A 57,671-nucleotide genomic window follows, 5' to 3' on the forward strand; every position below is an offset into this window, starting at 1 on the left:
GAAATCGGATGGGAAGAAAAAGAAATAATTAGAGCAAAATCACCTGCATTAGAGAAAGCTGAGGTTTGGGGATGGTTTGATGGTGATAAGTTAATATCTCAAGTTGCAGTCTATCCTATGAGAGTTAGAATATTTAATAGAACATATGATATGGGAGGACTTACAGGTGTTGGTACTTATCCAGAGTATGCGAACCAAGGTTTGATGCACAAACTACTGTATAAAGGTCTGGAAACTATGAGAAACAAAAAACAGTCAATATCTTACCTATATCCATATTCTATTCCATACTACCGTAGAAAAGGATGGGAAATTATATCTGACAAAATTACTTATGAAATTAATGATTATCAATTACCTAAGAATAGACAAGTATCTGGAGAGGTAGAAAGAGTTGATGTGGAAAGTGAAGAAGTAAAAAAAGCTTATGAGCGATTTGCACTTCAAACTCATGGAGCATTATTACGTGATAATTTGGCTTGGAATGAGTATTTACTTTGGGATACTGATGATTTGATGGCTGCAGTATATTACAATGAAGATAATCAGCCTGATGGTTATGTACTTTATGGTATGAAGGATGAAATTTTCCATATTAAAGATATGATTTTTGTCAATGAAGAAGCTCGTGGCGGGTTATGGAATTTTATCAGTGCGCATTTTTCAATGATTACAAAAGTTATAGGAAATACATATACAGATGAGCCCTTAGCATTTCTATTAGAGGATGCAGATATAAAAGAGAGTATTTCTCCTTATTTTATGGCTAGAATTGTTGACTTAGAGGAGTTTATTGCACAGTATCCATTTAAACCAGATACAATAGATAGAGAATGGACATTTACAATGGATGATCCACTACTTTCTTGGAATCAAGGCTCTTTTACATTAATAATTACTAGGGATGGAAAAGGTGAAGTAACTCGTACTTCAAATAGGACTAATGATAGAATTAACATTCAAACAATGACTACTATGTTGTTGGGATACAAGCGTCCAGACTATCTTCACAAAATCGGTCGTCTTTCTTGTAGTCCAGAAACGTTAGATATGTTAGAAGATGCAATAGAGCAACAGACACCATATTTTTCTGATTATTTCTAAAAGAGATTATACAATTAAAAACCAATGAAATATAAAACACATTGATAATTTAGTCAATGTGTTTTTTGTGGTTTAAATATTAATAAAATCTTAATAATTTAGGTACTTTATCTTAAAAAGTAACTTATATACTAATATTTATAAAGTAAACAAATTGTTATTAAATGTATAATAATGTTAAAATTAAAAGCGAGGTGATGAGGGTGATAAAAGGAAATATTTTATTAGTTGATGATGATAAAGATATAGTAGAGTCGATGACTATATAACAAAGCCATTTAATCCATTAGAGCTAGTGGCAAGAGTTAAATCTAACTTAAGAAGATATATAGCACTTGGGAATTTTAAAGAAGAGAGTATTGATAAATTAAGAAATGGTGAGTTAATTCTTGATAATATTAGCAAAGAAGTAACTGTAGATGGTGAAATCGTAAAATTAACTCCTATAGAGTATAAAATACTAGAGCTTTTATTAAAAAATCAAGGGCGTGTATTTTCATCAAGGCAAATTTATGAAAGTATATGGGAAGAACCAGGGTACAACTGCGACAGAACAGTAGCAGTACATATTAGAAGGATAAGAGAAAAAATAGAGATAAATCCAAAAGATCCAAAATATATAAAGGTGGTGTGGGGTGTTGGATATAAAATTGATAAAAAGTAAAAATATAATATCATTAGTGATATGTTTTTGTATAAGTATCATAGCATTTAATTTTAAACAAATAGGATTTCATAATGATTATTTAAAGAATAAAGATTTTTATACTAGTCATCAGTTTGAGAGCGTTTTGTATGAGATAGCTACAAATTCTGTATATACAGTAGTTGGAGATGGTGCAAGTGAAAAAATGCTTAAATATAAAAATGAAACTCAAAATATTATATCTAATCATACACTTGCTCAGATATATACTATAAACAATGATAGTAAAGACGTGTACTCTAATAATATTTTTGATTTTGATAAATACATGAAGAAAATAAAAAACTATTCACTAGTTTATGAAATTAACTTTAAGCAAAATGTAATGTATAGAATAGAGGGAAGTGAAAAGATTAGAGTATCAACAAAGCACTTTGGTAATATAGCGCAAATGAGAAAATAAGATGTAACTACATATATAGCAATACCTTACGCTGGAGACATTGAAAGTATAAAAGATACCAACGATAAGGACCCATTATACATAAAATACCTACAATTTTATAATCTTAGGGAAGAAGCTTATATTTTTATAGGTTCAAAAATAATGGCAGTATTTTGTATATACTTATTAATACAGTGCTACTTTACATAGTATATTATTACAGTGGAAAATTATTAGGATATAAAAATGAAGATGAAGTAAGTAAGGAAGAACTACTAAGCAAAATACCGATATTTAACTCCTTGGGTGAAATGAAAATAAAGAATATTAAGCTAAAAAACATATGGCCAACAATAGCAATAATACTAGCTCAATTCGTTCTATATATTATGGTTTTAGATATGACTAATGAGTGGTATTCAGACTATTTTGTTGTCTTAGTATGGTGTGGGATTATAATCTTACCTATAGCTCTAATAGGGATAATAGGTAGTAAAATAAACAAAATAGAAAAAATAAAAAGTGGAATAAATGAAATAAAAAGTGGAAATTTAGACTACAAAATAGAAATAAAAAAGGACAATCTACTTGATGATATAGTAAATGACATAAATGAAATAGGTGAAGCTATAAACATAGCAGTAGAAGATAGATTAAAAAGTGAAAGAATGAAAAATGAGCTTATAACTAATGTATCTCATGATTTAAAAACACCTCTTACAGCCATGATTAACTATATAAGCTTAATGAAAAAAGAAGATATTCAACCAGAACATGTAAAAGATTATGTACAAGTCTTGGATAAAAGGTCACAAAGATTAAAAGTTTTAATAGAAGACTTATTTGAAGCATCTAAAATAGGAAGTAATAATATAGAAATGAACTTAGAAAAAAATGATATAAATCAGTTACTTAGTCAATCAATAGTAGAAATGGAAGAATTTATAGAAGAGTCTAAATTAGACTTTATAGTAAACGTACCACAAGAAGAAGTATTTATACTAGCGGATGGTCAAAAGACTTTTAGAGTTTTTGAAAATATAATTTCTAATATAATAAAGTATTCCTTAGAAGGTACAAGAGTATATATAGATTTAGAAGAAAAAGATAATAAGGTAGGTATAAACTTTAAAAATATATCTAAATATCAACTTAATTTTGATTCAGAAGAAATAACAGAAAGATTTACTAGAGGAGATTTATCTAGACACACTGAAGGTTCAGGACTAGGGCTTGCTATAGCAAAAGGACTAGTAGAAGCACAGGGTGGAGATTTAAAAGTTGATATAATAGGAGATTTATTTATTGTAAATATATATTTCGATATAGCAAGTTTCCAATAATGAAATAATCTAGTATAAGTTGTTAAAAATATTTAGTAAGTATACAATAGAAATATCAACTGTGAAAGGAAGATGAAATGATATATTTAGAGAGCTTTATATTTCCAAGTGAGGATATAGAATATAGATTTATACTAGATGAAAAAAGAACTTGCTTTGAATCTTTCTACCCATTCAAAGTATTATCTAAAAATAGATTTGAAAGAATAGATTTTGAGCCAATCACAATACTATATGGTGGAAATGGCTGTGGAAAATCAACAGCACTAAATGTAATAGCAGAAAAAATAGGAGTAAATAGAGACTCTATATTTAATAAATCTAATTTTTACTTAGATTATGTAGATTTATGTGAAATACATATAGAAGAAGAAATTCCTGAAGATAGTAGGATAATAACTAGTGATGATGTATTCGACTATATGTTAAATGTTAGAAATATAAATGAAGGCATTGATTTAAAACGAGAAGAATTATTTGGAGACTATTTAGATACAAAATATTCTAGATTTCAAATGAGATCTTTAGAAGATTACGAACAATTAAAAAAAGTAAATTGCGCTAAAAGTACAACTCAATCAAAATATATTCGTCACAATTTAATGGATAATGTAAGAGAATATTCAAATGGAGAAAATGCATTTAGATATTTTTTTGAGAAGATAGGCGAAAATGGATTATATATTTTAGATGAACCTGAGAATAGTCTTTCTCCAAAGCGTCAGATAGAGTTGATTAAATATATTGAAGAAGCTGCACGATTTTTAAACTGTCAGTTTATTATATCAACACATTCACCATTTATGCTGGGGATGAAAGGTGCTAAGATATATGATTTAGATGAAGATCCTGTAAATGTAAAAAGATGGACAGAATTAGAGACTGTACGTACATATTATGAGTTCTTCAAAGATCGAGAAGAAGAATTTAATTAAATTAAATTAAAATTATCAAAGCTTTTAAAACCATATTGAAATAAAACAATATGGTTTTTATTTTTATAATAAAATATAATATACCTATAATAAAATATAGGGAGAATAACCATGCTATATAGAATAACCGCATATATTATGCTGTCAATAAACATGATTTTATACTGTACAGAAAGTAACTTATACCTAGATAAACTTAGTAAACCAATAAGTATAGTAGTATTAAGCATTAGTATATCTATGTATATGTTATATACAATAAAACTAAAAAACACTAAGCTACTACTAGCTAACATATTATATACAACAGTAGTTACATATATATACCCACCTTTACTACCAAATTTAATATTTTTAATAACTGAATATTTAAAAGTTAAAAATTATGGTGGAAGATACTCCTTGTTAATAGTATATATCTTATTAGCAATAAAAATTGAACTATATTACACAAATATGTTTCTTGGAATTATAGCTAGTATATTTATCTATGAAATTATGAATTATGAATCTAGACTTTTAAAATTAGAAAAAGATAACTACAAACTAAGAGAAAAAAATAATACTCTAGAAGAAATCAGAAAAAAAGAAAATAAAACAGCGCACCAAAATATAGAAGCTGTAAAGATAGAAGAAAGAAATCTAATATCACAAAAACTCCATGATAAAATAGGACATACTTTAGCAGGTAGCATTATTCAACTAGAAGCACTAAAGATAGTTATAATCAATGATACTGAGAAAGGAAAAGAAATGCTCGAAAATGTAATAGATAATCTAAGAAATGGAATGGATGATATTAGACAAACTTTAAGAAGAATAAAACCAGAGCAAGAAGAAGTAAACCTAAATAACCTAAAAAGAATAATAGATGACTTTTCTCAAAAATCCAACATAAGTACTAACTTAAAAATAGAAGGTGATCTAAATGAAGTAAATCTAGTATACTGGAGGGCATTAATAGATTGTTGTAGAGAAATATTAACTAATAGTATAAAATACTCAACAGGAGATTTACTAAATCTTGAAATTAGTGTACTAAATAAAATTATTAGATTACATATAAAAGATAATGGGGCTTATAAAGGTAGCTTAAAAAAAGGTATGGGATTAATAGGAATTGAAGAACGAATAATTAACTTAGGTGGGGATGTTTATTTTGACAATGAAAATGGTTTTTCAACATTAATAATACTTAAGAGGTGAGTAAATGATACGTTTGATTATAGTAGATGATGATATCTTAATAAGAGAAGGATTAAAGATAATAATAGGAGCAGACCCTGAAATAGAAGTAATAGCTACCTTAGAAAATGGAAAAGAGTGTATAGACTACTTAGCTAAAAATCAAGTAGATGTAGTACTACTAGATATGAGGATGCCGGTAATGGATGGTGAAGAGGTATTAGAGGAAATAAATAAGAAAAAAGTAGATACTAAAGTACTAATACTTACAACTTTTGATGAAGAAAACTTAATTAGCAGTGCTATAAAGCATAAAACTAATGGATATTTACTAAAAAATAGTAAGCCAGAAAAAATTATAAGTGGTATTAAGTCTGTTAATTTAGGTAATAGTGTTTTTGAAGCTGAAATAATATCTAAACTAGCCATCGAAAGCAAAAAAGATGAAAGTTTAGAGATTTATAATTTGACAGATAGAGAAAAAGAAGTAGTAAGACTTATATCAGAAGGTCATTCTAATAAAGAAATAGCCAGTGAAATATTTTTATCAGAAGGTACAGTTAAAAACCACATAACATCTATATTATCAAAAATGGACTTAAAACATAGAACGCAAATAGCCATAACTTACTTGAATAGCAAAAAAGCACTCAAACCTGACTAAGAGTGCTTTTAGCTTTAAGTTACATTAAAGGTTCTGCTATACTTTTGAAGATGGCATATAAAAATATATTGTATTACAGATATGTTTCATATGGTAATTTTCCTGTCTCCCTACAGTGGTCTTTATATGATTTTGCTCCATAACTATCTATCCAAAACATATCAATCATAGTCATCCCACTTGTTTTTACAAATAGCTCCCATGCATCCCAGACTAACATATCTAGTGGAAATAAAAAATCATCTATTGCTTGTCTATCTTCTGGTAATACCCTATCTTCTATAAAATCACGAACTTCTTTATCTCCTACTATTTCTTTGCACTCACCACTTATTATGTTTTTGCATATAGGAGCCGGATAACCTGTGGATGCCATTGATTTTTCAAAATAATATTTATCAGTGGGTTTATCATAAGTTATAGTTCCTAAATATAAATCTTTATTATATAGTTTATATGACTCCATATTTACTTTCCTCCAAATTTTTCAACTATAAATTGATATCTTATAGATAATAGCTCTTTTATAAAACTTATAAGATTATTATCTAAATACATTGAATATTTATCAACTATTTTCAGAATATCATCAATAGAAGTACCATGTAGTAGTTGTGTGTTTTTCAGTAAATTTATAGATGTTTTGTGTGTTGAACTAAATGTTTTACTTACATCACAGTTTTCAATATTTACATTTAAGTCTAAGTCATAATCATCTATATCATCATCCATAACAGCCTCTAAATATTCACTGTCATAATCAACACCTAAACTTGAACCATGGTCATAGAGTGGAGCGAACCTATAGTTATTAGTTGACGTATCTTGTATAACAGCAAAGTTTTTAAAATGTCTATCAGTATTATTAATTAGATAATCAAATAGAACCATGTTATTTAAGTCATCTTCTAAATGAGGAAAGATTTCTATAAATTTCTTATATGCATCAGGTTTTCTAAGTAACTCGTTTCCTATTATATCTTTTGCATGAATTAATCTATCGTTATTAGATAAAAACCATTCTGTTCTTGAAATTAATATATTTTGCTTAATCCATAAAGGTGATAACATTAATTCTTCTTCTATTAAATAGTATTTAGCACAGGATACACCTAAGTATGATGCTATCTCATAACATATAACTTCTATAACGGGTTCTTTATTGCTAAATCTCTTATTATATAATGTTCCAGGCTTATCTAAGTATTTTACTTTTCCAAACTCATCTTCTACATATCTTTTATATAAAAAGCCACCTGTTGTGCTATTACATTTTAACTTTTTAAACCCTTCATATGATAATTTATCATATACCATAAATTCACCTCTTAAGTTATCTAGTTTAATATATATTATATATTAAAATTTCATTCATATAATTATTTTTGTTTATTATTTTTACTATTTTTTTGATATAAGGTAATTAAAGTTTTACGACTAAAGGCTAAAGATAAAAATGACTTTAGTCATGGTAAATCGATGACCATTTCTACTTAATAAAAATAGCCTAAACCAATATAATAAAACTATAAAGATATATGGGAGGAATAACTATGAAATATGTTGAGATAACTGGATTATATAAAAGTTTTGGAGATACTTTTGCACTAGAAAACTTAAATCTATCTATAGAAAAAGGAGAAATCTTTGGATTATTAGGACCTAACGGAGCAGGTAAAAGTACTACAATAAACATACTTTTATCACTATTAGAAAAAGATAGAGGGAATATAAAAATATGCAACCAAGAACTAAATAAAAATAATGCAAATATAAGAGCAAAGCTAGGAATAGTACCACAGGATTTAGCTGTATTTGAAGATATGACAGCCTTAGAAAATGTAATGTTCTTTGGAAGTTTGTATGACCTTAAAGGAAAAGAGTTAAAAGAAAAATCACTAAAAGCATTAGAGTTTGTAGGTTTAGAAGATGCTAAAAAATTATGTAAAACTTTTTCTGGAGGTATGAAAAGAAGACTAAACATAGCTTGTGGAATAGTACATGAGCCAGAATTACTAATACTAGATGAACCAACAGTTGGTATAGATCCACAGTCTAGAAATCATATAATGAAATCTATAAAAACTTTAAATAAAAATGGATGCACAGTAATCTACACTACACATTACATGGAGGAAGTAGAAGCAATTTGTGACAACATAGCAATAATGGATAAAGGAAAAGTAATTGCTAGTGGAACTAAAGAAGCTTTAAAAGAAATCATAACAGATAAAAATAAATTTGAAATAATGGTTAATGACATAACTGAAATAAATGAAAAAGAACTAACGGCTATAAAAGGAATAGATAGCGTTGAGTTTAAAGGAAATAAAATTCTTGTAAGTATTGATAGAGAAGTTAATGGTTTGAATGAGTTTATATTATACTTAAGCAATAAAGCAATTAAAATCTTAGATATTCAAAGTAAAGTATTAACACTTGAAGATGTATTCTTAAATCTTACAGGTAGAAAATTAAGAGACTAGGGGGAAAAAATATGAGTATAATCTTGTCTTCAATAAAAAGATGTTTAAGAGATAAAAGTGTATTTATTTCATGCGTATTTTTAGTTATGATTCTTCCTTATATATTTTCAATTATATTTAACTTTGAAGGTGGAAACGAAAGTTTAAAAATAGGGATAGTAGCTGATAAAAATAGTGAAACTACAAAAGCCTATGTAAAGGTACTAGAAAATTTTGATAAGGAAAATAAAAAACTTAGTTTAGATGTGGATATTTATGAGGAAAGGCAGTTTAATAATGAAGAAGAAAATCGTAAAAATGATTTATATGTGATCATAGATGAAGAAAACAAGAAGATTACATTTGAAGGTAGCAATACTTTAAATGTAAGTGAAAACCATATTGAAATTTTAACCGAAGACTTTTTCAATTCAATGTCTATATATGAAGCAATAGCTAAGGAAGGAAAAACACCAAAGGAAAGTAATGGGGTAGTAAAAGTAACTGAGTACAAAGATGATTCTACAAATAATGAAACTAAAGATTATGCTAAATATTTTTCTATAGTAATGTTACAAATGGCAATACTTGCACTAAGTATATGCTCATTTAAAAATACTTTTTACCTAAAAGAAAAATTAGGATTAAGAGTAAAGTCATCTCCAATAAAAATATTTAAGCTAGTATTTTTGGAGTTAGTTGGCTCATTTGTAGTTATATTAGGGCTAGGGATTATAATGTTAATTGCAGTAGGCATCTTATATGGAGTTAAAATAAGCACGCAAAATATATTACCTGTATTAGCACTAATGAGTATTTTAAGTATATTGGCAGTTTCTATAGGAATATTTGCAACAGCAGTATGTAAAAAAAGAACAGATGGAGAAAATGTTACATCTATTCTTGTTACCATTATGGTTTTAGCATCAGGAGAGCTTATGCCAGATATGAATGGATTTGTAGAAGAACTATCATTATTAAAATTAAACCCATTTGTATGGATAAGTAGGGAATTTAACTCATTAGTAATCTCAAATAATTTTGAAAATTTATATACAACATTAGGCATAGGACTATTAGCATCTATGATAATAATAGTAATATCAGTATTAATTTTAAAAAGAAAAGTGGTGAGATAGTATGAATAACATTATGACTATATTAAAACACAACTTAAAAACAACCTTAAAAGGATGGTTTTGGCTAATATTGGTTCTACCAATAGGAGTTAATTTATTTGTAAATATAATTAGTGATAGAGTTGATAAATCTGTAGAGGATAGTGGAAAATATTTCAATGTAGGTATATATACAAAAGATAAAAGTGAAATAGTAGAAAAACTGTTACCAAAGGATAAATTTAAAACTAGGCTTATAAAAGCTAGCGAAAAAGATTTAAGAGGAAGCTTGGATAATGGAGATATATCAGTAGGGGTAATAATAGATAGTGAAGATATATATAAGGATATAAAAGCTAACAAAGAAGATTCAATAAAAGTTATATCACAAAGTAAAGGTAATAATAAAGACTATGTTCTTGGTATTTTAAATACTAGAATCATGCAAGCGAACTCATTAGGTGATAATAAAGAAGAATACTTAAAGGCTTATGAAAGTTATGAAAAAAATAAATATAAAATTGACTATGAAGGAAGTGAAATGCAAAAGATTATGCCATATACAACTATGTTTGGATTATTTACAATGGCATTTTTGTTCATAGGAGGAAGATGTTTAGTTCCTTTATTAAAAGAAAGAGAAGCAAAAATAGATAAGAGAATACTTGTATCTAAAATAAGCAAGCCACAATATCTGCTAGGTCATATATTAGGATGTTATATATTATTGGTACTACAAAGTGTAATTTTAGTAGCTACTTTCTATATTCTAAATCCAAGTTTAAATATTAGTTTAGGTTGGATGATAATACTATCACTTGCATTGTCATTTATGGGAATAGCAATAGCTTTAACAATTTTAAGTGTATCTAATAATTCAAGTATGTATTATACTTTGCTTTCGATTCTAATAACTCCTATGTGCTTGTTAAGCGGAGGATTTGTGCCAATGGCATTAATGCCAGAGGTAATTCAAAATATATCTTTAGTTTTTCCTTTAACTTGGATAAATTCAGCGTACACGAAAATCTTATTTAATGGAGATAGTTTAAGTATAGGATTAGATCTATTAGCTGCAATTTCAATATCTTTAGTACTTATAATAATGTACTTAGTGATAGAGAATAGAAAAGGAAATAAACTAAGTTGTTAATAAAAATTAGGTAAAAGCAAACGTTGACAAAATACTACATGTAGTATATTATAAATTTATAATAATTGAAATCGGAATTGGGTAGTAATTGTTTAAGTACAAGCTAAGCCTATTCATTGGTAGACACTTACATTTTGTAGAGGTGTTTATTATGAATGGGCTTTTTTAATGCTTAAAAGGAGGTATATATGATAATTAATAAAATACTGAATAACAACGTAGTAATTACTTTAGATAAAAATGGTGAAGAAACAATAGTTATGGGAAAAGGAATAGGCTATCAAAAATCAAAGGGAGAAACCATTGATAACAGAAAAATAAATAAAGTATTTAGAATATTAAATAAAGAAGTTTCAAGTAAACTTCAAGAGCTTTTAAATAATATTCCTATTGAGCACATGAATTTATCATCAGAAATAATAGATTATGCTCAATCTAGATTAAACACAAAATTAAATGAAAGTATTTATATTTCATTAAGTGATCATACATATACAGCAATTAAAAGAATCCAAGAAGGTATAACAGTAAAAAATGCTATACTTTGGGAAATTAAAAGATTTTACAAAGAAGAATTTGAAATTGGAATGAAGGCACTAGACCTTATTGAAGAAAGAACTGGTATTAGGCTTCCAGATGATGAAGCTGGATTTATTGCATTTCATATTGTAAATGCTCAGTTAAATGAAAAGCAACAAATCATCTATGACATAACTAAGTTAATGCAAGAAATACTGAATATAGTTAGATACCATTTTGGTATTGAATTTAAAGAAGAATCTGTGTTTTATTATAGATTCATAATGCACTTAAAGTTTTTTGCTCAAAGACTACTTTCTAACAATATACATGAGGGTGATACAGATAAAGAATTATTAGGAATTATAAAAGCTAAATATAGTAGAGAGTTTGAATGTATTGTAAAAATTAAAAACTTTATAAATAAGCAATATAATTACATCTTAACGGATGATGAAATGATTTATTTAACAATACATGTAGCTAAAATAGTGCAAGATTCAAAGGTACAACCTGAGTAGTACTCAGTAGTATAAATATTTTACACCTATGGTTGGATGGTAACATTAAGTTGGCCAAACCTTCAAATTTCAAATAATAAATTTTAAGAAATATGGAGGAAATTAGAAATGGGTAAGTACAAAGAATTAGCGCAGGACATAATTAAAAATGTTGGCGGAAAAGAAAATATTAATGGATTAACACATTGTATTACAAGGTTACGTTTTAAGTTAAAGGATGAAAATATAGCTAATGATGATGTGTTAAAGAGTATGGCAGATGTTGTTACAGTAATGAAAAGTGGAGGACAATATCAAGTTGTCATAGGAAATCATGTAGGAGATGTATACGCAGATGTATGCGAAATAATTGGTTTAGATGATGAAAGTACATCTTCGGAAAGCAAAAAAACAGGAAGTCTATTAGATAGAGGAATAGATATTATATCAGGAATATTCCAACCTGTATTAGGTATTATGGCAGCTTGTGGTATGCTGAAAGGATTCAATGCTTTATTTGTAGCGATGGGATTATATAGTGCTACAACTGGTGGATATATGATAATAAATGCAGCAGGTGATGCATTATTTACTTTCCTACCTTTATTCTTAGGCTATACAGCAGCTAAGAAATTTGGGCTAAAACCAATGTTAGGATTAGCTTTAGGGGCAGCAATGTGCTATCCAGGAATTCAAGGAAGTAGTATATCAGCGGGAACAGAAGTATTATATACTTTATTTCAAGGAACAATGTTTGCATCGCCTGTATATATTGATTTCTTCGGATTACCAGTAATTTCAATAGATTATACAGGTACAGTTATACCTATTATATTTGTAATTTACTTTGCAGCTAAGTGTGAAAAATTATTTAACAAATTCGTACCGGATTTAGTTAAGTTCTTCTTTGTACCTATGCTTACAATGCTAGTAGCATTACCTGTGGCACTTATAGTTATAGGACCTATAGCAACGTTTGGTTCTACACTTGTTTCTCAAACTGTGTTTTCAATAAGAGAATTTAGTCCATTATTAGCAGGAGCTATTGTAGGTTTCTCTTGGCAGATTCTTGTTATTTTTGGAATGCACTGGGGATTCATTCCTGTATACATAAACAATGTTATGACTATGGGATATGATAATGTCATGATGCCTTTCTTTGCATGTACATTTGCAACTTCGGCAGTTGTATTAGCTATATTCTTTAAAACGAAAGATAAGAAAATTAAAGAAATGGCATTACCGAACTTTATATCAGGTATATTTGGTGTAACAGAACCAGCGATTTATGGTATTCTATTACCTTTAAAGAAACCATTTATAATAAGTTGTATAGCAGGTGGTATTGGAGGTGCTTTCAATCTTAGAAAATTTATAACTGGTGGAATGGGAATATTTGAACTTCCAGCAATGATTGAACCAAATGGAGGTATGGGTAATTTAATAGTAGCTCTTAGTGGTATAGCTATATCAATGGTCGTAGCCTTTGTATTAACAATGGTTTTATATAAAGAAGAAAATATAGAACAAGAAAAAATAAAAATAAATAAAGAAGAAGCTAAAACTAATAAATTAACAAAAGAAATAATAGCTAGTCCTATAAAAGGTAAAATAGTAAATTTAAGTGAGATTGAAGATGCTGCATTTGCTTCAGGTGTATTAGGTGAAGGTATTGCAATTGTGCCGACTGATGGAAAAGTAGTTGCACCAGTAAATGGTGAGGTTACAATTTTATTCCCAAGCTTACATGCTATAGGAATACTTTCAGAAAGTGGTGTAGAAGTACTTATACACATAGGCTTAAACACAGTTCAACTTGGAGGTAAAGGATTTAAAGCCCATGTCAAACAAGGGGATAAAATCACTAAAGGACAAACTTTATTGACTTTTGATATGGAAGAAATTAAAGAAGCAGGGTATAGTGTAGTAACTCCAGTAGTAGTTACAAATTCAGCTGAGTTCTTAGAAATAGCACAGACGGAAAGTAAAGAAATTGAATTAGAAAAGAATTTATTAACAGTCGTATTTTAAATAAAAAGCAAAGCATTGGTATATCCAGTGCTTTGCTTATATATTATTAGGAGGAGTGACCATGGCATTTAACAAAGATTTTTTATGGGGAGGAGCAACTGCAGCTAATCAATGTGAAGGTGGATATAATCAAGATGGAAGAGGATTAGCAAATGTAGATGTATGCCCTACAGGAAAAGATAGAAGTGCAGTTATTACTGGTAAATTAAAAATGTTTGATTTTGATGAAGAGCATTACTATCCAGCTCAAACAGGAATTGATATGTACCATAACTTCAAAGAAGATATAAAACTATTTGCTGAAATGGGATTTAAAGTATATAGAATGAGTATTGCATGGAGTAGAATCTTTCCAAAAGGTGATGAAGAAACTCCAAATGAAAAGGGACTTCAGTTCTATGAAGATATATTTAAAGAATGTAAAAAGTATGGAATAGAACCTTTAGTTACTATTACACATTTTGATTGTCCTATGCATTTAATAAAAGAATATGGAGCATGGCGTAATCGTAAAATGATAGGGTTCTTTGAAAAATTATGTAATGTAGTTTTTAGAAGATATAAAGGACTAGTTAGATATTGGTTAACATTTAATGAAATTAATATGATTTTACATGCACCATTTATGGGAGCTGGGATTTGCTTTGAAGAAGGAGAAGACACTGAAAAAGTAAAATATCAAGCTGCACATCATGAACTTGTAGCTAGTGCAATTGCAACTAAAATTGCACATGAAGTTGATCCAAACAATCTAGTTGGATGTATGTTTGCAGCAGGTAGTGTTTATCCTTATAGTTGCAACCCTAATGATGTATGGGAAGCTACAAAATTAGATAGAGAAAATTACTTTTTCGTGGATGTTCAAGCTAGAGGAAAATATCCTAACTATGCACTAAAATATATGGAACAAAAAGAGATTACTCCAGTAATGGAACCTGGAGATATAGAATTATTAAGAGAGCATACTGTTGATTTTATATCATTATCTTACTATAACAGTCGTTGTGTTAGAACTGATGAAAATGTTGACGATGTAGCAGAAGGAAATATATTTACATCTGCTAAAAATCCTCATCTTACATATAGCCAATGGGGATGGCCAATTGACCCATTAGGTTTAAGAATTACTTTAAATCATATATATGATAGATATGAAAAGCCACTGTTTCTTGTAGAAAATGGATTAGGGTCAAAAGATACTTCTGATGAAAATGGTTATGTAGAAGATGATTATAGAATAGATTACTTGAAGGCACATATAAAAGCTATGCATGATGCAGTAAGTATAGATGGAGTAGATTTATTAGGATATACTTCATGGGGACCGATTGACTTAGTAAGCGCTGGAACAGGTGAAATGGAAAAGCGTTATGGATTTATATATGTAGATAGAGATAATGAAGGAAATGGAAGCTTAAGAAGAACTAAAAAGAAAAGTTTTAATTGGTATAAGAAAGTAATTGCTTCAAATGGAGAAAATTTAGATTAACAAGTAATAATATAATAAAAATAAAGTTGTTAGAAAATAATTAAACTAATTATTTTTAAATATCTTTATTTTACATATGAAAGCTCAACTATAACAAAAAAGAACAGAACTTTATTATTTATAACAAGTTCTGTTCTATATATAATTTATCAATTTTTAAGCTCTGAAGTAATAATAGACATAGTATCGTCAGAATAATTTTGAACCTTGTTACTTATAAAAACACTAATCAAGAAGACAAGGACTAAACAGATTAAAATTTTAGAAGAAGAAAATAAAAGAAGAATAAATAAACTTATTGAAAGAATAATGCCTCCAACTTTATAAATAATTCCATTGATAATTTTTAAAGAAGCAATTAATCCAACTAAAGCATTTCCTAAAAAGAATCCATTAGCAATTGCTACAATACCTTCTACATCTAACAACTTGAAATAGGTTAATATTAATACGGTAATGTGCATTAGTGTAAAGTACAATAAAGCGATATAGGGAATATTATTTCTATTTTTTATTTGAAAAACTTTAGGTAAATAGTTCTCTGTAGATAAAGATAAGATTAATCTCGAACAAGACCCTATAATTAGTAAGTAACAACATAAGCAAAGGCCAGCAACTAATAGAGCTAATACAGTAGAGGCATTTGATTTAAAAATAGGTTCAAGTATTTGTACCATAGATAAATTATCAGAATAAGCAAAAGACTGAATAGCTAAGGCAATTATAAGATATGTTAGTGTAATTACAGCTAAGCTTATTATCGTTGCTAATGGAATAGTTTTCTTTAAATCCTTTACTTGATCAGAATAATTACCTACAATTTCCCAACCAATAATAGCCCAAAATAGTAACATAATAGTTTTTCCAAAAGGAATGATTTCTACTGATTGAATAGGTGAGATATTAGGTTTGTGCAAAACTAGAACCGATATAGAACAAATTATAAGAACTAAAGCAATGATTGTAGATATTATAAAGCTTAAGGTAGAAATAAACTTCAAATCTTTTAATAAAAGCACAAAACTAACAAGTACGAGTATGGTAGCAATTATAGGTTTCGGAACGATAGAAAAAAATTGAATATGACTTAAATAGTTAGATGCGGTTAAAAATACAGCACAAGGTCCGAAAGAAACAGCAGAGAGTAATAAAAAAGAGGAATATAATTTAAATTTCTTTCCCAGAGTTTTCTCTATTGCAATAGTCATGCCTCCATCTCCAGGATATAAAACTGATAGTTTGCAGAAAATCATTGCAAATAAAGCTCCTAAAAACATAATGATAAGCCAAGCCCAAATAGCAGTACCATGAAGTTTATTGTATGCAAGTGTAGGTAATAAAACAACACCACTTCCAAGAATAGGACCAATCATAAGTCCACTTAACAACATAGGACCAATTTTTTTATTCATTATAGACACCTCCATTAATTTAATATAATATTATGCTATATTATGGAATTAGTCTAATTAAAAGTAATGATACACATCATCATAAATTCTGATGGGAGGAGTTTTATGGATATTAGAAATTTTATAACCTTCAATTCAGTTGTAGAAGTGGGGGGCTTTACAAAAGCTGCAACTTATCTAAATTATGCTCAATCTACTGTGACACTTCATATTAAAGAACTTGAATCACATTATAATGAACAACTATTTGATAGAATAGGGAAAAAAAACACTTTAACACCTTTTGGAGAAAAACTATATGAAAAGACTAAAGGGTTGGTAGAACAATATCAATATATTATTGAGATGAATAATAAAAATAAACCTGTTGAAGTATTGAGAATAGGAGTATATGAATCTTTATTGAAATATAGGCTGTATGATTTGATAAACGAATACAAATATAAACATCCTAATGTAGATATAATACTTCAACATGGAAATTGTGTAGAACTTAGAGACATGGTTTTAAACGGAAAGTTGGATTTGACTTTTCATATTGAGGAGAAACAGGAGTATTTAGGGTTAGTAAGTAAAATATTATGTGAAGAAAAATTTAGTATTATTTTTCCAAAAGACAATGGAATTGATATGCTATACGAACATAATCATACTGTATATTTAACTGAAAAGGGATGTTCTTATAGAAAAGTTTTTGAGGCATATTTAATAGAAAAAGACGCTATATGGGATAGAATTATAGAAACCGGTTCTATAGATATGATTAAACAATATGTATCTATTGGATTAGGGTATTCCTTGGTACCATCAATTACTGTTAAGGATGAAGGGAAAAGGTTGAATATAATAGATTTAGATACTAAAAAAATATTATATACTCAGGTTGTTTATCACAAAAATAAAAATATATTTCCTTCTATGAAAGAGTTTATAGATTTAGTTGAATTTTATTCTAAAGATTGGAAATAAAATTTGATTATTTAAGCAACTATTAATAGTAAAAATACTATGATAATAATAAAAAAAATATATTTTTTTTATATGTAAAAGAGTTCTATAATTATATTAAGAATAAAATTGGGGGAGTGATTTTGTGAAAGTAGTTGTGGTTGGAGGAGTTGCAGGTGGAGCATCTGCATGTGCAAGACTAAGAAGACTTGATGAAAATGCTGAGATTATAATGGTTGAAAAAGGGGATTACATATCTTTTGCAAATTGTGGTCTTCCATATTACATTGGAGGAGACATTAAAAAAAGAAGTGCTCTAGTATTACAGACACCAGAAAGTTTTAATACTCGTTTTAACGTAGATGTAAGAGTATTATCAGAAGCAGTAGCTATTGACCGTGAAAATAAAACTGTTTCAATTAAAAATATAAATACAGGTGAAACTTACTTAGAAGCTTACGATAAATTAATACTATCTCCAGGGGCTAAACCATTTGTACCACCTATAGAAGGAGCTACAAATTCAAAGGTATTTACACTTAGAAATATACCAGATACTTTAAAAATTAAAGAGTACGTAGATGAAGAATTTCCAGAAAGTGCAGTTATAGTTGGAGCAGGATTTATAGGAATAGAAATGGCAGAAAACTTAAAACAAGCAGGATTAGATGTTACGTTAGTTGAAATGTCAGACCATGTAATAGCATCTTTAGACTACGATATGGCTTGCGATGTACATAATTACCTAAGAGAAAAAGGTATTAACTTAATATTAAATGATAAGGTAAGTGCTATACTAGAAGATTCTGATAAGTTAACTATAAAATTAGATAATGACGAAATTACTACTGATATGGTAATAATGTCTGTAGGAGTAAGACCGGATACAAAATTAGCTCAAGAAGCTGGTATTGAACTAAATACTAGAGGTGCAATAGTTGTTGATGAATATATGCAAACATCAGACAATGACATATATGCAGTAGGTGATGCAATAGAGATAACAGAATTTGTTACTAATAAAAAATCACATATTCCTTTAGCAGGACCAGCTAATAAGCAAGGAAGAATAGTTGCAGATAATATTTGTGGAATAAAAACTAGATATAAAAATACTCAAGGTTCATCAATACTTAAAATTTTCGATATGACAGTAGCTGCAACTGGAATAACTGAAGCTGTAGCAAAAGCAAACAATCTTGATTATGATAAGGTGTTTACTTATTCTGCTTCTCATGCAGGATATTATCCAGGTGCAAATAATATGTCTATAAAGACTATATATGAAAAAAGTACTGGAAAAATATTAGGAGCACAAGTTGTTGGTTTTGATGGAGTAGATAAGCGTTGTGATGTATTAGCAGTTGCAATAAGAGGTGGAATGACAGCTTATGATTTAACAGAACTTGAAATGTGTTATGCACCTCCATTTGGTTCTGCAAAAGACCCAGTAAACTTTGCAGGATATGTAATAGAAAATCACTTAACTGATAAAGTTAAAAACTTCCATTGGCATGACATAGAAAACTTACCTAGAGATGGTAGTATTACATTACTAGATGTAAGAACAAATGCAGAAGTAGAAAATGGAAGAATAGATGGGTTTATTCATATACCGGTAGATGATTTAAGAAACAGATTAGATGAATTAGATAATACTAAGCCAATATATGTACACTGCCATAGTGGTCTAAGAAGTTACATAGGTTGTCGTATACTAAGTGCTAAAGGATTTGATTGTTATAACCTTAGTGGAGGCTACAGACTATATAGCTCAATAATAAATAGTAAAATAGCAGAACATGCACCATGCTATATTAAATAATTAATCTTAGGGGGAGAACAATGGATACTACTACAATAGTATTAACACAAGAACAAATAAAAAGTGTAAAAGGTAAGGGGTTTTTACACAATAGAGGAACTAGAAATTTTTCAGGAAGAATAATAACTGAAAATGGAATACTTACAGGAAGACAAATGGCTATATTAAGTGAAGCGGCAGAGAGATTTGGGAATGGTAATATAAGCTTTACAGTTAGACTAACTGTAGAAGTTCAAGGGATTGACTTTGATAACATAGAGCCATTTAGAGAGTATATAGCAAAAGAAGGCATGGTAACAGGAGGAACTGGTTCAAGAGTTCGTCCAATAGTTGCATGCAAGGGTTCAACTTGTGTATTTGGACTTTGTGATACTCATGGAATAGCAACTGAAATGCATGAGCGTTTCTATGAAGGATACTACGATGTAGTTTTACCTCACAAGTTTAAAATAGCAATCGGTGGATGCCCAAATAACTGTGCAAAACCAGATCTTAACGATATAGGGCTAGTAGGTCAAAGGGTAATGAAGTTTGATATGGACAAATGTAGGGGCTGTGCTAAATGTGGAGTAATAGAAAATTGTCCAATGGATGCAGTAAGTTTACAAGGTGAAAAGATAGTAGTAGAAAATGATAAATGTAACAATTGTGGTAGATGTCTAAGTAAGTGCGTATTTAAAGTAACTGAAGAATGTGAAGAAATGTACAAAATTTATCTAGGTGGGAAATGGGGTAAACAAGTACGTATGGGAAACGCTATCAACAAGTTATTCACAAAGGAAGAAGCGCTTGGAGTGGTTGAAAAATCAGTACTTCTATTCAAAAGTAAGGGAATCTCAGGAGAACGTTTCGGAGAAACTGTGGATAGATTAGGTATAGAAAAAGCAGAAAAGATGTTGATAAGTAATAACTTATTAAAAAATAAAGAAGATATACTAGAAATAGAAACAGTAGCAGGAGCTAAATGCTAATAATATAAATACAAAGAAAGCATATCAAAATTTTGGTATGCTTTCTTTACATTTAAATTAAAGATTGCATTAGACAATGAACATAAGGGAATAATTAAGTAAAAATGAAATTATAATTAAAATATTGTAAGAACATACTTGAGAATTTACAACAAACAGAAAGGATTTGAGATGAAAGGATGGATAACAAATTAACTTATAAAATAAAAAATATACTTACATAGGATTGCCGAAAAGCCCCTTGCTTTAGCTATGGGAGATGAAAGGCGAGGTTTTAATGTTTTTTTAAAATGTTATACATACAAATGTAAAATAACTCCTAACAGGTTATACTAATATTTAGGAGGTGTTATTTGTAATGTATAAATCAAATAATAATATAGCTTATGACTGTAAATATCACGTTATATGGTGTCCTAAGTATAGAAAACCTGTATTAAAAGGTGATGTTGAAAAAATGTTAAAAGAAATATTGTCATTTAAAGCAGAAACTTTAGGCGCTGAAATAATTGAAATGGAAACTGACCTAGATCACGTTAATTTGTTAGTATCTTGCGACCATCGATATGGCATTCATAAAGTCGTGAAAGGCTTAAAAGGATTTAGTTCAAGAGTTCTTAGAAAAAATTTTCCTCACTTAAAATCAACTATGCCTACTTTATGGACTAATAGCTATTTCTGTGCAACAGTAGGTTCTGTAAGTCTTGAAGTTGTAAAGCAATATATTGAAAATCAACAAGTAAGGACTAAAAAGAAATGATTAAAACACATAGAGTAAAACTAAAACTAACTCAATCTCAATTTGAGTTAGTAAGAGAAAAGCAAATGGAATGTGCTAATTGCTGGAATGAAGTTGTGAGAATATCTAAAGAATACTACTTTGAGAATAAAAAATGGATAAGTAACTATGATATACAAAAGTTAATCAAAGGCAGATACAACCTTCATAGTGCTACGATACAAGCTATAAGTGATAAGTTTAGTGCTAATAGAAAAACTATTGCAGAACTTAGAAAAAAAGGTAATACAAGAGCTAAATATCCATATAAAGAAAAGAAGTTTTATATAATTCCATTTAAAAATAGTGCTATAAACACTAATGTAATGGGAAATCTAAAAATATCTATGTCTAAAGGCAGATACTTAGAGTTAGATTTTGGAATTGATAATATTAAAACTGCCGAAATTGTTTGGAGAAACGGTTATTATCTTTATTATACATTTGATAATGGAACAGTTAATCCAATAGCCGAAGGTACTAATACCATAGGTGTAGATTTGGGTGAAATTCATTCAATAGCATCGGTAACGAATGAGGGTAATGCTTTAGTTATATCTAATAGAGAAGGTAGAAGTATTAAGCAATTTAGAAATAAAATGTATGCCTATATATCTAAAAGGTTAAGTAGATGCAAAAAAGGTAGTAGACAATCAAAGAAGTTGTGGAAATTGAAAAATAAGATAAGAACTAAAACGGATAACCAACTACAAAATCTATATCATCAAACAACAAAGAAGTTTATAGATTTCTGTATGGAGGAACAAGTATGTGAAATAGTTTTAGGTGATATAAAAGGAATTGAGAAAGAGACTAAGAAAAAGAAAAAGTTGAATAAAGTAAATAGACAAAAAATATCTCAAATGGAGTATGGTCGTATAAAAGACTATATTAAATATAAAGCTAAAGGACAAGGAATGGAAGTTAAATTAGTTAAGGAACATTTCACTTCTCAAACTTGCCCAAAGTGTTCTAAAAAACACAAACCAACAGGTAGAGCTTATAGTTGTACTTGTAGATATTCAACACATAGAGATATAGTTGGTGCTTGGAATATATTAAGAAAAAAATATAAGTATGATTTAGTAGACTTTAATATAAATCATAAGCAACCAATAAATATAAAAGTATCTACTGTTTAAGGTAGTAGTGGCGAAGACACCGTCCTAAGTAGCTTGGTTTTGTAGAAACCTCTGCATTTATCGTTTAGATATTTGTAAGTGACTAGCCACCAAGAAACCCCTTGCTTTAGCTATGGGGAGAGTGTCATAATATATAAGAGCAATAATACTTATATGTTTTGGAATTGTAGTGTAAATTCAGTATTCAATGGAAATATATCTTGGTTTGATTTAACCTTTGGACAATACATAATACTTTCTGTAATTTTTACATATATATTATCTATAGCATTCTCTACAATGGCTATGTTTGTTTCTTCAAAAGTATACACATACATTGCATTAATAGGAGCTCAAATACCAATACTATTCTTGATAAATAAGGGAATATCAAGACCTATAGAATACTTCCTATTATTCACAGGTACTTATGTACCAAAGTATACATTGCCAATAGTATTAATAGTTCTTATATTAACCGCAGTTATATTTATGATTACTGCTAATAAAAAGGAATGTATAAGGGATATCAATAATTAGTTTTTTATATATAAATATATTTTTATAAAAACATTGAAAAATACGAACCATTGTTATATAATTAGAAAAAACATACAACCTGTATAAATTTGGTAATATGGACCGAAAGTTTCTACAAGGCTACCTTAAATGGCCTAGCTACAGGAGTTATAGACTAAGTTCTACTATATAGTAGTACGGTATTTTAGTATATGATAAGCTCCTGCCAATTTAATTGACAGGGGCTTTTTTTAATAAATATATATATATGGGAGAGTAAAAATGACAAAAACTACACTTACTATGAAAGAATGGTTACAAAGAATAACTATAAATATGATAGGATTGTTCGTATTAAGTCTTGGAGCTACGCTAGGTATAATTTGTGGCTTAGGAGCAAGTCCTTTTGATGTTTTACAAGTGGGGATGACTAACTATTTACCTATAACAATAGGTCAAGCATCACAAATAATAGCGTTAATATTTCTTATATATACTTGGAGTAAAGGGGTTATACCAGGTATAGGAACTATATTAAATGTTATACTTGTAGGTGGATTTATAGATTTGATATTTACTTTTGGAATACAAACACCAGAAACTGTATTATTTAAATTTGTAATGTTATTTTTAAGCATAGCGCTAGCCGGATTTGGTATAGTATTATCTTTAAAAGCTAGAATAGGTGTAGGAACTAGAGATTCATTTATGGAATATTTAGTAACAGCTACAAATAAAGATGTTAATAAAATAAGATCTATTATAGAGGTTTGTGTATTTTTCTTAGGAATGCTACTTGGTGGACCTATTGGAATAGGAAGTATAATAACAGCCTTAACATTGGGTCATATGATTACTTTTTGGGCAAAAGTATTAAATTATGATTTTGATGTAAATAATCACTATACATTTAATGATATTGTAAACGTATATAAAGGTAAAGTTGTATCATAGTAAATTAAATAAAATAATTACATTGAAGACAAAAGGGAGGAAGCCAATACAGCTCCCTCTTTTTTATAGTTTTATTTACACTTTGCTATGAAATCTTCTTGAGAATCAGCTGTTATTAATTCATCATTTATTTCTCCTATTAAATCAGTTCCACATGTACCTATACAACCTTCTTCAAATTCTTCCCCTAAAAGGGCTTTTCTTAGTTCATCTATATCCATACCAGAACATGCTGGACAAAGTCTTATCATTGTTGTATTCCTCCTAAAGATTGATTAAATTAATTATGTTATATTAACATATTGGATATATACCCCAGTTTCTTAACTTAAAACAAAATATAATAAAATTTCAATTTAAATTTAGTAAATAAATAATATTTATTATAAATATATAAGATAGACTATTGATTAATTTATTTTATTCTATAAAATATTAATTAAATACATTAACAAATAATGGGGGGAATAAGGATGAAAAAATTAAAAAGTATAGGTGTAATTGCAGCTATCACAGCTAAAAGTTCCGAAAAAGCTATAGAGTATATAAGTGCATGTGTAAAAGGTGGAATTCAAGGGATTGAAATTAATTATGCAACTCCTAATATCAATGAAGTAGTAAAAAAAGTAAAAGTGAATTATCCAGATTTATTAATAGGAGTAGCAGAAATTCCAGATACTTTAGTAGCACAAGAACTTATAGAGTTAGGTGTAAATTATGTAACAACTCCATATAGTGACTATCGAATAGAAATGGCTTGTCAGAACATAAAGGGTTTAACGTATATACCAGGATGTATGACATTATCAGAAATTAAGCAAGAAAAAGATAAAGGTAATAATATCATAAAACTATATCCAGCAGAGATATTAAATCCTAAATATATATCAATAATAAATTCAATAATGAAATTTGTTGATGTAATGCCAGCAGGGGGAATAAACATAGATAATATAGACCAGTGGTTTGAAAATGGTGCATATTGTGTGGTTGTTGGTAGATATTTAATAGAAAAAGATGATTCTGAGGAAATAGAAAAAAGAGCTAAAGCGCTTATTGATAAATACAACAAGTTAAAATTAAATAAATAAATTTTGTTATAAAATATTTTTATAGACAAGATTGGAATTTATAAAAGGTATTGATTAAAAAATAAATCAATACCTTTTTAATTTAAGCAGAAATCTGATTAAGATCTTCACTGCACATAGAACTCAACTCTTTTTTTCTCTTATTTAGTATTAAACTAGCTATTACGAATATTATTAATTCAGATACAAAAGTAGCCAACCATATACCTTTACCACCAAATAAAACAATCATAACAACTAAAGTTAGTGATATAATAACAAGCCCTCTACCTAAAGCAATAATACTTGCAAAGAAAGATTTCCCTGTTGATACACAAAAACCAGATACTATTATATTATATCCAACTATTAAAAATGCAAAAGAAGAGATTCTAAGAGTTAAAACTGTATATCTAAATAAATCTAGATTAGATTTATCTATAAACATACTAGTAATAGCCTCTGAAAAAATTATAACTACGAAGAAACCTATTATTGAAGCTTTTTTAATAGTACTTAAGCTTATTTTTAATAAATTAAGAACTGATTTGTAGTCTCCTTTTCCATAATAAAAACTACATATTGGTTGTAAACCTTGAGAAACCCCCATCATAGTAGATATTACAAGAGTATTAATATAGCAGACTACACTATAACTAACTAATGCATCTTCTCCTATAAATCTTAAAATACATTGGTTAAATAACAAAACAATAATACCTAAGCTAGCCTCAGTTGTACAATCAGGTAAACCGATGCTTACTACACGCCCTATAAAACTAAAATCAAATTTAAATTTGCAAAATCTTAGCTTTCCTTTTCTCTTTAAAAAATGAATCAAGAAAAATGATATTGAAAATACTCTAGCTATTCCAGTAGCAAGAGCAGCTCCTTCTACACCCCAGTTTAATTTAATAACAAATATATAATCAAGAACTATATTAGTTATAGCAGAGATGACAACACCAATAGTTGAAAGGTGAGGGTAGCCATCACATTTAATAAGTAGCTCTAGACTATATGAAATTAGGTAACATGGTATAAATAGAATGATAATTCCTAAGTAACCTTTTACATAAGAGAAAGTAGATTCAGTACCCCCTAAAAATAAGCATAGCTTATCCAAGTTTAATAAAGAAACTACAATCATTACAATAGATATTAATACTAAAACTACAGTATTTAATGAAAAATATTCGCTAGCTTTTTTAGTATCACCTTTGCCAAGAGTAATAGAAACTATTGTAGATGCTCCTGTAGAAAAAAGAACTGATAATGCAAATAAAGTGTTAATAAAAGGCATAGATATATTTATTGCAGCTAAGGCTTCACTACCCACACCCCTACTAACAAAAGCTCCATCTACCATAGAGTATAAAGAAAATACCCACATTGAAGCTACTGAAGGTATTACATATTGTTTAAATAATGATTTTAAATCTTTTGAATTTTCCATTGATAACCTCCTATCCCATAAAGTAGAATATAAACTAGAGTATAATACTCAAGTCAACAACTTTAACAATATTATTATAATAAGCAAATGAGGTCAACTTATGAAAAGAAAATATTATAAAACAGGAGAACTTTCGAAAATATATAAAATAGGTAGAGATTCCTTAAAATATTATGAGAAATTAGGACTTTTAAATCCTACTAGAGATAAAAATACTTATAGAATGTACACTATCAAGGATATATGTAATTTAAGCCTTATAAAAGAGCTTAGAAGTTTAGATTTTTCAATGCAAAGAATAAAAGAATACCTAAAAAATAGAAATATAGAAACAACTAAAAAAATGTTAAAAGAAGAATTGAGCTTAATAGAGCAAAAGTTAGAAGAATTATTAACGCATAAGGATAGTATTAATCAAAGATTAAAATCAATAAATAACGCAATAGATAATACTAATGTTAATAGAATAGAGCTTATCTATATCAACAAGAGAAAGGCTATTGCGAGAAAAACAAATGGAGAATTTACTGAAAATGTTGATTATTTAATACAAAGGCTAAATGAAAACCTAGAAGAAAATTTTTACATTTTAGGAAATAGTAACTTTGGAGGAGTATTTGATTCAAAAAGTATTGATAGAGGAGTGTATAATAACTATAAATCAATACTATGTTTTATAGAAGATGACTCGGTAAGATCTAATTTTATTTTAGATGAGGGGTATTATGTAACGTATACATATAGAGGTGATTATAAGCAATCTTCTAGAGTACTCCCTATGATGTATAAATTTATCAAAGCTAATAATTATGTAGTGCTTGGAGATCCAATAGAAATATATAAAATAGATATATATGAAACTGATACAGAAGATGAGTATGTTACTCAAGTTCAAATTCCAGTAAAGCTATTAATGGATTGTTAGTTCTAGAGATTTTAACTCTACGGTTCGTTTATTGAATAATATATCGAGATGGTTTAAATTATTAATAGAGGTGATGCCAATGGATTGTAGTAAGATAGGTAGTTTAATATATAAATTAAGAAAAGAAAAAAACATGACACAAAAGCAAGTTGCAGATGCCATGAATATAAGTGATAAAACAATAAGTAAATGGGAAAGAGGATTAGGGTGTCCTGATATTTCTTTACTCCCTAAATTGGCAGAAATACTTGAAATAAGTGTTGATGGAATTTTATCTGGAGAAATAAATTTAAACGAATCAGTAGGAGGCAATATGAATAAATTAAAGTTTTATGTGTGTCCACAATGTAATAATTTGATGACTGCAACAGGAGAGGCAACTATTTCATGTTGCGGTAAAGTAATAGAAGCATTAAGTGCTAAAAAAGCTGAAGATGAACATCTACTTGATATAGAGCCTGTAGAAGATGAGTTATTTGTAACTACTAAACATGAAATGAAAAAAGAACATTATATATCTTTTATAGCTTATGTTAGGGGAGATAGAGCTCTTATAGTAAAGCAATATCCTGAATGGGATATGCAATTTAGATTCCATAAACAAGGGCGTGGAAGATTGTATTTCTATTGTACAAATGATGGACTATATTATCAAACTATATAAAGACTTGAGGGAAATTGAATTTCCCTCAAGTACTAAGTCCTATTAAACTCAAATAGTAAGTTCTATATAATATAGAATTATCCCATCATTCCTATAACCATACCTATAAAGTAAGGAACAAGCCATATTGTCCAAACTACTATACTAAATTTATGGAAGAATCTTTTCTTTTCTTCATCACCTTTTGCTAAAACATAAGTTGCCCAACCTGCATGGAATAACATAAGCACTATTGCAAGGAATCCTGTAATACCATGTAGATTTTGAGTAAACGCAGATGTTGCAATTCCAGCAGAAGCTTTAGCTATTTGCCCCATTGTTAAAGTTCCTAATGTATCACAAACTAATCCACACCAGAATATTATAACGTGTTTTTTGTTTAAAGTATTAGATCTTCTTTCACCAAATACACCTACAGTGTAAAGTAGAAGAGCTGAAGTAATAAATACTATTGCTATTATTAATTTTGAATCCATAATAATCACTCCTTAATTTTAGATAATATATTTCTTAAACTTGAGACTAAATCATTTAATTCTTCGTCTGTACAATTTTCAAAGATGCCATCAAAACTATGTTGGATTTTCTCTCTAAAATTGAAAGTAAATGCCATACCTTTTTTAGTGAATCTTAGGTAAGTATTTCTTTTGTCGTCTTCTTTTTTAAATTTTTCAACAAAGTCATTTTGTTCAAGCCTAGTTACAATTCCTGATACAGTACCTTTAGCTAAAGACATTTGTTCACATAAATCAGAGATAGTAAGTTCTTTATTATGTGCAATTAGTTTAATGACAATGATTTGTTGATGTGTTAATCCATTTTCTTTGAAGCTATCTTCAATGGAATACATTGTCTTTGAGTAAAGCTCTTTTAATAGCATTGCAATTCTAAATGTATCACAATTTATACTCATAGCATCACCTCCAAAATAGTTCCTATGCAAACTAATATAGTTCATTGCGCGACTAAAGTCAATAGTTTTCATGCGAACTTTTTTACATTAATGCTTCATTAGTTGCTTTATAAAGTTATTTACTTAAGTTAATGATATAGTTTAATATAAATAAGAGGAAAACACAAAAAAGTGATAAATTTATTTGTAATATATTTGTCAGATATGGGGGAAGTATGGAAAATATATTAGAAACAATAGATAATTATATAATTATATTAGATAAAAAATATAACATAAAATTTTGCAACAAGAGAATATTATTCAAACTTGGATACCAGTCAGAAGAATTAAAAAATATTAATATTAAAAATATATTCTTTAATAAAAATAAAAGTATAAATATTGATATAGACAATATTACTAAAAATAAAAAATTAAATATTAGTTTAGAATTATTATCCAAATGTAGAGAAAAAATATCTGTATATAGTGAAGTAATAATAGATACTTTTAAAGGAGAAGAATCTATTATTATAGTATCTAAAGATATTTGTGAAAAATCATATAAAAGAGAAGAATTAGAAAAAATCCTAGAAAGTATACTACTTAATTGTTGGTTAAAAAATATGGATGGAGAGTATGTATATGTAAATGAGTCTTATGCAAAGGAACTAGGAGATAATAGATTAAATATACTTGGTAAAAAAACGGGAGACTATTGGGATAATAAGCAGTGCAGTGAATTTACTGATATGGACAGAGAAGTTATTGAAAGTAGAAAGTATCAGTTAACAGAAAATTATTCAAAACAAGATGATTCAGAATTATGGGTGGAGATATACAAGGCACCCATTATTAATGAAAATAACGAAGTAGAATATATTGTTGGATTTACAAAAGATATAACACTACAAAAAAAATTAGAGAATGAAATGTATATTAATGCTAAGAAAATAAACAATTTAAATAATATACTTATGAAAAATAATACAAACAATAGTATGTATGATCTATTGAACAATATAACTGAAAATATATTAAATCATTTTGAGTGTGATGGTGTTTCTCTTTTATTGGTCAATAGAGAAAACTCATATATAGATATAAATATAAATAGTGGTTTAGAAAATAAGTATAAACTAGATGAGAGATTACTTAAAATTAAGGTAGAAGAACTTGACAACCTAAATAATCATGACTATGTAAATAATATCATAAATATTAATGATATAGATGATGAAGTACTAAAAAATCATATGCAAAAAAATTCTATCGAGAACATGGGTGTTTATAATATGAAATTTAATAATGAAACTATTGGATTTTTAGTACTTAAATTCTTGAAAAATAATACTGTGAAATTTAATAAAATAGATTATCTAAAGACTGTATCTGAAAACTTAGCTACTATGATTAAGAGCCATACTTTGTCTAAAGAGATGCAAGAAGAGTTTGAAAAGCGTAAACAAATAGAAAGTGAGCTGGAGCTTTTATTAGATATATCTGTAGATCTTATATCCAGAGGAAATATAAATGGAGAAATAAAATATATAAATAGCAATTGGCACAAAGCTTTGGGATGGACTGAATCGGAGCTATTATCTATGAATATACTAGACATAATCCATTCAGAATTTAAGAAAGAGTATAAAGAAATCATTAAAGGATTAAGAGAAGACACTGGATATTTAGTGAGTAAACTTATTTGTAAAGATGGAAGTTATAAATGGGTAGAGCTTAATTATAAAATCTTAAGAAATGAAGAAAAGTTTATAATTACAGCAAAAGATCTTAGTGAACAAAGAAAGCAAGAAGAAGAAAAGAAAATTTTAGAAAAAGCTATTCAAATGGAAAGTTTAAAGAATGAATTTTTTGCAAACATATCTCATGAATTTAGAACTCCGCTTAATATAATACTAGGTACTATGCAACTTATGCAGAAAAATGTTGAAAATAAGAAAATAACTTGGGATGAAAGTTTAAATTTAGAATCTCATATAAACTACATAAAGCAAAACTCGTATCGGTTATTAAGGTTAGTTAATAACTTAATAGATATTACGAGTATTGAATCGGGATATTATCAGTTACAATTAGGAAATTACAATATAGTAGATATAGTAGAAAATATTACTTTATCCGTAGCTCAATACACTAGGGAACAAGGCATAAATTTAATATTTGATACTAATTGCGAAGAAAAAATAATTGCATGTGACCCTGAAAAGATAGAAAGAGTAGTACTAAATTTACTATCTAACGCAACAAAATATACTGATGCTAATGGATGTATCTATGTGGATTTACAAATAGATGATGAAATTGTAAAAGTATCTGTAAAGGATAATGGAGTTGGAATATCTAAGGATAAATTAGATGTAATATTTGATAGATTTAAAAAAATAGATAACAGTTTAAATAGAAAATGTGAAGGTAGTGGAATTGGGCTATCTTTAGTAAAATCTTTAGTAGAACTTCAAAATGGAAGTATATATGTAGATAGCGAATTAGGGGTAGGTACAGAGTTTATTTTTGAATTACCAGTAAGAATTATCGATGATACTTCGCAAATTACATTAAATAGAGAAATTTCTAAGAGTGATCAAATAGAAAAGTGTAATATAGAATTTTCTGATATATATTCATAAAGAATTTAAAAATGCTAATGCATAATCAAAATAGGTATTGATTATGCATTAGCATTTTAGCATTATATGGAAGAAGAAATAGGTTAAATATAAAAAAACACGTAAAATGCCGAAAAATGTTGAAAAATAATTCAGAAATGATATAATTAGTATGTTACTCGAACTAAAAATACAGTATAAAATTTAACGTTCGATATAGAGGTGTATTATGAATAATAAAGTTTTAAATACAATAGAAGAAATAAAAAATGAAATGATTAATTTAAGTGAAGATATTTTCAAAAACCCTGAACTTGGTTTCAAGGAATATGAAACTAATAAATTAATATGTGAAGTTTTAGAGAAATACAATATATCTTATCAATCAGATATAGCGATAACAGGAATAAAATCAACATTAGATTCAAAAAAAGATGGACCACATATTGCATTAGTATGTGAGCTAGATTCAGTACCAAGTACAGAACACAAGTATCTAGGCAAAAAAGATAATTGTGCTCATTCATGTGGTCATTATGCACAAATAGGTGTGATGTTAGGTACATTTGTAGCTTTAAAAGAATCTAATATTATAGAAAATATTAGCGGTAAAGTATCTTTTATAGCTACACCAGCAGAAGAGTATTGTGATTTTGATTATCGTGAGGAGTTAGTAAAAGAAAATAAACTTTCTTACATATCTGGAAAACAAGAGATGGTAAAATTAAATGCGTTTAATGATATAGATTTAGTAATATCATGTCATTCAATGCCTCCTACAGATAGGTATTATTCAGAAGTCAATTCTAGCTTAAATGGATTTTTAGGAAAGAAAATTACTTTTAGAGGAGTTTCAGCACATGCTGGTCTTAATCCATGTGATGGTGTAAATGCATTAAATGCAGCAAATGTTGCTTTAAGTGCAATAGCTTATTTAAGAGAAACTTTCAAAGAAGAAGATGCCATTAGAGTTCATCATGTAATAAGTGAAGGTGGAACTAGTGTAAATAGTATACCAGATAAAGTAGTTATAGATATGTATATAAGGGCAAAAACATTAGATGCTATCATGGATGTTAATGCAAAAATAGATAAAGCCTTTAGAGGTGGAGCTTTAGCAATTGGAGCTGAAGTAGAAATAACTAACACTGGAGGATACTTACCACTTACACAAGACAAATATCTTACAGAAATAATCAAAGAAAATATGCTTAAGTTTATGGATGAAGATAAAATTCTTAAAGACTGTCATTCTTTTGCAAGTGGTGACATCGGAGATTTATCTTATGTACTACCTACTGTTCAAATTGGTATATCAGGATTTGCAGGAAGAATTCATGGTAATGATTTTAGAACAGAAAATGAAAGCTTAGCTTATGAATTACCGATTAAATACTTTACAGAAACAGTAATAGATTTATTACAAGACGACTGTAAAAAAGCAAAAAATATAGTATCAAACTATAAGAGAAATCTTACCTTTGATGATTATATAAATTTATTAAACAACATAAACAAAACTAATACGTATAAAGTGGAGGACTAATTATGTTTAAGAAGAAAATAATGGCGACTCTTTTAGCAATGGGTCTAAGTGCAAGTGTTTTAGTAGGATGTGCTTCAGGTTCAGAGGAATCTAAAGGTGCAGACGGTGATAAAGTAAGTGTTAAATTATTAGTTACAGGAGCATTAGGAGATAAAGGATTCAATGATTCAGCTAATGAAGGTATAAAGAAGATAGAAGAAAAATTCGGAGATAAAGTAGACGTTGAAGTTGTAGAAATGGGATTTGACCAAACTAAGTTTGAGCCATCTTTAACAGATGCTTCAGAATCGGATGCAGATATAATAATAACTGGTGGTTGGGACATGAAAGAACATGTTGAAAACACAGCAGAAACTTATAAAGAGAAAAAATATATAGTATACGATACAGATGTAAACTATGATGAATATGATTTAGACAATGTATACTCAATGACATATAAGCAAAATGAAGCAGGATTCTTAGCTGGTGCTTTAGCAGCTTTAGTAACAAGTAGTGATATGGAACTTGCTAATGAAGAAAAAGTTATAGGATTTGTTGGAGCGAGAGATACTTCGGCAGTTATAAATGATTCATTAGTAGGGTATATAGAAGGTGCTAAGTTTATAGATAAAGATGTTAAAGTAGAAGTATCTTATGTTGGATCATTTACAGATACTGCAAAAGCTAAAGAATTAACATTAGCTCAATACTCAAAGGGAGCAGATGTAGTATTTACAGCTGCTGGACCAGCATCTGCAGGTTCTGTTGAAGCAGCAAGAGATTCTAAAAAGTATGTTATAGGTGTAGATAGTGACCAAGCATTAGCTTACGAAGGTAAAGAAGAACAAAAGTATATAATATCTTCTGCACTTAAAAATATAGATACATCTTTAGTTGAAGCAATGGATAAATACTTAAATGATACATTAGAATTTAATACTCATGATGTATTAGGTATAAAAGAAGGTCAAGTAGGACTTGCTGAAAATGATATATACACTTCTACAGTAAGTGAAGATATAAGAAATAAAGTAAATGAAGTTTCGGAAGAGTTAAAGACAGGTAAAGTAAAAGTAACAACAGCATTAGGTATGGATGAAGCTAAATTAAAAGAAATAATAAAAAAAGCAAAATAATAGAAAGTAGGGTGGGTTAAATGAACAAAGAAATACTAAAAGTAAGTAATTTAACTAAAGTATACCCTGGAGGTGTAGTGGCTAACTACAATGTAAATATTTCTATAAATGAGGGAGAAGTACATGCACTTATAGGTGAAAATGGTGCAGGTAAATCTACTCTTATGAAAATGCTATTTGGAATGATACCACCTACAAGTGGTGATATATATGTTAATGAAGAAAAGGTAAGCTTTACTTCATCTAAGCAAGCCTTAGAAAAAGGTATAGGGATGGTGCATCAGCATTTTATGCTGGTGCCTTCTTTAAGTGTTGCAGAAAACTTAATTTTAGGACATGAAACTTCTAAAGGTGGATTTATAAGTCTAGAAGATGCTATTAAACAAACAGAAGAAATCTCTAGAAAATATAACTTAAAAGTTGATGCAAGAGCGAAAGTAAAAGATATTTCCATAGCAATGAAACAAAAATTAGAAATATTAAAAGCTCTATATAGAGGAGCCAAGATATTAATATTAGATGAGCCAACAGCAGTACTTACACCACAGGAGATAGAAGAGTTATTTAAACAATTAAAGTTATTAAAAGAAGATGGATATACAATAATATTTATATCACATAAACTTCATGAGATAAAAGAACTTTGTGATAGATTGACAGTACTTAGAGATGGTAAAACTATGGGAACTTACTCAGTAAGTGAACTCTCAGAGCAAGAAATATCTAAGTTAATGGTTGGTCGTGATGTTAACTTAGACATAGAAAAAACAGAAAAAGATTTTAGAGATGTAGTTTTAAGTGTTGATAATTTAACTGTAAAAAACTCATTTAAGAACGTGGTAGTAAATGATGTAAGATTTACAGTAAGAGAAGGTCAAATACTTGGAGTTGCAGGTATAGAAGGTAATGGACAGTCAGAACTTGTAAATGCAATAATAGGAACAGATGCTATAACTAATGGTAAAATAATTTTAAATAAAACAGATATTACAAATCAATCAATATTAAAAAGACAAGAAATGGGTATATCACATGTTTCTGAAGATAGATTAGCATATGGCAGTGCACCAAATCTTTCAATAGAAGATAATGCAATATCAAAAATATATGCTTCAAAAGAGCTAAATAACAAAGGTTTATTAAATTTAGCTAAGGTGAAAGAATTTACAACTAACTTAGTTAAAGAATTTATAGTAAAGCATGATACTACAAAGCAAGCTATAAAAGACTTATCTGGTGGTAATATACAAAAAGTTATAGTGGGACGTGAATTCTTATATGAGCCACAATTATTAATCGTAAATCAACCAACTCGTGGAATAGATGTTGGAGCAATAGAATTTATAAGACACAAAATACTGGATATGAGAGAGCGAAAGAAAGCTATATTACTTATATCATCTGATTTAGGTGAAGTTTTATCTTTAAGTGATAGCATAATAGTTATGCACGAAGGTAAAATAGTAGGTTATATAGAAGATGCTAAAAATGTAACTGAAGAAGAATTAGGACTTTATATGCTAGGGGTTAAGCATGACGGAGATAAGGTAGTTGGAGGTGCTTATTATGAGCAAAAATAAAAAATCTAATTCATTAAAATACTTCGGATTTTTAAGATTATTAGTTGCAGTAGGTATAGCATTAGCAATTACAACAGGAATAATATTCTTAGTAAGTGACAATCCGACAAAGGCATTATCTATATTATTAACAGGGCCAATAAGTTCAAAAAGATATTTCTTCAATGTTCTTGAGATGATGGTTCCTCTAATATTTACAGGTTTATCATTAAGTTTAGTTTTTAAATCTGGGAACTTCTCAATGATAACAGATGCATCATTTTACATGGGGGCAGTTATAGCATCAGCTATAGCAATAATGCTACCACTTCCAGTAGGCATACATCCACTAGTTGCAATAGCAATAGCTGGTACTATAGGGGGACTTATAGGAGCACTTCCTGCACTATTTAAAGTTAAGTACAAAGCTAACGAGCTTGTTACTTCACTTATGCTTAATTATGTATTCTTCTATACAGGATTATATATAGTTAATAAATTCTTAGCAGATAGACAAGCAAGTAACTTTGCTTCTCTTAAGTTTCTAAAAACGTCAAGCCTAGGAATTGTTATTGAAGGAACTAGACTTCACTACGGATTTATAATAGCTATTTTAGCATGCATATTGCTATATGTGTTCTTAACTCGTACTAAGTGGGGTTATGAAATAAGGGTAGTAGGTTCTAATCCGGAGTTTGCAAGATACTCAGGAATAAATACTAAAAAAGTTATACTATATACTTCATTTATATCAGGATTTTTAGCAGCTATGGGTGGAGCTATAGAAAAGCTAGGTATGTATAAGCGTTTCCAATGGTCTATGGCACCTACTTATGCTTGGGACGGAGTTATAATATCTATACTTTCATCAAATAATCCAATATTTATACCAATAGCAGCATTCTTCTTATCGTACTTACGTGTTGGTGCTGATATAATGTCGAGACAAACAGATGTGCAAAATGAAATAGTATCACTTATACAAGGAATAATAATTCTTTTAGTTACAGCTGAAAGATTCTTGTATTTTATAAAGCAAAGAAAAGAAAGTCAATTGGCTTTAGCAAATAATGAAAACAAAGGAGGCGATAAGTAATGGAAGCCTTACTTGGAATTTTATTAAAAGAAGAATTTTGGTTTGCAGTTATAAGATCAACAACTCCAATACTTCTAACAACATTAGGTGCTATGATAGCAGCTCGTGCAGGAGCTAGAAATATAGCTTTAGAAGGTACGATGCTTACGGCCGCATTTGTTGGAGTAGTAGGAAGTCACTTTACACAAAGTGCATTTTTAGGATTGTTACTAGCAGTGTTAGCAGGAATAATAATGAGTAATATAATTGCTTATTTTGCTCTTAAGTTAAAATCAAATATTATAATATCGGGTATAGCTCTAAATCTAGTAGCATCTGGTATGACCGTATTTGGATTATATGTAATCACAGGAGACAAAGGAGCATCTACTTCTCTTAATTCTTTAGCATTACCTAACATAAATATACCTGTAATAGAAAATATACCAGTGCTTGGTACTATATTATCAGGACATAACGTTTTAACATATACAGGATTACTATTAGTTTTAATAGTATGGATAATGTTTAAATATACTAAACTAGGACTTAGAATAAAGGCAGTTGGAGAAAGTCCAGAGGCTGCAGAGTCTGTGGGTATAAATGTAAATAGAGTAAAGTATATAGCACTTACAATGAGTGGTGCATTAGCAGCACTTGGAGGAGCATTCTTATCTATGGGATATGTAACACTATTCTCTGCGGGAATGACTTCAGGAAGAGGTTATATAGCATTAGCTACTCAAGCAATGGCAGGAGCTAATCCTGTAGTAGGTCTATTAACTTCTGGTTTATTTGGATTTACAGAAAGTATGAGTAATTATTTACAAGGTATAAATTTACCAATAGAGTTTATACAAATGTTACCATACCTTGCAATAGTAGTTATATATGTAGTCTATTGTGCAAATAAAACAAAAAAAGAAATCAATTAAATAACTAATCATAGGTAGCCTTCGAGCGGACTATATTGGGTACAAAACAAAATCAGCAAAGGTGATAAAAATGATAAATAAAATAGCAAAAATAACAATTTACGTAAATAATCAAGATGAGGCATTAAAATTCTGGACAGAAAAATTAAACTTCGTAACAAAAATAGATGCAACTGAAGGCCCATTAAGGTGGATAGAAATTGCACCTAAGGAAAGTGAATGGGTAACTATGGTTTTATACGATAGAAAACTTATGGAAAAAGAATGTCCTGCAGTTGACACTGAGTACAAAAAAGTTATATTAAGTACAGAAAACTTAGAAAGTGCATACAATCAAATGAAAGCAAATGATGTGGAAGTAACTGATATAGTAACTATGGAATATGCTAAGTTATTTACTTTCAAAGATCAAGATAACAACGAATACTTATTACGTGAAGATAAATTCTAATTTTTTAATCCCTCTATATGGTTTAGGGCATACTCTATAACCTATAGAGGGATATTTTTATATTAATACAGATAAAAATATCATAGTAAATTTACAAAATATATTATAATATAGTGAGTGTATTAATTTGACATAAAAAGAAATTACTTAAAAATAAATAATAAAATAGAATTAAATAATTTAGCATAGGAGTGAATACTTTGATATTATACGATAAAAAAGAAAAAGAGAACGGAAAGGATTATGCATATAGAGTATTAAAAGATAATATAATGACTTTAAATTTAAAACCAGGGGAACTATTAAGTGAGGCAGATTTATCTGAAAAACTTGGAATATCTAGAACACCAATAAGGGAAGTATTAATGAGGTTAAAAAATGAACATTTAATAGAAGTTAAGCCACAGACAGGAACATATATATCATTGATAGATAGTAATCTAATAGAAGAAGCTATGTTTATGAGATATACTTTAGAAAGAGAAGTGTTAAAAGAAGCTTGCAAGAACATAAGTGAAGAAACTTTGATGGAATTAGAAAAAAATTTGTTTGCTCAAAAGTTAATTGCAGACAAGCCAAATTCAGCAATAGAATTTCATAAGTTAGACAAAGAGTTTCATGAATTATTATTTGAGGGAACAAATAAGCGAAATATATGGAATAGTATAGTAAATATAAGTACTCACTATAATAGAATGAGATTATTATCGGAAATGAAGACTGATAAAATGACAATAATCAAACAACATGAGATATATTTAGACTTAATAAACGGCAAGTCATCAGATGGAATTGATGAAATTGTTACTCAACATATAAAAGATCCTGCATCGGATTGGTTAAATGTAACAAATAATGATAGTCTAACGGAATATTTTAAGAAATAGTAATTGAATAGATTTTTAAAATAAAAGTACCTATATATTAGGTACTTATATTTTTGAAAGTTAAAAATATAATATAATTTTAATAAAAATTAAGTCAAGTTAAAATAAAGGGTAAATATTAAAAAAACTCAAGAAAATGATTGCTAATATTAAAATAAAGTGCTAGTATACTAGTATAGAAATGCGACAATTGTAAAAATATAGGTTAAAATATATTAGAAGGAGTGTATAGATGGAACTATTAAATGGGAAAGTTTTATAACAGGACAGAGTTAAACCTTTTGGTATGCAAGACAAGGTAGGATATATGTTAGGGGACTTAGGTAATGACTTATTTTTTGGATTAGTAAGTTTATACTTAATGCTATTCTACACAGATGTATTAGGAATAACTACTGGTGCAGTAGGAACAATGCTTGTGGTTGCTAGAATGTGGGATGCCATAAATGATTTTATGATGGGAACCTTTATTGATAGAAGAAAAGTTGGGGAAAACGTTAAATTAGACCGAATTTATTATATGCAGCACTACCAGTAACAATTATGGTTTTTTTAGCATTTACAGCAATACCTGGAATACCAGATAATCTTAAGTTACCATATGCATATGCAACTTATATAGGATTCGGTATGTGCTATACTGCAATTAATATACCTTATGGCTCATTATCATCAGTAATGACAACAGATCCAGTAGAAAGAACATCTCTATCTACATTTAGAACGATAGGTGCACTAATTGCAAATATAGTAATAATGATAGTAGTTCCAAAGTTAGTATTTGTTAATAATGTACCAACAGCAAGTGGATTTATGAAAGTCGCTGGATTATTTGTAGTTTTATCTAACTTATGTTAGCATCTATGATGGCTGTACAAGCTTTAACACCATATTTATATAAAGATTATTTTAAAGCACCTGAATTAATATCTCTGGGAGGTATTGTTGGTATAGCGGCATCATTTATAATTTTACCAGTTTTATCACCTTTAGTTAAAAAGGTTGGAAAGAAAGAACTTTCAGCTGGAACGATGATAATAACAATATTACCGGTAATAACAACTACAATATCATTTATAGCAATGGTATTTGTATATAATTTATCAAAAACTAAACTAGAAGAAATGACAGCAAAGTTAGAGCTTAGAAGAGGCTAATTATATAAAAAGGCATGGAGATTAACTTAATTGTTCCGTGCCTTTTTTAAGGTTTTAAGTAGGGGGGTAAGCATGATTTTATATAATAAAATGCATAGAGAAACTAATAAAGAATATGGATATAGAGTGTTAAAAGATAATATTATGAATTTAAACTTAAAGCCAGGTCAATTATTAAGTGAAACTGAATTAGCTCAAAATTTAAAAATATCAAGAACTCCAATTAGGGAAATACTGAATCAATTAAAAAATGAACATCTTATAGAAGTTAAGTCTCAAGTTGGAACCTATGTATCTCTAATGGATAATGAGTTAATAGAAGAAGCTATATTTATGAGATATACACTAGAGAAAGAAGTATTATATGAAACTACAGAAAATATTACGACAGATATATTAATGGAATTAGAGAAGAATTTATTTGCACAAAAACTAATCGTAAATAAAAGTGGATGTGATATTGAATTTCATAAATTAGACACAGGATTTCATAAGTTACTATTTGAAGCATCTAATAAGAATAATGTATGGAGAAGTATTCAAAAAATAAGTACTCACTATAATAGAATGAGATTATTAGCAGAAATGAATACGGATAAAAACATAGTTATTAAACAACATGAAATGTATATAGATATCGTAAAAAATAAAAACAATAAAATCATAGATAAAGTAGTCAATAATCATATAATAAAACCCGCAAATCATTGGAATTGTTTTATAAAAGACAATGAAGAAGTTTCGAATTATTTTAAATAAAAAGTGTAGGAAAAAGCTTGCATTTAAAAATCTTGTGTGCTAGTATACAAGTATAGGAATAAAATTATTTATATTTTGGAGGCATAATAAACATGAAACTACCATTTAATGTTGATTTAAAAGATAAAGTAGCAGTTGTTACAGGTGGAACAGGAATACTTTGTGGAGCTATGGCAGATGCATTAGCTGAGTGTGGAGCTAAGGTTGCGATACTTGCATTAGGACAAGAAACTTGTGAAGCTAAAGCGGCAGAAATAAATGCTAAAGGTGGAACTGCAATAGGAATAGAAACTAACGTTTTAAATAAAGAGAGTATAAAAAATGCTCATGAAATAATATTAAAAGAATTTGGTCCATGTGACATATTAATAAATGGAGCTGGTGGAAACCATCCAAAAGGAACTACAACTAAGGAGTACTTATTACCTGAAGATTTAGACAACGAAGAATTAACTACTTTCTTTGACTTAGATCCAGAAGGTGTAAACTTTGTATTCAACCTAAACTTCTTAGGAACACTACTTCCATCACAAGAGTTTTCTAGAGATATGATAAACAGAGAAGGAGCTACAATAATAAACATATCTTCAATGAATGCTTATACACCTCTTACAAAAATACCAGCATACTCAGGAGCTAAAGCTGCAGTATCTAACTTTACTCAATGGTTAGCGGTTCATATGTCTAAAGTAGGAATAAGAGTAAATGCAATAGCGCCAGGATTTTTTGTAACAGCTCAAAATGAAAAGTTATTATTTAATGAAGATGGAAGTCCAACTCCAAGAAGTGAAAAGATATTAAACAGTACTCCAATGGGAAGATACGGAGAAGCAAATGAATTATTAGGAACATTATTATTCTTAGTAAGCAATGAAGCATCAAGTTTTGTTAATGGGGTATGTATACCAGTAGATGGAGCATTCTCTGCATACTCAGGAGTTTAATCTTTAGGGGGATAAATTATGTTAAATAGGATAAAAGAAGAAGGTGTAGTAGCTGTAATAAGAGCGAAAGACCATGAAGAAGCACTAGGGTATATAAATGCATGTTTAAATGGTGGAGTAAAAGCAATAGAGCTTACTTACACAATACCAAATGTAGTAGAACTTATAAAACATGTTAGTGAAAATTACGCTGATGCACTAGTTGGTGTAGGAAGTGTATTAAATAGAAAAATGGCTATAGATGCAATAGAAGCAGGAGCAGCTTACGTTGTAAGCCCTGGTTTCTCAGATGAAGTAAATATAGCATGTAAAGAAACAAACACATTGTACTTACCTGGATGTATGACAGTGACAGAAGTTATGAATGCATTAGATAAAGGCAACCAAATGGTAAAACTATTCCCAGGAGAAGTGTTTGGACCTAAATATGTAAAAGCTGTAAAAGCTCCAATACCTCATGTTGAAGTTATGCCTACAGGTGGAGTATCTATAGACAATATTGAAGAATGGTTCAAAATGGGAGTTTCATGTGTAGGAGTAGGAAGCTCATTATTAGGAGCTGGTTCTTTAGAAGATATAGAAAATTTAGCTAGAGAGTTCAAAAAGAAAATTGCAAAAATTAGAGGTTAACAATGGAAGTAAAGTATTAGGCTTTGGAGAAATTATGCTAAGATTAACTCCTACTAATTTCCAAAGAGTAATACAAGCTGAATCTTTTGAAGCAACATATGCTGGAGGAGAAGCAAATGTTATTTGTAGCCTAAGTATGTTCGGACATAATACAAAAATATTAACTAAAGTACCTCAAAACGTATTGGGAGATAAAGTTATAAGAGCTATGAATTCATTTGGAGTTGACACTAAAGATATAGTAAGAGGAAAAGGAAGACTTGGCATATATTTCTTAGAACAAGGACATGGAGTAAGAAATTCTGATGTTACTTATGATAGAGAGTACTCAGCTATATCAATGGCATCATTAGAAGATTTTGATTTAGACAAAATATTAGAAGATGTAAAACTATTGCATATATCTGGAGTAACGCCAGCATTAAGTTCAAATCTTTATAATATTTGTCTAGAGCTAGTGAAAACTGCTAAAAACAAAGGTGTACTAGTATCTTACGATTCTAATTATAGATCTAAGTTGTGGACTTTAGAACAAGCAAGAAGTTTTATGCAAGAAGTACTACCTTACGTAGATATTGCTTTTTTAGGTATATTGGATTTTATAAATATATTGGAATACAAACCAAATGAAGAAAAAAATTATGAAGCAAAGCTTTCAGATTTGTACAAAGAGTTGTTTAAAAAATACCCAAATCTTAAATATGCAGCGTCAACTAAAAGGATAGTAAATTCTGTTAACAATAATTCACTTCAAGGATTTTTCTTCGATGCAGAAAAATTAAATTCTTCTAGAATACATACTTTTGATATTTTAGATAGAGTTGGAGGTGGAGATTCATTTACAGCAGGTATACTACATGGAATACTAAAAGAAATGGATTATAACCAAATTGCAGAATTTGCAACATGTGCAAGTGCACTAAAACACAGTATAAGAGGGGATATTAATATGGTTGATTTATACCAAGTAGAAACTCTTATGGATTGTGGAATAGAAAATATAAATAGATAAATTAAATAGAGATGCTAATTGGGAGGAATATATCATGAAAATGACTTTTAGATGGTATGGACAAGATGATCCTGTTAAAATAGAATACATTCGTCAAATACCAGGAATGAAGGGGATAGTAACGGCAATATACGATATACCAGTAGGGGAAGTATGGCCATTAGATAAAATAGTGGAGTTAAAAGCTTCAGTAGAAAAGCACGGATTAGAGTTAACTGTAATAGAAAGTGTTCCTGTTCACGAAGATATAAAAATGGGATTACCAACTAGAGATAAATACATATCAAACTACTGCGAAACTATAAGAAATTTAAGTAAAGCAGGAATAAAAACTATATGTTACAACTTTATGCCAGTATTCGACTGGACTCGTTCAGACTTAAACTATGAGCTAGAAGATGGTTCAACTTGTTTAATATACGATGAAGCTATGGTTGCTAAAATGGACCCAACGTCAGGTGAGCTAGAATTACCAGGATGGGATACTTCATACGGAGAAGGTGGACTTGGAGCATTACTAGAGCAATACAAAGATATAGATGAAGAAAAACTATGGGAAAACTTAAACTACTTCATACAAGGTATAATGCCAGTAGCAGCAGAAGAAGAAGTTAAAATGGCTATACATCCAGATGATCCACCATGGGGAATATTTGGATTACCTAGGATAATAACTAGTTTTGAAGCTTTAGAAAGATTCATAAATTTATACGATAGCCACTATCATGGTGTAACTTTATGTACTGGATCTTTAGGATGTACAAAGACTAATGATATGATAAAAATGATAAATTACTTCGGTAAGGAAAAGAACAGAATACATTTTGCACACTTAAGAAATGTATTAATAACTGGAGATAGTAGTTTCAATGAAGTAGCTCACTTATCTGAAGAAGGGTCATTAGATTTCTATGAAATAGTAAAAGCATATGGAGAGTATGACTTCGATGGACCATTCAGACCAGACCATGGTAGAATGATATGGGGAGAAACTGGAAGACCAGGATACGGATTATACGACAGAGCTTTAGGTGCTGTATACCTAAATGGATTAATAGAAGCTGTTAGAAAAAGCAAATAATACATAAATTCAATAATAAAATCAAACCAAAATTACTCTTAAAGTGTTTGAATAAAAGCTCTTGTATACGCAAGGGCTTTTATTCTAATGGTTAAGAGGGATACTATTTTAAGAGGAGTAATACTATGAGAAAATTTATGGACGATAATTTCTTATTATCAACAGACACAGCAATGAAACTATATCATGATTTTGCTAAAGAAATGCCTATATGTGACTATCATTGCCACCTTAATCCAAAAGAAATAGCAGAGGATAAGAGATATAGTAATATAACTGAAATATGGTTAGGTGGAGACCACTATAAGTGGAGAACTATGAGAAGTTTTGGTATAGAAGAAAAGTATATAACTGGGGATGCTACTGACTATGAAAAGTTTGAGGCATTTGCAAAGATTATGCCATACTTAATAGGAAACCCAATGTACCATTGGTCTCACTTAGAACTTAAAAGATATTTTGGTATAGAAGAAACCTTAAGCCCAAAAACATGCAAATCTATATGGGATAGATGTAATGAAATAATAAATGGTGAAGGTTTTAGTGCTAAAGCAATGATAATAAATTCTAATGTTAAATATATAGGAACAACAGATGATCCAATAGATAACTTAGAATATCATATACAAATAGAGAAAGATAAAAATTTTGCTTGCGAAGTTAGACCGAGCTTTAGACCCGATAAAGCTGTTAAAATACATGGAGCAGATTTTGTTGAATATGTAGGTAAATTAGGAGCAGTTGAAAATACAGAAATAAAAGATTATGAAACATTATTAACTGTATTAGAAAAAAGACTAGATTTCTTTGTTGAAAATGGATGTAATATAACGGACCATTCTTTAGAAAGAGTTTATTTCAGAAAAGCAACATTAGAAGAAATTGAAGTTATATTTAAAAAGGCATTAACTGGAGAAACATTAACTATAGAAGAAATAGAAAAGTACTCTACATTAACTATGATAAGCTTAGGAAGAATGTACAACAAGCGTAATATGGTAATGCAGTTACATATAGGAGCATTAAGAAATAACAATACTAGAATGTTCAAGAAATTAGGAGCGGATGTTGGTTTTGATAGTATAGATGACGGAGAAGTAGCAACGAGTTTATCAAGATTATTAGATTCATTAGATATAACAGATGAACTTCCAAAAACTATATTATACTGTTTAAACCCTAAGGATAACGAAGTTTTAGGAACAATGTTAGGAAACTTCCAAGGTGGAGGAGTAGCAGGTAAAATACAATTTGGTTCTGGATGGTGGTTCAACGATCAAAAGGATGGAATGGAAAGACAAATGATGGCTTTATCTCAATTAGGACTAATAAGCCAGTTTGTAGGGATGTTAACAGACTCTAGAAGTTTCTTATCATACACTAGACATGAATATTTCAGAAGAATCTTATGTAACTACATAGGAGGATTAGTAGAAAATGGAGAGTATCCTTGTGATATGGAGATATTAGGAGAAATTATACAAAATATCTGCTATAACAACATAAATAAGTATTTACAAAAGTAATTAAAACATAAATAAAAAGGGAGCTATAATAGCTCCTTTTTTGCGTTATAATCTATTATATTGGCATTGAAATTATGTATTATCTTTTCTATATTGAGATGGCGTTTTGTTCATACACTTTTTAAATAATCTAGAAAAATAATTTAAATCATCAATTCCAACTATATGGCTAATCTGATGAATGGGAAGACTAGTATCCTTTAAAAGAAAAGTAGAACGCCTAATTCTTTGTTTATTTATGTATTCAATAACAGAAGAGTTGACTTCTTTCTTAAAGAGTCTAGCTAAGTAAGTTGGAGATACGTAGAATAAGTTTGATATATTTTGTACTGACAAATAATTACCTAGATTTAAATTGATATAATTTATAGATTTTCTAACTAAAGGAGAATAACCTTTTAGTTTGAAATTTATTACAGCGTTGCAATAATCAATAATCATATAAGAGACTAAATTATACAATTCAGTAAAATCATTTGAAGATTCGATTTTATTCAAATTAGTACTGTACAAACTTTCAAGATAGACTATAGGTGCAGCTTCTAACTCGGCAGCCTTTTTTAATATGGCATTATAATAAATAAGTTTATTTTTATAATCCCTAATATTATTAAAATCATTTGAGTTAATACTTGTCTGAGGTAACAGTTTATCCAGACATTTTGAAGCTAAAAATTTATCCCCTTCTCTTACAGCTAAAAATAGTTTGTATTCTGTAGCAGAGTTTTTTTCTAAGGATTGAGATTGTAATATTTCGATTAATCCATTTTGATGTTTAGTTTTTTCAGGTTTTAAATTATTTAAGTTGTTTTTTTCAATAAATTCAAACTTATTATCTTCTTCATAAATATTTTTTAACATAGTCTTTAATATATTGCTCATTTTATTCTTATTTAAAATAGGCAACTCTTTATAATATTTTTTCAAAACTTTAACTTCATCAGATGTTAAATTATATTGGTTATCATTGGACCAAACATCCATAGAACGCCTTATAGACATATATGGACCTAACAATATATAATCATTATTTTTTTCATTTAGACAAATAATAATATAATTGGCAAATACAGAGTCAATAATAGAGTAAATGTTTTTTTCTTTAGTATTGATCATAAAGTTAATAAAACTATCAAAATAATCTTTGTTAATAGTAAGCATAGAAGGTAAAAAAATTTCTAATTCGTCTAAATTATTAGTAAGATCAGTTATATAAAATAATTGTAAATCTAATGTAATATCGAGCATTTCTTTTATTAAATTTATAGTTTTATCTATTGTCATAAGAATACCCCTTTAAAAAATAGTAACTTATTAACTATTATAAAGTTAACTAATAGAAATATCAATTAATAACAATATAAAATGAATTCTAGTATTCTAGTATAAGAAAGTGTTGTTTTGTGCTAATAATATACAGAAAAGTCCTAACTTATAAATTGCATATGTTATATAATAATTATTAAGGAATACGAATTCCTTTTGAACTCGACAAAAAAGCCTAAGGGGGATTTTAATATGAAAATAGATTTAAAAGCAAAACCATTTAGCCTATCTGATGCAGATATTAAATGGGTGGAAGATACTTTAGCAGGTTTAACATTAGATGAAAAAATAGGACAAGTATTCGTAGACATGCTATGGAATAATACTGAAGAAGAAGTTAAAGAACGTATAACTAAATACGGTATGGGTGGATTTAGATATAACAATATGCCAGCTGCTGACTTACATCGTCAAAATGCTGTAATACAAGAAGCAAGTAAGATACCAGCTCTAGTAGCGGCTAATATAGAAGCAGGTGGAGACGGTGGTGTAGGTGATGGAACACACTTAGGATATCACGTTGCAGTAGGTGCTACACAAGATAAAGAAAATGCTTACAAAATGGGATACTATGGATGTAAAGAAGCTGCAGCAATAGGATGTAACTGGACTTTTGCTCCGATAGTAGATATAAATAAAAACTGGAGAAGTAGTGTTATACACAACCGATGTTTCTCAAGTGATGCAGATCAAGTTTTAGAAATGTCTAAAGAATATTTAAGAGGTGCAAATGATGCAGGTCTTGCTTGTTGTATGAAGCACTTCCCAGGTGATGGATTAGATGAAAGAGATCAACACGTAGTTACTACTGATAACTTAATGACTTGTGAAGAGTGGGATGTAGAATTCGGTAAGGTTTACAAGGGTATGATAGATGCAGGTGTAGAGTCTGTAATGATAGGACACCTTAGACTTCCAGAATACCAAAGAAGATTAAAGCCAGGTATAAAAGATAATGAAATAATGCCTGCTACAATAGCTCCAGAATTATTACAAGGATTATTAAGAGAGCAATTAGGATTCAATGGATTAATAATAACTGATGCAACTCACATGGTTGGATTAACTAGCATGATAAGAAGAGAAGATATGATACCAACTACTATAGCTGCTGGTTGTGATATGATATTATACTACAGAGATAAAGAAGAAGATACACAAGCTTTAAAAACTGGTCTTGAAAATGGAACATTAACTATGGAAAGATTTGACGAAGCTGTTACTCGTGTATTAGCATTTAAAGCAATGTTAAAATTACACACTAAGAAAGAAGAAGGGACTTTAATACCTTCAGCAGAAGGATTGTCAACAGTTGGTTGTGAAGAACATAAAGAAGTAGCTAAAGACATAATGGACAAAGCTATAACTTTAGTAAAGAACACTAAAAACCAATTACCAATAAAACCTGAAACCCATAAGAGAATAATGCTTTATACAGTAGATAACACTGGATTTGCAGGTAAAATGGGAATGGCTAAAGCAAGTCTTGAAGACAGAGTAAAAGCGGAACTTGAAGCTCAAGGATTTGAAGTAGATGTATTCGATCCAGCAGCAGGATTAAATGGTAAGCAATTATTAGCAATGACACCAGTAAAAGAATTCGTAGATAAGTATGATGCGGTTATGTTGTTTGTAAACGTAAATGGATTCTCTATGAGTAATGTAAGAAGAATAACTTGGAATATGCCAATGGGGCCAGAAATACCTTGGTACGTAACAGAATTACCAACAGTGTGTGTATCTGTACACAATCCATTCCATTTAATAGATGTACCTATGGTACCAACTTATATAAATACTTATGCAGACAATGATGAAGCAATCCATCAAGTAGTACAAAAAATAATGGGTAAATCAGAATTTAAGGGTGTAAGCTCGGTAGATGTATTCTGTTCTTCTTGGGATACTCGTTTATAATAGATGAGACAGATAGAAATCACGTAATGTGATTTCTATTTTACTTACTTAAAACTTAACTTAATTGATTATAAAAAATGTTATTTTCAAATCAAAATAAATGGGAAAATGATTGTTTTTAAAAATGATGTATGGTAGTATACTAGTGTAAGAATAAAAATGGATGTAAATATATATTACAGCATATGGAGGAACTTATTATGAGTAATGTTTTTGATAAATATATAAAGGAAAAAGAATTTTTAGTATGTGTTGATTCTGATGGTTGTGCAATGGATACTATGGAAATAAAGCATAGAGAGTGTTTTGCACCAGAAATGATAAAAACATGGAACTTAACTGAAAAGGAAGAGTATATATTAAATCTTTGGTATGACCTAAACCTTTATACACAAACTAGAGGTATAAACAGATTCAAAGGTTTAGCAGAAACTTTCAAGATAATAAGCAAAGAAGGCGTAGAAATAGAAGACCTTGAAAATTTATTAAATTGGGTTGAAACTACTAATGAATTATCAAACAACTCTCTAAAGAGAGCAATAGAAAAAACGGATAGTAAAGCATTAAAGATGACACATGAATGGTCATTAAATGTAAATAAATCGATTGAAGAATTACCAAAAGGTGAGGAGCCATTTGAAGGCGTAAAAGAAGGTTTAGAATCATTATCTAAAATAGTAGACGTAGCAGTTGTATCATCAGCGAATGGTGAAGCTTTAAATGATGAATGGGGTAGACATGATTTTATAAAATACCTTCAAGTATTATTAGGACAAGAAGCTGGAACAAAGCAATATTGTATAGCTGAACTTAAGAAACAGGGATATGATACGGAGAAAATACTAATGGTAGGAGATGCGCCAGGGGATTTACAAGCTGCTCAAAATAACGATGTAAGATATTACCCTATATTAGTAGGTAAAGAAAGATTATCTTGGGATAGATTAGTGAATGAAGCAGTTCCTAAATTAATGAATGGAACTTTTGATAAAGAATATCAAAAAAAATTAATAACTGAATTTAATGATTCATTAAAATAATAAATTAATTAATAGCATGTCTAATATAGCTAATTACATCTTAGACATGCTATTTTTATAAACTAAATAATGTGTTGTATTAAAAAAACAAAAAAAACAAGAAAACGATTGCCGAAAATGTCGAAAAGTGATAGTATACTAGTATAGGAAAGAAAAAGAAAATAGGGTTATAAAAAATAGTGAAAGTTGATTTTATTTAATTTTGTAAACTTTGTTATACAACTTTTTAAAACGTATAAATTCACACGTAAAATAGTTAAAAAAATAACTGTATTAATACTATATGCATATGGATTTAATAAGATTTTATAATGTTGAACTTAAGGAAAATGTTTTATTAAAAAAATAACTAGGGGGAATATAACACAATGAGTAAAGTAAATGTAACTTACAACAGAGCAAAACTATGGCAAATAGGACTTTTTGCGCTAAACAACACAGCTACGAATATAGCTATGGTATTAATGGGGTACCTAGCATTCTTTGGACAAAATGTATTAGGATTAATGGCAGCAGTAATAGGCGTAGTTATAACAGGTATGAGGATATTCGATGGATTTACAGATCCGGTTATAGGATATTTCATAGATAGAACGGAAGGTAAGTTTGGTAAATTTAGACCTTTTATGTTAGTAGGTAATATTATAATAGTAGCAAGTATGTATTTAATATTTGCAGTTGCACCAACATTAGAGCAATCAATTAGATTCCCAATGTTAATGCTATTTTACGTAATATATGTTATCGGATATACTTTCCAAACAGCATGTACAAAGGCAGCACAAGCAGTTTTAACTAATGACCCAAAACAAAGACCTATGTTCTCAATGTTTGATGGTATATATAATGCAATATTATTTGCAGTAGCAGGTTTAGTTATAACTTCAATATTACCACCGAAGTTTGAACTTGGGATGTTAGATCCAGGATTATGGAAGCAAGTAGCAATTTTATTCGGAGGATTATCATTTACATTAACTATATTAGCAATAATAGGTATATGGGATAAAGATAAAAAAGAAAACTTTGGTACAGGAGATAGTTCTGAACCAATAAAGGTTAAAGAATATTTACCAATAATAAAGAACAACAGAGCGATACAAATGTTAGTTATAGCAGCTTCTACAGATAAATTAGCAATGCAATTAACTAATGCAACTCAAATATACTTCTATGGAAATGTATTATTAAATGTTTCTTTACAAGGTGAAATAGGAGCAATAACAACTCCTTTAGTGATAGCATTAACTTTTATAGGTGTTATGTATGCTAGAAAAATGGGACAAAAGAAAGCCTTTATTCTTGGTACTTGGGCAAGTATGGCAATGTTATTTGCATTATTAATAATACAACCATTTGATAATATATCTTTAACATCAATGAATGGAACTACAATACTATTAATGACTTTAATATTATTACAAAAAGGTTTTGCATCGGTATCAGGAAATATGGTTATACCAATGATAGCAGATTGTGCAGACTATGAAGTATATAGAAGTGGAAAGTTTATTCCAGGTATGATGGGTACATTGTTCTCATTCGTTGATAAATTAATATCTTCATTTGCTTCTACACTACTAGGGGTAGGTTTAGCTATGATAGGTCTTGGAAATGCAATAATAGAGCCAGGAACTTCTGCAACAGGAAGTTTCTTCTTGTTAATAATGGTTTGTATGTTCATAATACCGATACTTGGACATGCAGCATCTATAATAGCAATGAAATACTACCCATTAGATGAAGCTAAAATGGCTGAGATACAAGATGAAATACAAAAAATTAAGAACGAACAAGCTATAGCATAATAAAATAAAAGGGGGATATTTAAATGGTAAACTTAAAAGCAACACCATATAACCTTGATGAACAGTCAATACAATGGATAAAAGATACAATAGAAAATATGACAATAGAAGAAAAAATAGGACAACTATTCATAAATATGGGATCTAGTCGTGATGAAGAATACTTAAAGAGTGTATTAGATAATTATCATATAGGTGGTGTTCGTTACAATCCAGGAAGTGCAGAAGAGGTATACGATCAGAATAAAATATTACAAGAAAATAGTAAAATACCACTACTAATAGCGGCAAATACAGAATCAGGTGGTAATGGTGCTTGTCAAAATGGTACATATGTAGGAAATGAAGTTAAAATAGCCGCTACAAATGATAAGAAATATGCATATGAATTAGGTAGAATTTCTGGAGTTGAAGCATCTGCAATAGGATGTAACTGGAGTTTTGCTCCAATAGTAGATATAAATAGAAACTGGAGAAACCCAATAATTTCTACACGTACTTGGTCTGAAAATGTAGATCAAACATTAGAATTATCTTTAGAATATATGAGAGGGATTCAAGAAAGTGGAATAGCTCCAGCTGCCAAACACTTCCCTGGAGATGGCATAGATGAAAGAGATCAACATTTATCATTTGCACCAAACTGGTTATCAAAAGAAGAGTGGGATGCTACTTTCGGTAAAGTTTATGGAGGATTATTTGAGGCTGGTCTTCCATCCATAATGGCAGGACATATAGCTCTACCAGAGTATGTACGTTACTTTAATCCAGATGCAACTACTCAAGAAGCAATGATGCCTGCAACATTAAGTAAATACATATTAACAGATTTATTAAGAGGAGAAATGGGCTTCAATGGTCTTGTAGTAACAGATGCGAGCCATATGGTAGCAATGACTTCGGCTATGAAGCGTAGTGAAATGTTACCAACGTCAATAGCTGCAGGAAGTGATTTATTCTTATTCTTCAATGATCCAGATGAAGATTTCAAGTGGATGATAGAAGGATACAAAAATGGAATAATAACAGAAGAAAGACTTGAAGAAGCATTAACTCGTATATTAGGTGCAAAAGCTGCTTTAGGATTACATAAAAAATCAAGAACAGAAATACTACCATCAAAAGAAGAAGCAATGGCCCAAATAGGTTTAGAAGAAAATAAGGCTATTGCCCTTGAAATTGCTGACAAAGGTATAACTTTAGTAAAAAATACTCAAGATATATTCCCAATAACACCAGAAAAGCATAAGAGAGTTTTACTTGTTGAGCCAAAAGGCCATGAAGGTGGATTTGGTAAATTAATGGGTATGATGGGTGGAAATCAAAAAAATGCAATGGAACTAATGAAAGAATTATTAGAGGCAGAAGGATTTGAAGTAGAAATATATGAATCATTAATAGAGAAAGCAATGAAACTTCCTCAAGAAGAGATGATGAAAGCAATGATGAGTATTTACTCAGGAAAGCGTCCAATATCTACTTTAACTAATAACTATGACTTAATAATAAACTTAGCAAATGTTTCACCAGCTACAGATCAACGTTTACAATGGCCGTTAAGTAAGGGTACACCAGATATACCATTCTACGTAAATGAAGTGCCAACAATATTTGTTTCATTACAGTGTCCATTCCATTTAGCTGATGTACCTCAAGTGAAGACATATATTAATGCTTACGACAATAAAGAATTTACATTAAAAGCATTGGTTGAAAAAATGGTAGGACGTTCAGATTTCAAAGGAATAAGTCCAGTAGATGCATTCTGTGGATTAGAAGATACGCATTTTTAATATAGCCCTTGTTAAGTTAATATAGATTAAATTTAAGATAAAACGGTAGATTGTAAATAATTTACCGTTTTATTTTTTACGCTAAACAATTTCTAAATATTGATAAGGGAGCTATAGGAATTGAAAAATACTTAATTAAGTAAGTTAATTATATGGTATACAATAATATTAAAAAATGTCGTATTAATATAAGTAACGAACTTTATGAGTATATACTTAATTTATTTTAAGGTATATATGGGAGGTAAAACTATGAACAATATTAATAATAATTCATACAGTAAAAACCTCTATGAAAAACTTCAAATAAAGCCAAATAGCGAAATTGAACAGATACAAAATAAATTAATAGAGGAAGGGACTATACCAGAATTACCAAATGAAGAATTAATTAAATTAGACAAAGCTCAAAATGAAGTAGTTGAAAGCTTTCTAAATAGAATTCAACAAGAAATTCAAAAGGCACAAGTGATAGCCATAAAAATGGTTGAAGGAAATAGTATAACTAAAGAAGAGTTAGAATTTATAAGTAAAAAATACCCAGATATAAAGCAGGTAGCAGAACAACTAATAAAAAAATGTGATAGCTTAAAATTGGAACTAAGAAACTGTGTTACAGATGAGGAAAGACAACAAATATTATCTAATTTAATTAAGGAAATAAAAGAAATAGTAAAAAAAGGAGTAAATCCTGAATTTCAATCTAAAATAAAAAAAATAGTATTAGAAGAGGTTATAGATTTCTCTAAAAAAGTGCAAGAAGAAAATAAAAAAGCAGAAATAATATGCCTTAAAATAGTTAAAGGAGAGAAGTGCACAGCAAAAGAACAAGTTTTTATAAGTGAAAAATGTCCAAAACTAAAGCAGGTAGCAGAAAAATTTACTCAAGAAATAAAATATATCAAAGAAGATTTGAAAAATTGTAAGACGGAAGTAGAAAGACAAAAACTAGTTTTTAATGCAATAAATAAAATAGAAGAGAACTTTAAAAAAGAAAATAATTTTCCGCTTCAAGTACGAATAAAAACAGTAGCTAAAGAAGAAATTATTAAGCTGTCGAAACAAATAGAACTAGAATTAAAAAAAGTAGAAATAATAGGAGTAAAAATAATAAAGGGAGAAAAGCTTACAACAAAAGAACAGACCTTTATAAATGAAGAGTATCCTAATTTAAGAAAAATCACAGAACAATGGACAAAAGAATATAAATACATAAAAAAAGAATTGAACAATTGTAAAACAGAAGAACAAAAGCAACAAATAACATATAGTAAAATTAATGAGCTAGAAGATATTATCAAGGAAGGTACTATATCAGAAGTTCATGTGAAATTAAAAAGAATAGCATTAGAAGAGGTAAAAAAAGATTACAAAAATGAAAATAATGAAAATGAAATAAAGTTTAACTTAAATCCGTATATATATTTAAACTCAAAATTATTATTGGATAAAGGTACTGCAGTAATTGTAATAATATCAGTAATAAGTATTCTATATATTTTGGGAAAAATTATAGCCTAAAGCTATATATTTAGCATAATTATTGTAGAAGTCTACAAGATATTTTGAATATTTACAAAAATATCCAATTATGCTAGAATAAAGTTAATATTAGACTATAAAATTAAATTGGCAAAACATAAGTAATTAGAAGGCACAAAGCTATAGAAATCTTTTTAGTTAGCCAGTTGCAAAAATATGTATTTTAGAGCAGGGTGTTAACGGTTAAAGTTGATACTTTGCTTTTTTAAATTATAAAATTAAAATTTGGGGGATATTATGGAATTTGTAGAGATCAAAAGTCAAACAAAAATACTTCTAGAGTCAGGAACTAATGAACTTGAAATTATGGAATTTTCAATTGCAGGGGAATTGTTTGGTATAAATGTAGCTAAAGTACGTGAAATCATGATGGCTCAAGATGTAAAGAAGATGCCAAATTCATATGATTCAATTGAGGGGGTATTTAAATCAAGAGATGAAATTATTACTGTAATGGATTTAGCGAAATATTTAAATATTCCTAGGCAAGAAAATTCAAATTATGACCTTTTTATTGTTACAAACTTTAATAAGTTAAACTTTGCATTTCGTGTAGAAAAGGTTATTGGAATAGACAGAATTTCATGGACAGAAATAAAAAAGCCGGATAGAGCCATTTATGGTGGAGAAGAAGGTGTAGCAACAGGGCTTGCTAAATATAATGATAAACTTATAACTATACTAGATTTTGAAAAAATCATTGCAGAGATAAGTCCAGAATCAAGTATTCAACATGAATCTATAAATAAATTAGGTAAACGTGTGGAAAATAGTAAACCTATATTAATAGTCGAAGATTCAATGTTACTTTCTAAACTAATAGTTGATTGTCTACACAAGGCAGGTTATAAAAATACCATCAAAACTGATAACGGTGAAGAAGCATGGAATTATCTTCAAGAAGTTAAAAAATCTGGAGAACAAATTAAAGATCATGTTGCATGTATAGTATCAGATATTGAAATGCCTTTAATGGATGGTCACCATTTAACTAAGTTGGTAAAAGAAGATGATAAACTTAAAGAAATTCCTTTAATCTTATTTTCTTCACTAATAACTGAACAAATTTATATGAAGGGAAAGGAATTAGGAGCGGATGAACAGATAACTAAGCCTGAAATAGCTAACCTTGTTAGTATTATTGATAGATTGACATAAGGATATGCTTAATTAATAGAAAATATAACCAATAAATATAAATACAAGTAAAAGTAGCTTCTAAAGGAACAAAATATTGTTTTTATAGAAGCTATTTTAGCATAATTTAAATAGTATATAAATCTATTTTTAATACAATAAATACATAAAGTATTTTACATTTTACCCGTATAATAATATAAAACTATGTGTCGAAAAAGATACATAAAATTACATCACATGAATCCAAAACACGGGGAGGCATAATATGAGAGCAACTACAAAATGGAAGGACTTAAAAGTTGGTAAAAAGATAAGCGTAGTGTTTTTTATTTTAGTAGCAGTGGTAATAATTTCAAAAGGGAATATATTATTAAACTTAAGTAAAACAGAAAAAATGGCAGAAGGGTTATATGAGGGACCATATCAATTGACAAATCAATCTATGGGAATTCGTAGAGATATAGTATCAATTGACCAAAATATTTGTTATGCAATTCTTGAAGGTAATATTTCAAACTATGAATCAACAATTGAAGATAATTTTAAAAGTATAGAGAACAGGATAGCGATAATACGCAAAAGTTCTGAAGAAGGAAATAATTTAATTGATGAGATTGAAGATTCAGTCGTTGAATTAAGAAATCAGTATAATAGGTTCCATGA

54 protein-coding genes, 1 pseudogene and 1 riboswitch (1 of these 56 running past the window's edge) are annotated in these 57,671 nt (G+C 28.9%); of the genes and pseudogenes, 47 read left to right on the top strand and 8 right to left on the bottom strand.

Features of this window, described 5'->3' with window-relative positions; all coding sequences use genetic code 11:
* The 7 genes and pseudogenes from ACRC03_RS17130 to ACRC03_RS17160 all read left to right on the top strand — a co-directional run.
* A partial coding sequence (locus ACRC03_RS17130) for a GNAT family N-acetyltransferase (protein ID WP_438653815.1) occupies positions 1 to 1,104 on the top strand: 1,104 nt, incomplete at its 5' end.
* Between the two features lie 256 nt (positions 1,105 to 1,360).
* A pseudogene (locus ACRC03_RS17135) lies at positions 1,361 to 1,768 on the top strand (winged helix-turn-helix domain-containing protein); the annotation flags it as partial.
* Positions 1,740 to 2,213, top strand: coding sequence for a hypothetical protein (locus tag ACRC03_RS17140; RefSeq protein WP_438653816.1), 474 nt, complete (start codon positions 1,740 to 1,742; stop codon positions 2,211 to 2,213). The pseudogene ACRC03_RS17135 and the gene ACRC03_RS17140, both read left to right, overlap by 29 nt.
* 176 nt (positions 2,214 to 2,389) lie before the next feature.
* Positions 2,390 to 3,538 carry a histidine kinase dimerization/phospho-acceptor domain-containing protein gene (locus ACRC03_RS17145; protein WP_438653817.1) on the top strand — a complete coding sequence of 383 codons (1,149 nt, stop codon included), beginning with the start codon at positions 2,390 to 2,392 and terminating at the stop codon, positions 3,536 to 3,538.
* Positions 3,539 to 3,615: 77 nt separating this feature from the next.
* Positions 3,616 to 4,473 carry an AAA family ATPase gene (locus ACRC03_RS17150; protein ID WP_438653818.1) on the top strand — a complete coding sequence of 286 codons (858 nt, stop codon included), beginning with the start codon at positions 3,616 to 3,618 and terminating at the stop codon, positions 4,471 to 4,473.
* Between the two features lie 111 nt (positions 4,474 to 4,584).
* Positions 4,585 to 5,679, top strand: a complete 1,095-nt coding sequence (locus ACRC03_RS17155; protein WP_438653819.1) for a sensor histidine kinase — start codon at positions 4,585 to 4,587, stop codon at positions 5,677 to 5,679.
* 4 nt (positions 5,680 to 5,683) lie between these two features.
* Positions 5,684 to 6,322, top strand: coding sequence for a response regulator (locus ACRC03_RS17160; RefSeq protein ID WP_438653820.1), 639 nt, complete (start codon positions 5,684 to 5,686; stop codon positions 6,320 to 6,322).
* Positions 6,323 to 6,395: 73 nt separating this feature from the next.
* Here ACRC03_RS17160 and ACRC03_RS17165 read toward each other — a convergent pair whose 3' ends face one another.
* Both ACRC03_RS17165 and ACRC03_RS17170 read right to left on the bottom strand, forming a co-directional pair.
* Positions 6,396 to 6,788, bottom strand: coding sequence for a hypothetical protein (locus tag ACRC03_RS17165; protein WP_438653821.1), 393 nt, complete (start codon positions 6,786 to 6,788; stop codon positions 6,396 to 6,398).
* A gap of 2 nt (positions 6,789 to 6,790) precedes the next feature.
* The gene (locus tag ACRC03_RS17170) at positions 6,791 to 7,639 is read right to left on the bottom strand and encodes a HipA domain-containing protein (protein ID WP_438653822.1); all 849 of its coding nucleotides are present in this window, start codon (positions 7,637 to 7,639) and stop codon (positions 6,791 to 6,793) included.
* A 236-nt stretch (positions 7,640 to 7,875) separates the two neighbouring features.
* On the opposite strand from ACRC03_RS17170, the gene ACRC03_RS17175 reads away from it, so the two are divergent.
* The 6 genes from ACRC03_RS17175 to ACRC03_RS17200 all read left to right on the top strand — a co-directional run bounded on the left by ACRC03_RS17175 (position 7,876) and on the right by ACRC03_RS17200 (position 15,597).
* A complete protein-coding gene (locus tag ACRC03_RS17175; RefSeq protein ID WP_438653823.1) occupies positions 7,876 to 8,808 on the top strand; it encodes an ABC transporter ATP-binding protein in 933 nt (310 codons plus the stop codon).
* An 11-nt stretch (positions 8,809 to 8,819) separates the two neighbouring features.
* Positions 8,820 to 9,926 (top strand): ABC transporter permease, encoded by a 1,107-nt coding sequence (locus ACRC03_RS17180; protein WP_438653824.1) that lies wholly within the window; start codon positions 8,820 to 8,822, stop codon positions 9,924 to 9,926.
* 1 nt (position 9,927) lies between these two features.
* Positions 9,928 to 11,058 carry an ABC transporter permease gene (locus ACRC03_RS17185; protein WP_438653825.1) on the top strand — a complete coding sequence of 377 codons (1,131 nt, stop codon included), beginning with the start codon at positions 9,928 to 9,930 and terminating at the stop codon, positions 11,056 to 11,058.
* Between the two features lie 188 nt (positions 11,059 to 11,246).
* Complete coding sequence (gene licT / locus ACRC03_RS17190) at positions 11,247 to 12,098, top strand: BglG family transcription antiterminator LicT (protein WP_438653826.1); 852 nt, start codon at positions 11,247 to 11,249, stop codon at positions 12,096 to 12,098.
* Between the two features lie 108 nt (positions 12,099 to 12,206).
* A complete protein-coding gene (locus ACRC03_RS17195) occupies positions 12,207 to 14,108 on the top strand; it encodes a beta-glucoside-specific PTS transporter subunit IIABC (protein ID WP_438653827.1) in 1,902 nt (633 codons plus the stop codon).
* A 61-nt stretch (positions 14,109 to 14,169) separates the two neighbouring features.
* Positions 14,170 to 15,597 carry a 6-phospho-beta-glucosidase gene (locus ACRC03_RS17200; protein WP_438653828.1) on the top strand — a complete coding sequence of 476 codons (1,428 nt, stop codon included), beginning with the start codon at positions 14,170 to 14,172 and terminating at the stop codon, positions 15,595 to 15,597.
* Between the two features lie 149 nt (positions 15,598 to 15,746).
* On the opposite strand, the gene ACRC03_RS17205 is transcribed toward ACRC03_RS17200, so the two are convergent.
* Positions 15,747 to 17,009, bottom strand: a complete 1,263-nt coding sequence (locus ACRC03_RS17205; protein ID WP_438653829.1) for an APC family permease — start codon at positions 17,007 to 17,009, stop codon at positions 15,747 to 15,749.
* Between the two features lie 105 nt (positions 17,010 to 17,114).
* Between ACRC03_RS17205 and ACRC03_RS17210 the strand changes: the two genes are divergently transcribed.
* From ACRC03_RS17210 to ACRC03_RS17240, 7 genes are all read left to right on the top strand, one after another.
* Positions 17,115 to 17,978, top strand: a complete 864-nt coding sequence (locus ACRC03_RS17210) for a LysR family transcriptional regulator (protein ID WP_438653830.1) — start codon at positions 17,115 to 17,117, stop codon at positions 17,976 to 17,978.
* A gap of 124 nt (positions 17,979 to 18,102) precedes the next feature.
* Entirely contained in the window at positions 18,103 to 19,782 is a 1,680-nt protein-coding gene (locus ACRC03_RS17215) for a CoA-disulfide reductase (RefSeq protein ID WP_438653831.1), read from the top strand.
* 20 nt (positions 19,783 to 19,802) lie between these two features.
* Positions 19,803 to 20,753: a 4Fe-4S dicluster domain-containing protein gene (locus tag ACRC03_RS17220; RefSeq protein WP_438653832.1), complete on the top strand. Its 951-nt coding sequence runs from the start codon at positions 19,803 to 19,805 to the stop codon at positions 20,751 to 20,753.
* A gap of 358 nt (positions 20,754 to 21,111) precedes the next feature.
* The gene (gene tnpA / locus ACRC03_RS17225; RefSeq protein WP_438653833.1) at positions 21,112 to 21,513 is read left to right on the top strand and encodes an IS200/IS605 family transposase; all 402 of its coding nucleotides are present in this window, start codon (positions 21,112 to 21,114) and stop codon (positions 21,511 to 21,513) included.
* Complete coding sequence (locus ACRC03_RS17230) at positions 21,510 to 22,673, top strand: RNA-guided endonuclease InsQ/TnpB family protein (protein WP_438653834.1); 1,164 nt, start codon at positions 21,510 to 21,512, stop codon at positions 22,671 to 22,673. The genes tnpA and ACRC03_RS17230 overlap by 4 nt, the downstream gene beginning before the upstream one ends.
* A 153-nt stretch (positions 22,674 to 22,826) precedes the next feature.
* Positions 22,827 to 23,192 (top strand): hypothetical protein, encoded by a 366-nt coding sequence (locus ACRC03_RS17235; protein WP_438653835.1) that lies wholly within the window; start codon positions 22,827 to 22,829, stop codon positions 23,190 to 23,192.
* A gap of 59 nt (positions 23,193 to 23,251) precedes the next feature.
* A riboswitch (purine riboswitch) is annotated at positions 23,252 to 23,353 on the top strand.
* A 100-nt stretch (positions 23,354 to 23,453) separates the two neighbouring features.
* Positions 23,454 to 24,125, top strand: coding sequence for a YczE/YyaS/YitT family protein (locus ACRC03_RS17240; protein ID WP_438653836.1), 672 nt, complete (start codon positions 23,454 to 23,456; stop codon positions 24,123 to 24,125).
* Positions 24,126 to 24,196: 71 nt separating this feature from the next.
* Here ACRC03_RS17240 and ACRC03_RS17245 read toward each other — a convergent pair whose 3' ends face one another.
* Entirely contained in the window at positions 24,197 to 24,376 is a 180-nt protein-coding gene (locus tag ACRC03_RS17245) for a DUF1450 domain-containing protein (RefSeq protein ID WP_438653837.1), read from the bottom strand.
* A 222-nt stretch (positions 24,377 to 24,598) separates the two neighbouring features.
* Between ACRC03_RS17245 and ACRC03_RS17250 the strand changes: the two genes are divergently transcribed.
* Complete coding sequence (locus ACRC03_RS17250) at positions 24,599 to 25,216, top strand: hypothetical protein (RefSeq protein ID WP_438653838.1); 618 nt, start codon at positions 24,599 to 24,601, stop codon at positions 25,214 to 25,216.
* An 82-nt stretch (positions 25,217 to 25,298) separates the two neighbouring features.
* On the opposite strand, the gene ACRC03_RS17255 is transcribed toward ACRC03_RS17250, so the two are convergent.
* Entirely contained in the window at positions 25,299 to 26,651 is a 1,353-nt protein-coding gene (locus tag ACRC03_RS17255; protein ID WP_438653839.1) for an MATE family efflux transporter, read from the bottom strand.
* A 100-nt stretch (positions 26,652 to 26,751) separates the two neighbouring features.
* On the opposite strand from ACRC03_RS17255, the gene ACRC03_RS17260 reads away from it, so the two are divergent.
* Positions 26,752 to 27,576, top strand: a complete 825-nt coding sequence (locus ACRC03_RS17260) for a MerR family transcriptional regulator (RefSeq protein WP_438653840.1) — start codon at positions 26,752 to 26,754, stop codon at positions 27,574 to 27,576.
* 79 nt (positions 27,577 to 27,655) lie between these two features.
* Complete coding sequence (locus ACRC03_RS17265) at positions 27,656 to 28,240, top strand: helix-turn-helix domain-containing protein (RefSeq protein ID WP_438653841.1); 585 nt, start codon at positions 27,656 to 27,658, stop codon at positions 28,238 to 28,240.
* Between the two features lie 77 nt (positions 28,241 to 28,317).
* On the opposite strand, the gene ACRC03_RS17270 is transcribed toward ACRC03_RS17265, so the two are convergent.
* Entirely contained in the window at positions 28,318 to 28,716 is a 399-nt protein-coding gene (locus ACRC03_RS17270) for an HsmA family protein (protein ID WP_438653842.1), read from the bottom strand.
* 5 nt (positions 28,717 to 28,721) lie between these two features.
* A complete protein-coding gene (locus tag ACRC03_RS17275) occupies positions 28,722 to 29,153 on the bottom strand; it encodes a MarR family winged helix-turn-helix transcriptional regulator (protein ID WP_438653843.1) in 432 nt (143 codons plus the stop codon).
* Between the two features lie 215 nt (positions 29,154 to 29,368).
* Here ACRC03_RS17275 and ACRC03_RS17280 point away from each other — a divergent pair, with 215 nt between their 5' ends.
* The 17 genes from ACRC03_RS17280 (at position 29,369) to uxaC (ending at position 46,442) form a co-directional block, all read left to right on the top strand.
* On the top strand, positions 29,369 to 31,783 hold the full coding sequence (locus ACRC03_RS17280) for a PAS domain S-box protein (protein WP_438653844.1): 2,415 nt from the start codon (positions 29,369 to 29,371) through the stop codon (positions 31,781 to 31,783).
* A 208-nt stretch (positions 31,784 to 31,991) separates the two neighbouring features.
* The gene (locus ACRC03_RS17285) at positions 31,992 to 33,308 is read left to right on the top strand and encodes an amidohydrolase (RefSeq protein ID WP_438653845.1); all 1,317 of its coding nucleotides are present in this window, start codon (positions 31,992 to 31,994) and stop codon (positions 33,306 to 33,308) included.
* 2 nt (positions 33,309 to 33,310) lie between these two features.
* On the top strand, positions 33,311 to 34,426 hold the full coding sequence (locus tag ACRC03_RS17290) for a BMP family ABC transporter substrate-binding protein (protein WP_438653846.1): 1,116 nt from the start codon (positions 33,311 to 33,313) through the stop codon (positions 34,424 to 34,426).
* Positions 34,427 to 34,446: 20 nt separating this feature from the next.
* A complete protein-coding gene (locus tag ACRC03_RS17295; protein ID WP_438653847.1) occupies positions 34,447 to 36,006 on the top strand; it encodes an ABC transporter ATP-binding protein in 1,560 nt (519 codons plus the stop codon).
* The gene (locus tag ACRC03_RS17300; RefSeq protein ID WP_438653848.1) at positions 35,993 to 37,081 is read left to right on the top strand and encodes an ABC transporter permease; all 1,089 of its coding nucleotides are present in this window, start codon (positions 35,993 to 35,995) and stop codon (positions 37,079 to 37,081) included. The genes ACRC03_RS17295 and ACRC03_RS17300 overlap by 14 nt, the downstream gene beginning before the upstream one ends.
* Positions 37,081 to 37,995, top strand: coding sequence for an ABC transporter permease (locus ACRC03_RS17305; protein WP_438653849.1), 915 nt, complete (start codon positions 37,081 to 37,083; stop codon positions 37,993 to 37,995). Before ACRC03_RS17300 ends, ACRC03_RS17305 begins: the two co-directional genes overlap by 1 nt.
* 70 nt (positions 37,996 to 38,065) lie before the next feature.
* Positions 38,066 to 38,446, top strand: coding sequence for a VOC family protein (locus ACRC03_RS17310; RefSeq protein WP_438653850.1), 381 nt, complete (start codon positions 38,066 to 38,068; stop codon positions 38,444 to 38,446).
* A gap of 200 nt (positions 38,447 to 38,646) precedes the next feature.
* Positions 38,647 to 39,333, top strand: coding sequence for a GntR family transcriptional regulator (locus ACRC03_RS17315; protein WP_438653851.1), 687 nt, complete (start codon positions 38,647 to 38,649; stop codon positions 39,331 to 39,333).
* Between the two features lie 286 nt (positions 39,334 to 39,619).
* Positions 39,620 to 39,871: an MFS transporter gene (locus tag ACRC03_RS17320; RefSeq protein WP_438653852.1), complete on the top strand. Its 252-nt coding sequence runs from the start codon at positions 39,620 to 39,622 to the stop codon at positions 39,869 to 39,871.
* A gap of 5 nt (positions 39,872 to 39,876) precedes the next feature.
* Entirely contained in the window at positions 39,877 to 40,191 is a 315-nt protein-coding gene (locus ACRC03_RS17325) for an MFS transporter (protein WP_438653853.1), read from the top strand.
* Positions 40,185 to 40,490 carry an MFS transporter gene (locus ACRC03_RS17330; protein ID WP_438653854.1) on the top strand — a complete coding sequence of 102 codons (306 nt, stop codon included), beginning with the start codon at positions 40,185 to 40,187 and terminating at the stop codon, positions 40,488 to 40,490. The genes ACRC03_RS17325 and ACRC03_RS17330 overlap by 7 nt, the downstream gene beginning before the upstream one ends.
* 72 nt (positions 40,491 to 40,562) lie before the next feature.
* Complete coding sequence (locus ACRC03_RS17335) at positions 40,563 to 41,249, top strand: GntR family transcriptional regulator (RefSeq protein ID WP_438653855.1); 687 nt, start codon at positions 40,563 to 40,565, stop codon at positions 41,247 to 41,249.
* Positions 41,250 to 41,341: 92 nt separating this feature from the next.
* Positions 41,342 to 42,193 (top strand): SDR family oxidoreductase, encoded by an 852-nt coding sequence (locus ACRC03_RS17340; protein ID WP_438653856.1) that lies wholly within the window; start codon positions 41,342 to 41,344, stop codon positions 42,191 to 42,193.
* An 18-nt stretch (positions 42,194 to 42,211) separates the two neighbouring features.
* Positions 42,212 to 42,823, top strand: coding sequence for a bifunctional 4-hydroxy-2-oxoglutarate aldolase/2-dehydro-3-deoxy-phosphogluconate aldolase (locus ACRC03_RS17345; protein WP_438653857.1), 612 nt, complete (start codon positions 42,212 to 42,214; stop codon positions 42,821 to 42,823).
* Positions 42,804 to 43,835 (top strand): PfkB family carbohydrate kinase, encoded by a 1,032-nt coding sequence (locus ACRC03_RS17350; RefSeq protein ID WP_438653858.1) that lies wholly within the window; start codon positions 42,804 to 42,806, stop codon positions 43,833 to 43,835. Before ACRC03_RS17345 ends, ACRC03_RS17350 begins: the two co-directional genes overlap by 20 nt.
* Positions 43,836 to 43,869: 34 nt before the next feature.
* A complete protein-coding gene (uxuA, locus tag ACRC03_RS17355) occupies positions 43,870 to 44,916 on the top strand; it encodes a mannonate dehydratase (RefSeq protein ID WP_438653859.1) in 1,047 nt (348 codons plus the stop codon).
* 125 nt (positions 44,917 to 45,041) lie between these two features.
* Positions 45,042 to 46,442 carry a glucuronate isomerase gene (gene uxaC / locus ACRC03_RS17360; RefSeq protein ID WP_438653860.1) on the top strand — a complete coding sequence of 467 codons (1,401 nt, stop codon included), beginning with the start codon at positions 45,042 to 45,044 and terminating at the stop codon, positions 46,440 to 46,442.
* Positions 46,443 to 46,514: 72 nt separating this feature from the next.
* Here the strand turns inward: uxaC and ACRC03_RS17365 are convergent, their stop codons facing one another.
* The gene (locus tag ACRC03_RS17365; protein WP_438653861.1) at positions 46,515 to 47,726 is read right to left on the bottom strand and encodes a helix-turn-helix domain-containing protein; all 1,212 of its coding nucleotides are present in this window, start codon (positions 47,724 to 47,726) and stop codon (positions 46,515 to 46,517) included.
* A 234-nt stretch (positions 47,727 to 47,960) separates the two neighbouring features.
* Here ACRC03_RS17365 and ACRC03_RS17370 point away from each other — a divergent pair, with 234 nt between their 5' ends.
* From ACRC03_RS17370 to ACRC03_RS17400, 7 genes are all read left to right on the top strand, one after another.
* Positions 47,961 to 49,685 (top strand): glycoside hydrolase family 3 protein, encoded by a 1,725-nt coding sequence (locus ACRC03_RS17370; RefSeq protein WP_438653862.1) that lies wholly within the window; start codon positions 47,961 to 47,963, stop codon positions 49,683 to 49,685.
* A 200-nt stretch (positions 49,686 to 49,885) separates the two neighbouring features.
* Positions 49,886 to 50,725 (top strand): HAD family hydrolase, encoded by an 840-nt coding sequence (locus ACRC03_RS17375; protein ID WP_438653863.1) that lies wholly within the window; start codon positions 49,886 to 49,888, stop codon positions 50,723 to 50,725.
* Positions 50,726 to 51,093: 368 nt separating this feature from the next.
* Positions 51,094 to 52,533, top strand: coding sequence for an MFS transporter (locus tag ACRC03_RS17380; protein WP_438653864.1), 1,440 nt, complete (start codon positions 51,094 to 51,096; stop codon positions 52,531 to 52,533).
* A 23-nt stretch (positions 52,534 to 52,556) separates the two neighbouring features.
* Complete coding sequence (locus ACRC03_RS17385; protein WP_438653865.1) at positions 52,557 to 54,326, top strand: glycoside hydrolase family 3 protein; 1,770 nt, start codon at positions 52,557 to 52,559, stop codon at positions 54,324 to 54,326.
* 252 nt (positions 54,327 to 54,578) lie between these two features.
* The gene (locus ACRC03_RS17390; protein WP_438653866.1) at positions 54,579 to 55,847 is read left to right on the top strand and encodes a hypothetical protein; all 1,269 of its coding nucleotides are present in this window, start codon (positions 54,579 to 54,581) and stop codon (positions 55,845 to 55,847) included.
* A 258-nt stretch (positions 55,848 to 56,105) separates the two neighbouring features.
* Positions 56,106 to 57,026, top strand: a complete 921-nt coding sequence (locus ACRC03_RS17395; RefSeq protein WP_438653867.1) for a chemotaxis protein — start codon at positions 56,106 to 56,108, stop codon at positions 57,024 to 57,026.
* Between the two features lie 247 nt (positions 57,027 to 57,273).
* Positions 57,274 to 57,671: the 5' end (the start) of a methyl-accepting chemotaxis protein gene (locus ACRC03_RS17400; RefSeq protein ID WP_438653868.1), read on the top strand. 1,354 nt of this gene lie beyond the right edge of the window; the window shows 398 of its 1,752 coding nt (coding positions 1-398); it begins with the start codon at positions 57,274 to 57,276; the stop codon falls past the right edge of the window.

Source organism: Romboutsia sp., assembly GCF_051659545.1.
GTDB lineage: Bacteria > Bacillota > Clostridia > Peptostreptococcales > Peptostreptococcaceae > JBOFOR01.

Coding starts and splice junctions, on each gene's coding strand:
- ACRC03_RS17150 (WP_438653818.1), top strand. CDS start 3,616: ATGATATATTTAGAGAGCTTTATATTTCCAAGTGAGGATATAGAATAT.
- ACRC03_RS17155 (WP_438653819.1), top strand. CDS start 4,585: ATGCTATATAGAATAACCGCATATATTATGCTGTCAATAAACATGATT.
- ACRC03_RS17160 (WP_438653820.1), top strand. CDS start 5,684: ATGATACGTTTGATTATAGTAGATGATGATATCTTAATAAGAGAAGGA.
- ACRC03_RS17165 (WP_438653821.1), bottom strand. CDS start 6,788: ATGGAGTCATATAAACTATATAATAAAGATTTATATTTAGGAACTATA.
- ACRC03_RS17170 (WP_438653822.1), bottom strand. CDS start 7,639: ATGGTATATGATAAATTATCATATGAAGGGTTTAAAAAGTTAAAATGT.
- ACRC03_RS17175 (WP_438653823.1), top strand. CDS start 7,876: ATGAAATATGTTGAGATAACTGGATTATATAAAAGTTTTGGAGATACT.
- ACRC03_RS17180 (WP_438653824.1), top strand. CDS start 8,820: ATGAGTATAATCTTGTCTTCAATAAAAAGATGTTTAAGAGATAAAAGT.
- ACRC03_RS17185 (WP_438653825.1), top strand. CDS start 9,928: ATGAATAACATTATGACTATATTAAAACACAACTTAAAAACAACCTTA.
- licT (WP_438653826.1), top strand. CDS start 11,247: ATGATAATTAATAAAATACTGAATAACAACGTAGTAATTACTTTAGAT.
- ACRC03_RS17195 (WP_438653827.1), top strand. CDS start 12,207: ATGGGTAAGTACAAAGAATTAGCGCAGGACATAATTAAAAATGTTGGC.
- ACRC03_RS17200 (WP_438653828.1), top strand. CDS start 14,170: ATGGCATTTAACAAAGATTTTTTATGGGGAGGAGCAACTGCAGCTAAT.
- ACRC03_RS17205 (WP_438653829.1), bottom strand. CDS start 17,009: ATGAATAAAAAAATTGGTCCTATGTTGTTAAGTGGACTTATGATTGGT.
- ACRC03_RS17210 (WP_438653830.1), top strand. CDS start 17,115: ATGGATATTAGAAATTTTATAACCTTCAATTCAGTTGTAGAAGTGGGG.
- ACRC03_RS17220 (WP_438653832.1), top strand. CDS start 19,803: ATGGATACTACTACAATAGTATTAACACAAGAACAAATAAAAAGTGTA.
- tnpA (WP_438653833.1), top strand. CDS start 21,112: ATGTATAAATCAAATAATAATATAGCTTATGACTGTAAATATCACGTT.
- ACRC03_RS17230 (WP_438653834.1), top strand. CDS start 21,510: ATGATTAAAACACATAGAGTAAAACTAAAACTAACTCAATCTCAATTT.
- ACRC03_RS17235 (WP_438653835.1), top strand. CDS start 22,827: ATGTTTTGGAATTGTAGTGTAAATTCAGTATTCAATGGAAATATATCT.
- ACRC03_RS17240 (WP_438653836.1), top strand. CDS start 23,454: ATGACAAAAACTACACTTACTATGAAAGAATGGTTACAAAGAATAACT.
- ACRC03_RS17245 (WP_438653837.1), bottom strand. CDS start 24,376: ATGATAAGACTTTGTCCAGCATGTTCTGGTATGGATATAGATGAACTA.
- ACRC03_RS17250 (WP_438653838.1), top strand. CDS start 24,599: ATGAAAAAATTAAAAAGTATAGGTGTAATTGCAGCTATCACAGCTAAA.
- ACRC03_RS17255 (WP_438653839.1), bottom strand. CDS start 26,651: ATGGAAAATTCAAAAGATTTAAAATCATTATTTAAACAATATGTAATA.
- ACRC03_RS17260 (WP_438653840.1), top strand. CDS start 26,752: ATGAAAAGAAAATATTATAAAACAGGAGAACTTTCGAAAATATATAAA.
- ACRC03_RS17265 (WP_438653841.1), top strand. CDS start 27,656: ATGGATTGTAGTAAGATAGGTAGTTTAATATATAAATTAAGAAAAGAA.
- ACRC03_RS17270 (WP_438653842.1), bottom strand. CDS start 28,716: ATGGATTCAAAATTAATAATAGCAATAGTATTTATTACTTCAGCTCTT.
- ACRC03_RS17275 (WP_438653843.1), bottom strand. CDS start 29,153: ATGAGTATAAATTGTGATACATTTAGAATTGCAATGCTATTAAAAGAG.
- ACRC03_RS17280 (WP_438653844.1), top strand. CDS start 29,369: ATGGAAAATATATTAGAAACAATAGATAATTATATAATTATATTAGAT.
- ACRC03_RS17285 (WP_438653845.1), top strand. CDS start 31,992: ATGAATAATAAAGTTTTAAATACAATAGAAGAAATAAAAAATGAAATG.
- ACRC03_RS17290 (WP_438653846.1), top strand. CDS start 33,311: ATGTTTAAGAAGAAAATAATGGCGACTCTTTTAGCAATGGGTCTAAGT.
- ACRC03_RS17295 (WP_438653847.1), top strand. CDS start 34,447: ATGAACAAAGAAATACTAAAAGTAAGTAATTTAACTAAAGTATACCCT.
- ACRC03_RS17300 (WP_438653848.1), top strand. CDS start 35,993: ATGAGCAAAAATAAAAAATCTAATTCATTAAAATACTTCGGATTTTTA.
- ACRC03_RS17305 (WP_438653849.1), top strand. CDS start 37,081: ATGGAAGCCTTACTTGGAATTTTATTAAAAGAAGAATTTTGGTTTGCA.
- ACRC03_RS17310 (WP_438653850.1), top strand. CDS start 38,066: ATGATAAATAAAATAGCAAAAATAACAATTTACGTAAATAATCAAGAT.
- ACRC03_RS17320 (WP_438653852.1), top strand. CDS start 39,620: ATGCAAGACAAGGTAGGATATATGTTAGGGGACTTAGGTAATGACTTA.
- ACRC03_RS17325 (WP_438653853.1), top strand. CDS start 39,877: ATGGTTTTTTTAGCATTTACAGCAATACCTGGAATACCAGATAATCTT.
- ACRC03_RS17330 (WP_438653854.1), top strand. CDS start 40,185: ATGTTAGCATCTATGATGGCTGTACAAGCTTTAACACCATATTTATAT.
- ACRC03_RS17335 (WP_438653855.1), top strand. CDS start 40,563: ATGATTTTATATAATAAAATGCATAGAGAAACTAATAAAGAATATGGA.
- ACRC03_RS17340 (WP_438653856.1), top strand. CDS start 41,342: ATGAAACTACCATTTAATGTTGATTTAAAAGATAAAGTAGCAGTTGTT.
- ACRC03_RS17345 (WP_438653857.1), top strand. CDS start 42,212: ATGTTAAATAGGATAAAAGAAGAAGGTGTAGTAGCTGTAATAAGAGCG.
- uxuA (WP_438653859.1), top strand. CDS start 43,870: ATGAAAATGACTTTTAGATGGTATGGACAAGATGATCCTGTTAAAATA.
- uxaC (WP_438653860.1), top strand. CDS start 45,042: ATGAGAAAATTTATGGACGATAATTTCTTATTATCAACAGACACAGCA.
- ACRC03_RS17365 (WP_438653861.1), bottom strand. CDS start 47,726: ATGACAATAGATAAAACTATAAATTTAATAAAAGAAATGCTCGATATT.
- ACRC03_RS17370 (WP_438653862.1), top strand. CDS start 47,961: ATGAAAATAGATTTAAAAGCAAAACCATTTAGCCTATCTGATGCAGAT.
- ACRC03_RS17375 (WP_438653863.1), top strand. CDS start 49,886: ATGAGTAATGTTTTTGATAAATATATAAAGGAAAAAGAATTTTTAGTA.
- ACRC03_RS17380 (WP_438653864.1), top strand. CDS start 51,094: ATGAGTAAAGTAAATGTAACTTACAACAGAGCAAAACTATGGCAAATA.
- ACRC03_RS17385 (WP_438653865.1), top strand. CDS start 52,557: ATGGTAAACTTAAAAGCAACACCATATAACCTTGATGAACAGTCAATA.
- ACRC03_RS17390 (WP_438653866.1), top strand. CDS start 54,579: ATGAACAATATTAATAATAATTCATACAGTAAAAACCTCTATGAAAAA.
- ACRC03_RS17395 (WP_438653867.1), top strand. CDS start 56,106: ATGGAATTTGTAGAGATCAAAAGTCAAACAAAAATACTTCTAGAGTCA.